Source organism: Mesorhizobium sp. M1078 (assembly GCF_040318615.1).
In the GTDB taxonomy this organism is placed as follows: domain Bacteria; phylum Pseudomonadota; class Alphaproteobacteria; order Rhizobiales; family Rhizobiaceae; genus Mesorhizobium.
Genome location: NZ_JAMYMP010000014.1, coordinates 1 through 54146, shown reverse-complemented (window position 1 = coordinate 54146; position 54146 = coordinate 1). Strand labels below are relative to the sequence as shown.

Genomic DNA, 54146 nt, shown 5'->3' with positions numbered 1-54146 from the left:
GCATCGGCGCCTGCACGTAGAAATCGTAGAAACGGTCAGCCTGGCGGACCTGGAGAGCAAGGTCGGCCTCGGCCGGGATGAGCTCGACCGGCCCGGGATAATGCGCGGCCAGATATTCGATGACGATGGTCGATTCCAGCACCGTGCGATTGCGTGCATCGTCATGCAGCGCCGGCATCTTGCCGGTCGGCGACACCTTCAGGAATGCTGCCCGCGACTGCTCGTCGCCGAGGTCGACGATAACCGGCGTGAAGGGCGTGTCGTTCTCGTAGAACGCAATCAGCGGTTTCCAGCAGAACGATGCCAGCGGATGGAAATGGAAGGTCAGGGACATTTTTTGCTCGTCTGTTTGTGGTTCGCCGATGCTGGAGCGGTGCCAGCCAGCGCCAACACTGAAGCATTTACTTAACTATTCCCGTGAGGCGAATGTGTCAAGGTTCGAGACTGCCTTCAGGGCTTGGTATGCGTGACGATGGCGGCAACGATCGTGCCCCAGTCGTCGGGATGCAGTTCGTGGCCACCGCCTTCGACGCGGACAAGCCGCCCGCCGGCAACAGCGTCGGCAAGGGCTGCGCCATGCTCGACCGGAAAGATCGGATCCGATGTCCCGTGAATGACGAGCAGCGGAACCTTGATCTCGCGCAGGCGTCCTTTCAGATCCTCGCAGCTCTTCAGCATGAAATGGTTAGTCGCGCTCAGGAAGCCGCCGGATCGGTCGTAGTCCTGTTGGACGAACGCGCGCATCGCCTTCTCGTCGAACGGATGCGCGGTGCTGGCGATCGCATGCGCATCCTTGACGACGAAGCCGATCACCTGGTGGCGGTCCGACCAATCGACCTTGGCGCCATCGGCCGAGTGCTCCATATCGGCCTCGGTCGTCCCCGGCAGGTGCGATGTATCGATCCCCACCGGCGAACTGCTGATCACCGTCAGTGTGATGACACGCGAGGGATGTCTCAACGCCAGTCGTTGCGCGATCGTGCCGCCCATTGACATCCCGACCACATGCGCCTTGCCGATGCCGCAACCGTCGAGGACGCGCACCGCATCGTCCGCCATGTCGTCGAACGTATACGGCGGCTCGCCCGTCGCATATTTGGTCGACAGGCCGGTATCGCGATTGTCGTAGCGGATCACGAAACGGCCCTCGCCGGCGAGTTTTTTGCAGAGCGCCTCCGGCCCCCACAGCATCGAGGCCATGGCGCCCATGATCAGCAGAACGGTTGGATCGCCGGGATTCCCAAACGTCTGGGAGACGATTTCGGGTGCTGCGGCCCGTGTCATGGGACTCTCCTCGCATCGGCCAATCAAAGGCCAACCAAACTGATTGCGTTTTGCAATCGGTTGCACGATAATAAAACTGATACGACAATGCAACTGGTTTTTGAGGAGAGTCGGATGAAAACCGAACACCGCTCGGGATGCCCTATCAATCTGTCGCTGGAAGTGTTCGGCGATCGCTGGAGCCTGATCATCCTGCGCGACATGATTTTTGGCGGCAAACGCCACTTTCGCGAACTGCTCAACGGCTCGATCGAGGGCATCGCTTCCAATATCCTGGCCGACCGGCTGAAGCGGCTGATGGAACTCGGCATGCTGACCAAGGCCGACGACCCCTCGCACAAGCAGAAGGCGATCTACAGCCTGACCGAGATGGCCATCACGCTGGTGCCGATCATGGCGCATCTCGGCGCTTGGGGCCGCGTCTGGCTGCCGGTGAGCGAGGAGCTTTCGATCCGCGCCGAGCTGCTGGAGAAAGGCGGACCGCCAATGTGGGAGCAGTTCATGGACGAGTTGCGCCACGACCATCTGGGCACGCCTGTCGCCACACCCGCGCGGCCTTCCGTCCGCGCTACATTGCAGGCCGGATATGAGGCGGTGGTCGCCCGCAAGGCGTCGAGCGGCATCGAGGCCCCCGCCGCTTGACCAACTTATTTCCCCATTATCAGGCCGGCTCTGCTATCAAGGGGCTGAAAAACATAATTTACGGGATTGGATAACGCTCTTGGTCGAGAACTCTAAGGATACTGCCCGCGCCCGGGCGGATATGCGTTTCAAGAAGCAGGAAGAGGCCGCCACGGTGCGGCAAAAGGCGATGGCGGAGTATGTCGCCGAGGCCGACGCCCGCCAGGCCAAGACCAACAAGCTCCGGGCATTGCGCCTTGCCAAGGAAGCGGAAGACCTCGCCAACGCACCCGCCGTTCCGGTCAAGAAAGCGCCCCGAGCCAAGAAAAAATAGCGCGGCCTTCTTCATCGACGCCCCGATCTGGATGCCGGCGGATCGTATCCGCCATGTGCCACGATCAGCAATGCCCGCCACTTCCGCTTTCCCACGCGAAGCAATTTCAACCGCAACCGGGATTTCGCATCCCGCATGTCAGGTCGATGATTGACGCGTTTTGATCAGGAGACAGCCATGACCGCACTGACCCTCGAAAAAGCCAAGCACATCATCGACGCCGCCTTCCCCAAGGGCGCCGAGCTGAAGCTCAAGCCGCTCGGCGTTTCCGTGCTGGACGCCGGCGCGCATCTCGTCGCCTTCCAGCGTCAGGACGGAGCCTCGTTCCTGCGCCCGCAAATGTCGGCCGGCAAGGCCTATGGCGCGCTCGCCATCGGGATGGGCTCGCGCCGTGTCGAGGCTTTCGCCAAGGAGCGGCCGCATCTCGTCGCCGGCATTTCCGACGTCTCGGGTGGACGCGTGTTGCCAGTCGTCGGCGGCGTGCTGATCCGCGACAAGGCAGGCGCCGCCATCGGCGCCGTCGGAATTTCGGGCGATACGTCGGACAATGACGAGGCCGCCGCCATCGCTGGCATCGAAGCCGCCGGCTTCACCGCCGATCCGGGCTGAGGGGGAGCTTCGTCATCCCAGGGCGAAGCAGGAGCGAAGCTCCGTCGCGAAGACCCCGGGATCCATGCCGCGACCTTTGCCGCAAGTGTAAGCGGAGCAGAATTCTGAACCATTGCAACGCCTTAGCCTCACGGAATGGATCCCAAGGTCTGCGCCGCGTCGCTTCGCTCCTTGCTTCGCCCCAGGAGGACCAGAAAGAGCAGCCACGCCAATCGCGAACGGATGCGACCGAAGGCGGCTAGTTCAAATTTATGTCTCTACTCGCCGACCGCATCGACACCGAAAACCCGGCCAGCACATCGAACAGGGCGATCACCATCAGCGTGAAGAAGACGGAGTGCGCCGCGCCCTTCACCAGCAGGAACTCGACCAGGAACGCCACGAAGACCAGCGTCGACAACAGATGGTCCATGATCGAGGCGTTCGTGGTGCGCACCGACTTCACCATTTCGAGGAACAGGAAGATCAGCCCGATCACCACCATCAGGTCGCCGAGCGTCATCGAGAACACCCCGCCCGACATCATGCTGAACGAGAAGATCTCGGTCGCCCACGGATCGTCGCCGCTGCCGAATATTCCGAGGAGTCCGAGATTGTAGGCCACGAAGGGCACGATCAGCAGCGGGATGGCACCGAACATCAGGCGTCTCCTCTAGCAATTCCAGGAAAGCGGTTTCCCAAGGAATTGCCTAAACAATGGGGGCACCTTCTGTAGAATGCCCCGCAGGCACGCCGTCAAGATTTTTCGCTAGCGCCCGCAAACACGGAAAAAGACCGCGCGAAACAACCCTGTCAGCCACAGTTGCCCCGGCTGACCACCGACACGCCGGATTCAGCGCTTGAACTGGCCTGTCCGCACGGCGGCGCCGATAGCGTTGAGGATGAAAAGGCCGGCGGTCATCGAGGTGATCTCGTTGACGTCGCGCGCCGGCGCGATCTCGACGATGTCGATGCCGACGACACGTCCCTTGGCGAACAGCCCCTTGATCAGTTCGATCGTCTGCCGGTAGCTGATGCCGCCAGGCGCCGGCCCTTCGACCGCCGGCATGACAGCGGGATCGAGACCGTCGGCATCGATGGTCAGGTAATAGCGGCCACGGTCCGGGATGCGCTTGAGCAGCGCCGCCGTACCGATATCCTGCCATTCATTGGCGGTGACGATGTTGGAGCCGTAGGCGCGGGCCGCCTCGACCTCCTCGAGCCGGGCGCTGCCCTGGCCGCGGATGCCGAGCTGGAAAATCCCGGCTATATGCGCCATCTCCGAAGCGCGGCGGATGGGGCTGGAATAGCCTTCCCTGACCCCGTTGACATTGTCGCGCCAGTCGAGATGGGCATCGATCTGAACCAGGGTGATCGGCCCTTCGCCGTCAAGCGCCCGCAGGATCGGGATTGGAATGCCGTGATCGCCGCCAATGGTGATCGGCAAGGCGCCGGCGACGCGGATCTTGCGGATCGCCGTTTCGGCCAACCTGTAGTGGCTGCCGGCGGCATCGCCGGGGACATCGCCGACATCGACCACCTTGACGTCCTGCCCGCCGAACAGGGTTCCGCCAATGTCGAAATCATAGCGGTCGAGCCCGAGGCTGATGCGCTGCGAGGCGCGCCGCACCGCGGTCGGCGCGTTGGTCTGGTCGTTGACCAGCTCGTCGATCGTGTAGGGACTGCCGTAAGGCATGCCGATGATGGCGACATCCGCCTTCAGCGCATCGAGGTCCTCGACCAGCGGGAAGTTCATGAAGGTCTGGAAGATATCGCGGGGTGCTGTGGTGAGCTTGGTCATGCGGTCCCTCTGAAGCCGGTCGATCATCGCGCGGAAGCGCCGCGACAAGGCATGCGGACTCAATACAGCACCGCCGCCGCAGCTTGTATCGCCACGGACGCCCGGTCTTTGGCATAGTTGGCGGCGCGGCGCGCACCAAACGCAAAAAAACCGGCCAATGGCCGGTTCTTTTGGCATCAAACCCTTCGAAAGCTGGTCTCAGCTTTCCTTGGGCGTCAGCACCTGGCGACCGCGATACATGCCGGTCTTCAGGTCGATATGGTGCGGGCGGCGCATTTCGCCGGAATTCTTGTCCTCGACATAGGTCGGGGCCTTGAGAGCGTCGGCCGAGCGGCGCATGCCGCGCTTGGACGGAGAGGTTTTTCGTTTCGGAACGGCCATGGATATGCTCCACTACATGGTCAAAATGCCCCGATAGCCCTCGTGAAAGGGCCGCGTCAGGGCCATAATCTGAGAAAGTCGGGTGCCTATACACGCCCTGCGCCGTTTTGGCCAGCACCGTGGCGATTTTTTTTGAGCCGGCAGCGGTTCGACCTAATCAAGACAACCGACATACGCGCCCGAACGGCCGGCGCGGCGTTCGATCAGCGACGCCAGGCGCCGCAGACCCGGACCGGGCTTGGCCGGATTGCGGGCGATCGGATTGGGCAACGAGACGGCGAGCAATGCCGCCTGCCGCCGCGACAGCTGCTTGGCCGAAACGCCGAAATGATGCTGCGCCGCCGCCTCGATGCCGTAAATGCCCGGCCCCCATTCGGCGATGTTGAGATAGATTTCCATGATCCGCCGTTTCGACATCACCGCATCGAAATAGACGGCCAGCGGCAGTTCGACCACCTTGCGCACCGAGCCCAGCGGCCGCGACCACAGGAAAAGGTTCTTCACCGTCTGCATGGTGATGGTCGAGGCGCCGCGCGTCGCCTCGCCGGCCAGCGCATCGTCGACGACGCCGCGCAATTCGCCGAGATCGATGCCGCGATGGAAGCAGAACTGACCGTCCTCCGACATGATCACCGAATTGGCCAGCACCGGCGACACATCGTCGATCGACACCCAACGCCGGTCGTAACCGGAGAAGGTCGCGAGGTCTTTGACCATCAAGGTCGATATCGGATGCACGAAGGACGGCAGATAGAGGAAGGTCAGCCCAATGGGTATCGCCGCCAGCACGACGGCGACGACCAGGCCGCGCCGTGCCAGGCGCTTCAGACCGGCGCGGTTCACGCGCCTTGGTCGCGCCATCTCAAACCCTTCGGTTTCATGATCGACGATCGGTTCCGTCAAGCCGCCCCCACCCGCGCCACTCTCCCGCCTCCGGCATAATGGCGCGAGGCTTCTTGCGCAACGTCTGAGTGTCGGCTACCGCTCCCGGCCATGACGAAAGACGAGCAATTGGCCTTTGAGGCCGGACTTCTGGGGCGGGCGGCGGCGATCGAGGCCGGGCTCAGGCTGCTGCTCGACGGCCGCACGCTTGCCGGCGAGATCGCCCGGCCGGAGCGTCTGATGGCGGCCATGCGCCATGGCGTGCTGAACGGCGGCAAGCGGCTGCGCCCCTTCCTGGTCATGGAAAGTGCCGCCCTTTTTGGCGCCGATGGCGAGGCGGCGATGCGCGTGGCGGCGGCGCTCGAATGCGTGCATTGCTATTCGCTGATCCATGACGATCTGCCTGCCATGGACGACGACGATCTGCGCCGCGGCCAGCCGACAGTGCACAAGGCCTTCGATGAAGCCACCGCCATACTTGCCGGCGATGCGCTTCTGACGCTTGCCTTCGATGTCCTCGCCGATGAGGCGACGGCGCTGCCGGCGGAGCGCAGGGCGGCGCTGGTGCTGGCGCTGGCGCGCGCCGCCGGCACGGGGGGCATGGTCGGCGGGCAGACGCTCGATCTCGAAGCCGAGCGCAACAGGCCGGACGAGGCCGGCATCGTCCGGCTGCAGGCGATGAAAACCGGCGCGCTGATCCGCTACGCCTGCGAAGCCGGCGCGATCATTGCCGGCGCTGCACCGCAGGACCGCGACCGGCTGGCCGAATTCGGCTCGGCGGTCGGGCTTGCCTTCCAGCTCGCCGACGACCTGCTCGACCTGACCGCCGATGCCAGCCAGATGGGCAAGGCGACCGGCAAGGACGCAGCCGCCGGCAAGGCGACGCTGGTGGCGCTGCATGGCGCGAACTGGGCGCGCAGCCAGCTCCATGGGCTGGTCAAGCAGGCGCATGAATTGCTCGAGCCTTACGGTGAACAGGCAGCCTTGCTGAAGGCAGCGGCAAGCTTCGTGGCAATCCGCAACAACTGAGGTTTGGGCGATCGGATGCCGAACCGTTTTCGGAATTTGTCGGCCTTGCGCTGCCTTGCTTTGGTGTCTCTCAAATGCCCCCAAAGCAACTGGGCGCGCTATCTGACCTTGACGACGACCTTGCCCTTGGCGCGTCCTGTTTCGACGTAAGCCAGCGCCTCATTGGTCGCTTCAAAAGGAAAGACCCTGTCGACGACCGGGCGAATCGCCCCATCTTCGATGAGGGACGTGATTTTGCTCAGTTGCTCACCTTGCGCCGACATGAACAGGAACGAAAATCCCACGCCCCGGCGCTTGGCTTTGGTCCTGATACCACGGCTCAGCAGCCGCAGCAGCAGCCTTAGCACCACGTTCAGTCTCTGTTTCCTGGCAAATTCGGGATCCGGAGGACCGGAAATCGAGATGAGCTTCCCACCCGGTTTCAGCACAGTCAGGGATTTCTCAAGCGTCTTGGCGTCCTGGCTGTTCAGGACGACGTCGTAGCCCGACAGGATTTTCTCGAAGTCGTCCTTCCTGTAGTCGACGACGACATCGGCGCCGAGATCCCTGACCAGATCGTTGCTTGCCGCGCCCGCTGTTGTCGCAACGATCGCGCCGAGGTGCTTTGCCAACTGGATGGCGAATGTCCCCACGCCGCCGGAGCCAGCCTGGATGAAGATCTTCTGGCCTGTCTTCAGACCCGCCCTCTCGATGAGAGCCTGCCAGGCGGTCAGACCGACCAGCGGGATCGAGGCCGCCTCTTCCATGCTGAGGTTCGCCGGCTTCAGCGCCACGTCGGCTTCATCGATTGCGATGAATTCGGCGAATGTCCCGATCCGGCCGTCGCGCGGCCGCGCATAGACGGCGTCGCCGGGTTTGAATTTGCGGACTTTCGAGCCCACCCTGACAACCCTCCCGGCAACGTCGTGACCGAGGATGAAGGGCCGGCGATAGGGAAGGACGAGTTTGAATTCGCCGGTTCTGATTTTGGAATCCAGCAGGTTCACCCCGGCGGCATGGACCTCGACCAGGACGTCATTGTCCAGCAGCTCCGGCTCCGGCATCTCGGCCAGCCGCAAAATGCCTTTCTTGCTATATTTATCGACAACGAATGCCTTCATGGCAGTGACTTTCTGAAAGTGTCTGTTGGCCTGCTGTCTGTGCGTGAAATTCTCCGTCCCGCCGTTGTTCAGACCGGCAAGCGGAACTGCTTGCGCAAGGTCTTGTCGAACATCTCCGCGGGGGCGAAGCGGCGCAGCAGGCTGACCTGGCGCGCTGCCTTCCCTGCGGTATAGCGCCGTCGCGGACGGGCGTCGGTCGCTGCCTTGACGACCACATCCGCCACCACTTCCGGCCGATCGGCTTTGGGCATCACATCGGCAAGCAGCGCCTTGAGACCGGCGCGCGCCTGATCGTAGTCCTTCAACAGGGAATCCGGCTCGATGCCGTTCTGGTCGAAGACGGTGCGCACGAATGCCGGCTCGATGACCGAGACGCGAATGTTGAAGGCGCGAACCTCATGATCGAGCGATTCCGAATAGCCCTCCAGCGCGTGCTTGACCGCCGAGTAGTGCGCTGAGTATGGCGCGGGCACCAATCCCAGAATCGAGCCGATGTTGACGATGCGCCCTTGGCCGCGGCGCCGCATCGACGGCAACACCGCATTGGTCATGCGCATGACGCCGAACAGATTGACGTCGAACAGAGCCTGCACCTGTGCGACCGAAGATTCCTCGGCGCCGCCAAGCAGGCCGACACCGGCATTGTTCACCAGCAGATCGATACGACCGGTCTGGGCCAGCACGGTTGCAACGAGGGCGCTGACCGACTCCCCGTCGGTCACGTCGCAGGTCAGCATGGACACCTGCGCCGGGCCGTTGCCGGCCTTGCTGCGGCTCGTCCCGAAGACGGTATACCCCGCCCGCGCCAAGGCCTCGGCACTGGCGCGGCCGATGCCCGAAGAGGCTCCGGTCACGACTGCGGTTCTTCCCGAAAGGGTACTCATTTGATACTCCACAGACATGAGGGCTAGCTTTTTGCCGTTGATTGAATTATGATCGTAATATCACATTACACCTATAATGCAATAGCAGAAAGGAAGAGCGCCATGCGCTACGAAAAGGGCCGAAAGGACGCCTCTCGCGATCGCATCGTCGAGGTCGCAGCCCAGCGTTTTCGCGGTGACGGCATCGCCGCGTCCGGACTGGCAGCCATCATGGGCGACGCCGGACTGACGAACGGAGCCTTCTATCCGCATTTCCAGTCCAAGGCGGAGCTTGTGCGTGAAAGCCTTGTAGCGGCACTGGAGGCCCAGTCGCAGCAACTGCAGGAGGTATTGGCAGCCGGTGGTCCGGAGATGGGCATAGCGGCGTATCTGTCAGCTGAGCACCGGGACAATCCGGGAGCCGGCTGCGCGTCGGCCGCCCTGTTGCCGGAACTCGCGCGTCAGCCGCCCGAAACGCGCCAAGTCTATACCGAACGCTTGCTGGTTCTGGTGCGCCAGTTGTCTGCAGTACTTCCGCAGACCAAGGACCCGGAAGCCGCCGCCCTGGGCGTTTTTGCGACCCTCATAGGCACGCTTCAGCTGGCCCGCGCGGCAGCGGGGACGGAATTGTCGGATCGCATCCTTGCGGCAGGAGCAGACGCCGCGCGCAGCCTGATCCAGCCACGTGAGGGCGAGAAGGCATCCATTTAGAGATAGAGCGGCAGCAGCAAAGAGCCTGACATCCTCATCATGGCGGGCCGCATTACAAGAAGGGTCGCTTTGCCTAAAGTCATCGGCCATTGCCAGCACGAGGCCATCTCAACCTGCATCAGGGAATGACCGCATAAGGGCCGGAAGCGACTGGCAGCTTCAAGGCTCGGAATCGGACGGCCACCGCGACGCAGTCCGTAAGGGGGGTAACTTGCGACGGAGGAATCGATTGGACGCCCGAAAATTGTGCTGATGAGGGAGGGATAACTCACTTCGCCAAGTTAGAGCGGCGTGTTTTCGCCCTTCCGTCACGCCTTGAGACGGAGTGCCTCCACAAGAAGAGCGAACGCTGCAGTGTGCTGGCGTCGGCTGGGATAATAGAGGTGATAGCCCGGGAAGGGTTGGCACCAGTCTTCCAGCACCCGGATCAGGCGTCCGTCTGCGATGAACGGAGCGACCTGGCTCTCAAACGTGTATGCTAGCCCGAGGCCGTCGAGGGCCGCAGCCTCCAGCATTTCCCCGTCATTGATAATGAGGGGGCCATTCATCCTGACTTCAAGTTCCTCACCGCCTTTTTCGAACTCCCAGGCAAAGAGCCCGCCGCTGGTCTTCTGACGGTAGCTGATGCCTTTGTGTTCCCCAAGTTCGCGCGGTGTCTTTGGAACCGTTCGGGTTGCAAAATACGACGGTGATCCAACCACCGCCATACGCAGGTCCGGGCCGATCCTTACTGCCACCATGTCCTTCTGGACCTGCTCGCCGATCCGGATACCGGCGTCGAATTTGCTTGCAACGATGTCAACCAGACCTTCGTCCAGGCTCAATTCCACTTCGATATCCGGATACTGCAGAAGGAGTTTGGCGATGACGGGCCACAGTACTGATTTGGCAGCATACCGGAATGTCGTCAGGCGAATGAGGCCAGTGGGCTTGTCGCGCAGGGCGGCGACGGCGGCGATCTCGCTTTCGATGTGATCGAAGGCCGGTCGCAGGCTTCGCAGCAAGCGCTCTCCAGCTACCGTCACGGACAGGCTGCGGGTGGTGCGTGAGATCAGCCGGACTCCCATGCGCTGTTCCAGCGTTCTGACAGCGTAACTGAGCGCCGACTGCGATAGACCAAGCTTTGCTGCGGCGCGTGTGAAGCTGCCCGCCTCTGCTACGGCGATGAAGACTGCCAGCTCGCTGAAATCTCCGCGCCTCATTTATCAATCCCATTTCTAACTTCATGCAGATTATAGAGGCTAATCGTATCGAGTCCTATTCGCTATTTCACCAGGCAGACAACGAACGCTGAGACGGACGTGCCACAAGCCAACGCGGCATAAACTGAAAGATACCGGCCATGAAGGATATGCCTATGAACAGAGTATGGATGATTACCGGCGCAGGGCGAGGCATGGGCCTCGACTTTGCCAAAGCGGTCCTGGCCATCGGCGATAAGGTCGTTGCGACCGGTCGTAACCCAGATCGGGTCGCCAAGGCGATCGGGCAGTCGGACAATCTTTTGGTCGTCACGTTGGACGTGACCAAGCCGGCCGACGCCGACGCCGCGGTGAAGGCAACCCTGGACCGCTTTGGTCGCCTCGACGTGCTCGTCAACAATGCCGCGGGCTTCTATGCCGGCTATTTCGAGGACCTGACTCCGGCCCATATCGAACTTCAGCTCGCGTCCACCCTGACCGGCGCCATGAACGTCACGCGCGCAGTCCTGCCGGTCATGCGCGCGCAGGGTTCTGGCAAGGTCATTGCCATCTCATCGACGGCAGGCCTGGTCGGCTTTGAGTTTTGTTCTGCATACGCCGCGGCAAAGTTCGGCGTTGATGGCTGGATCGAGTCACTGCAAGCCGAGGTGGCGCCGTTCGGCATTGAAACGATGATCGTGAACCCCGGGTTTTTCCGCACGGAGCTGCTGACGGACGAATCCACACAATATGCTCCGTCATTCGTCAGCGATTACAGCGAACGTCGCGCCCAGCAGATAACGGGTTGGAAAGCCGCGAACGGCCAGCAAGTCGGCGACCCCGCGAAACTCGCGCAGGCGTTGATCACTCTGGTCGACAAGCCGGAGTTGCCCCGTCGGTTCATCGCCGGCGCCGATGCTCTTGCAATGATCAGGCAGAAACTCGCTCTGCTGCAGCAGCAGGTCGATGCCCATGAGGAGCTATCCGGGTCGCTGGCCTTCGACAGCTGAACGTCGCATTCAGCACTGCCGTCGTCGCAGGTCTATTTATGAGCGCCGTCGATAGGCTCATGCGAATTTTGAGGGCTAATTCGGATGTCGCGTCCGTGCTCTCCTGAGGGTTGACCCTTAGGCAACCGGCCAATGACAGGCCTTCGAATAGACGTCCCTTTCCGACCGATGCCGTAGGCTTCGTCGGTCCGATCGATTTCGCGAGAAGTCCCAATCCCGCCCGCCACCGAGGAGACGACATGCCAGAGCCCCGACAGCTAGCCTTGGACATCAACAGCCGGCGCCACCAGTTTAATCTTGATGTACGCGTGACTCTGCTGGACGCACTACGCGAGCATGCCAACCTGCCCGGCACGAAAAAAGGCTGTGATCATGGGCAGTGCGGCGCCTGTACCGTCCACGTCGACGGCGAGCGGGTATTGAGCTGCCTGACGCTGGCGGCCCAGGTCGAAGGCCGTCAGGTCACGACGATCGAGGGCCTCCAGGCTGCCGACGGCGTGATGCACGCAGTCCAGACCGCGTTCATCGAGCACGATGCATTCCAGTGCGGCTATTGCACCCCCGGTCAGATCATGTCGGCCGTTGCATGCATTCGTGAGGGCCACGCCGATACGGACGAGGACATCCGCGAATACATGAGCGGCAACATCTGCCGGTGCGGCGCTTACCCCCATATCGTCGCCGCGGTGCGCGATGCCGCCAGCCGCCTGAAGAAGGAGGCAGCACTATGAGACCTTTCGAGTATCTCCGCGCCAAAGATGCCGCGAGGGCGCTTGCCGAGGCTACCAAGCCAGAGACAAGATTTCTCGCCGGTGGGACCACGCTTCTTGACCTCATGAAGCTGAATGTCGAGCGTCCTGCGCGGGTGGTCGACATCACGCGCCTTCCCGGCCTGGACACGATCGAGGTATCGGCGGATGCCATTCGCATCGGTGCGCTCGCCAAGATGAGCAAGGTCGCCGACCACGCCGATATCAAGCAGGCTGCGCCGGTGCTTTCCGAAAGTCTTTGGCGCGCTGCCTCGGCACAGCTGCGCAACATGGCGTCCATCGGTGGAAACTTGATGCAGCGAACCCGTTGCACCTACTTCCGGGACCCGGGCGCTTATTCGAACTGCAACAAGCGCAATCCAGGTTCCGGATGCGCTGCCCTTGGCGGCGTCAACCGCAACCACGCGGTGCTCGGCACGAGTGACGCGTGCATAGCAATCTACCCCGGAGATTTTGCGGTTTCCCTGGTGGCATTCGACGCCACGGTCATCATCCGGGGAGCTTCCGAACGCAAAATTCCCGCCGACGAATTCTTCCTGCTCCCTGGCGATACCGCACACCTTGAGCATAATCTGTCGCCCGGAGAGATGATCGTCGGGATCGAGATCCCGCGTTCGGCAGCCCTGGAACGCTCGCATTATCTCAAGGTCCGGGATCGCGCGTCGTACGAGTTCGCCGCGGCCAGCGCCGCTGTCGGAATCGAATTGGAAGCCGATGGCAAGACAATTCGCGAAGTACGCATTGCGGTCGGCGGCCTCGCCACCAAACCCTGGCGCCTGCGCGCCGTCGAAAATTTGCTCAAGGGAAAGACGCTCGACGAGGCGACGCTTCGTAGCGTCTCGTCAGCCGCCGGCGACGGCGCGAAGTCGAGCGGACACAACGCATTCAAGATTGAACTGGCACCGAAGGTCGTGGCCCGCGCCCTGATGACGGTAGGAGGTATCGCATGACACATGGTAACGCGTTCGAACTCAACCGCCGCACCGTCTTGAAGCTCGGCGCCGGCGTAGCCGCTGTCGCTGGCGCCGCTGTCGATCTCTCGTCAAAAGCCGTTGCGGCTGAGACCGTCCCCGCCAAGGCGCCAGCTCTCGGTGCCAGGCTTTCCCGCGCCGAAGGCCCGTTGAAAGTAACCGGGCAGGTTCGCTATGCGATCGAGCAGAAGCTGGAGAACCTGGCCTATGGCGTTACCGTCCAATCGACGCGGCCGGCAGGGCGTATCGTCAGTATCGATACGTCGGCCGCCAAGGCTCTACCGGGTGTCCTGGATGTCTACACCGCGCAGAATTCCCTGAAGCTCAACAAGCCGACCGTCTACAGCAAGGGCGGCGGAGCGACCGAGGAATTTACCCCAATTCAAGACGATGTGGTCCGTTTCAACGGCATGCATATCGCGCTCGTGGTCGCAGAAACCTTTGAGCAGGCAACGGAAGCGGCAAGTCTTCTCAAGATCGAATATGAGGACGGCGACCCTATTCTCGACATCAACGATCCCAAGGCAAAAGTGCAGCCCATCGATGAGATGGGTGCCGCGTGGGGCGATGCGGCGACAGCGTTGGCCAATGCCGAGGTCAAGGTAGACGTCACTTATACGACGTCACGCGAATACAATGTGCCGATGGAGCCGCATGCGTGCATCGCTTCCTGGGACAACGGGAAAATCACCGTCTGGGAGCCCAGCCAGTGGGTTGGCGGGGCACGGAGCGTCGTGTCGGAATGGCTCGGCATCGACATCGAGAATGTGCGGGTGATCTCGCCCTATGTCGGCGGTGGGTTCGGGTCCAAGATCGGGGCACATCCGCATGTGGGGCTGGCTTGCGCGGCCTCGCGGAAACTGGGCAGGCCGATCAAGGTTTCTCTCACGCGGCCGCAGACCTTTACCGGCCTTGGCGGCCGACCGGCGACACGGCAGACACTCTCAATCGGAGCCTCGAAGGACGGAAAGATAAGCTCGATCGTCCATGAGAGCTGGAACGAGACGGCGATTGACGAAGTCCATATCGAGGCTTGCAACAATGTGACGAAGATCATGTATGCGACGCCGAACTTTTCTTCACGTCTCAACGTCGTCCCGGTCAATACGGTCCAGCCCGGCTGGAAACGGGGCCCCGGCGAAAACCCCAGTGCCTATGCTGTAGAAAGCGCGATCGACGAGCTGGCGTACGCGCTCAGCATGGATCCGGTCACGCTGCGCCTTGCCAACTGGGCGGAGACGGATCCCAGCAATGGGATGAAGTGGAGCACTCGACAGTTACGCGAAGCCTATGCCGTGGGCGCGGAAGCCTTCGGCTGGTGGAACCGGAACCCGGCCCCTCGCTCGATGCGCGAAGGCCGCGAGTTGATCGGTTATGGAATGGCCGCCGGGTCATACCCCATGATCCGTACCGCGAGCGAAGCCAAGATCGTACTCCATGCCAGTGGACAGATCGAAGTCCTCAGCGCGGGCACCGACATGGGAACGGGGACCTATACCATTCTCGCCCAGACAGCGGCTGACGCATTGGGCGTTCCTGTTGAGACAGTCGCGGTGCGGCTGGGCGATACCCTCCTCCCCAGATCGGCGCTCGCAGGCGGTTCCCAGCAGGCCAACAACCTGACGGGAGCGGTGGACAAGGCGGCCAGGAATGCACGGGACGCCTTGCTGGCGCTTGCCGCATCCGATCCGAAGTCGCCGCTGGCAGCCTCGAAGGCGACTGACCTCACGTTCGAAAACGGCTCGGTGCGACCGACCCGGCGGCCGAACGGCGGTATCAGCATCGCGGAACTGTTGAAGGCAGTGGGCAAAGACAAACTGGAAATCGAGGGTAACACCTTTGCTCCCGGCGCCACCGAGGAGATGAAGAACGGAGCTGACCGCAGTTTTGCACAGTTGAAGGGCGCTGTGGAAGGAGGCGTCTCGGCCCATAGCTGGTGTGCGCATTTCGTGGAAGTTAGGATCGATGAGGATTTTCGCACGATCCGCGTCAAGCGCATGGTCTCGGCATTCGATAGCGGCAGGATCTTCAATCCGAAGCTTGCGGAAAGCCAGTGGATCGGCGGTATGGTCATGGGTCTCGGGCAGGCTCTCCTGGAAGAAGGTTACGTAGACCAGCGAGACGGGCGCATCATCAACGCGAATTTTGCCGACTATGCCGTCCCGGTTAACGCCGATGTGCCCGACATCCATGTGATTTCGGTTGGAATTCCGGACATGCAGGCAACCGCTCTTGGCGGCAAAGGCGTCGGCGAGATCGGTGTCGTAGGGGTCGCCCCTGCGATCGGCAATGCCGTCTTCCACGCCACCGGCAAACGCATTCGAAGCCTTCCAATCACGCTGGAAAAGCTCGTTTGAGTTCGGTCGATGCGCCCTTGGTGATCCACAGGCTCGCAACAGGCGAGCATGCAAACAGAACGATCTAAACCCAATGCAAACTGGAACGCTAATCCCTGGTCGCCGCCTGTTGTGACGCGTCACCAAGCAACGCCAGACAGTGTGCAACGGTTTTCCCGGCGCGTTCAATCGTCTTTGATCAGCACGATCTTCGCCGGATCGAAATCGATCCCGACCATCGTCCCTTCCGCGACAGCGGGTGTGACATCAGGCGATGTCGCGAACAGTTCGACCGCCGGATCGCTGATCGCGATCCGGTATTCCATGTGGTCGCCGAGATACGAGCTCTTGACCACCTGGCCCTTCATGGTGCCCGCTGGCTGGCCGGGCAAGATGCGCACGGCATTCGGGCGCACAGCGAGCATCGCCGGTCCCGGAGCGTTGCCACGAGCCGGCATGCCGAGCAGCAAGGGTCCGACCTTGACCCTGGCACTGGTCGCATTGCTGGAAAGCACCTCGACGTCGAGCAGATTGGCGTCGCCCATGAAGTCGGCGATGAAACGGTTGGTCGGCTCGTTGTAGAGGTCGCGCGGCGTACCGTCCTGGGCGACGCGAGCGGCGTTCATGACGATGATGCGGTCGGAGACGGCGAGCGCCTCTTCCTGGTCATGCGTGACATAGACCATGGTCAGCGCCAGATCTTGCTGCAGGCTGCGGATTTCGTCGCGCACCCGCCGGCGCAGCTTGGCGTCGAGATTGGACAGCGGCTCGTCGAACAGCAGCACCTTCGGCTCCAGTACGATGGCGCGCGCCACCGCGACGCGCTGCTGCTGGCCGCCGGACAATTCGCTCGGCTGGCGTTTCTCGTAGCCGGACAGGCCGACAAGCGACAGCTTTTCGGCGGCGCGCTCGGCTGCCTGCGCCTTGCCAAGCCCCATCGCCCGCAGGCCGTAGCTAACATTCTCCATCACGTTCATGTGCGGGAACAGCGCATAGGACTGGAACACCATGGAGACATCTCGCTCGGCGGCGGACAGCAAGGTGACGTCCTTGTCGTCGATCAGGATGCGCCCGGTGCTGGTCTGTTCCAGCCCGGCGATCAGCCTGAGCGTCGTCGTCTTGCCGCAACCCGAGGGCCCGAGCAGCGTCACCAGGCTGGCCGGCGCGATGTCGAAGCTGACGTTGTCGACGGCGGTCACCGCGCCATATTTCTTGGTGACGCCCTCGAACCGCACCGCTAGCCTGTCCGTCGCAACCGGGGCAGCAGTCTTCGCCGTCTGATCCACGCCGCTTCTCCCCATCAGATTGCTGCCACAACGGCTTCCGGACCAGGGCGGCGCCGGCCGAGCCGGCGTTCGCCGACCAGCAGCTGGATGCCGATGAGGATGACCATCATGACGACGATCATCACCGCCGAATAGACAATCGCGATGCCGTATTCGCCGACATCTGCGCGCCCGACAATGTAGACCGTGGCGAGGTTGAACCGGCCGCTCGCCAGGAAGATGACGGCGCTGACCGCCGTCACCGCGCGCACGAAACTGTAGATCATCGCGGTCACGATCGCCGGCTTCAGGATCGGCAGGATCACCCGCCGCAAGGTAGCAAAAGACCGCGCCCCAAGCGTCAGCGATGCCTCGTCCAGGCTCTTGTCGATCTGGCCGAGATTGGCGAGCCCGGCGCGGATCGCCACCGGCATGTTGCGGAAGATGAAGGAGATGACGATGATCAGCCCGGTGCCCGTCAGCTGCACAGGCGGCACGTTGAAGGCAAGGATATAGCTGACGCCGATCACCGTGCCGGGAATGGCAAAGCTCATCATCGCCAGGAACTCGAACATGGTGCGCCCGGCGAAACGCTGCCGGTCGAGCAGATAGGCCGTCAGGATGCCGAGCGCCGCGGTGAACGGCATCGCCACCAGCGCCAGGCCGATGGTCATCAGCAGCGACGGCCAGGCCGAGCCGCTGAAAAACCAGCCATTGACGCCTTTCTCGATCGAAAAGGCGGTGAGGAAATATTCGAGCGTCGGCGTGTTGTCGCGCCCGATCGATTGCACGAAACCGCCGCCCAGGATGATGCCGTAGACCACGATGGTCAGAACCAGCCACGGAACGACGGCGGCGTAGCAGCCGATCCGCAAGGCCTTGGGCAGCGTCGCCGGTACGCCGCCATCGCCCTTGCCTGCAACGGTGACGTAGCTGCGGCTGCCGATCCAGCGGCGCTGGATGACGAAGGCTGCCAGCGTGAACATCAACAGCACGATCGCCAGCACCGCCGCGCGGCCCTGGTCGTGCGCCGCGCCAACCACCGCGAAGAATATATCGGTCGACAGCACGTTGAAATTGCCTCCCAGCACCAGCGGATTGGCGAAATCGGCCATGCTCTCGATGAACGAGATCAGGAAGGCGCTGGCCAGGCCCGGCCGGATCAACGGCCAGGTGACGGTGCGAAACGTCCGCCAGCGACTGGCGCGCAAGGTCTGCGACGCCTCCTCCATGCTCGGGCTGACCCCTTGCAGCACGCCGACCAAAACCAGGAAGGCGATCGGCGTGAAGGCCAGCACCTGCGCGATGGTGATGCCGGCCATGCCGTAGATCCAGCGGCTGCGCGGAATGCCGAGATGCACCGACATGAGGTTGGTGACGATGCCGGCGCGGCCGAACAGCAGGATCAGCGCCAAGCCGATGACGAAGGGCGGCGTGATGATCGGCAGGATGGACAGGCCGCGCAGCAGCCATTTGGCCGGCAGCTTGGTGCGAAGCGCAATCAGCGCCAGAGCCAGCCCAAGCGCCGTGCAGAAAAAGCCGACGAGGACCGCGATCGCCACCGTGTTCCACGCGACGCCGCAGGAGCCCTCGCCATAGAGGCAGCGCAGGCTCCATATATTGGCGCTGAAGATCTTTTCGACGAACAGCGCCGGCACGACATTGCCGTCATTGTCCTTGATGGCCGAGGTGAGGATCGACAGCAGCGGATAGGCGACGAACAGGATCAGCGAAGCAATCACGATTGAGAGCGAGCCGACGACGAAGCGGTCGCCCTTGCACCAGCCGCGCGCGGCGAGCGCCTCGGCGATGAACATCAGCATCGCCACGGCATAGAGCGCCGCACCCCAGCCGAGCCCCGGCTGTATCGGTCCCGGCGTGCCGGCGATCTGGGTAAGTAAGCCAAATCCCCAGCCCGAATGGATGATGGAAAAGCCTTCGATGGCCAGCCACAGCAGGCCCGCCGCGCCTGCAACCGCCAGGCTCTTGGGGTTGTTGCGCGCCACCAGCCAGCTCGCCAGCAGAAGCGGCAGGACAAACGGCAACAGCCAGGGCCGGCCACCGAGCGCCAGCATGATGGCCGGCGTCGCATCCGCCGGCTGTGCCAGCCAGTCGAACGACAGGAAGCCGCCTTCGACCTTGTACCAAGGCAAGAGAACGAAGCTCGCCCACGCGGCCATTACCCAGGCGAGCGCGCTGCGTCCAGGAGCGGAACTGACCATGGAACCGGCCGCGGCCATTCAATGTCTTTCTGTGCCAAGGATGGTGCGCCGGCTGCCGCGAGGGGCAGCCGGCGATCAGATGCTAGAGTGAGCGCGAAAGAACGCGCTCAGCCGCCATTGCGGACCTCATCGGTGAACTTCTTCAACAGCCGCTTGCGTTCGGCCGACGAGCCATATTTGGCGAAGTCGTAGTCGATCAGCTTGATCTTCGAGAGGTCCGGCGCCTCGGGCGGCACCGGCGTGGCGCTGTTCGACGGGATCTGGAAGCTGCCGTTCGGCGCCGCGAGCTTCTGCGCGTCCGGGCTCAGCGCCCAGTCGTAGAATTTCTGCGCCTCTTCGACATGCTTGGCGCCCGTCACGATGCTCATCGAGCCGATCTCGAAGCCGGTGCCCTCGCAAGGCGAAACCACCTTCACCGCCGGGTTCTGCTTGGCCGCGTTGATGACGTCGTGCTGGAAGGAGATGCCGATCAGCGTCTCGCCCTTGCCGACGGCGAGCGCCGGCGCGGCCCCTGCCTTGGTGTATTCGGCGATGTTCTTGTCGAGCTGCTTGAGATAGTCGAATGCCTTGTCCTCGCCCATCAGCTGGACGATGGTGGCAAGCATGGTCCAGGCCGTGCCCGATGAATTCGGGTCGGCCATCTCGATCTCGCCCTGGAATTCCGGCTTGACCAGATCGGCCCAGCACGCCGGCGCGGTCAGCCCGCGCTGCTTCAGATCTTCCTCATTGTAGCCATAGCCGAGTGCACCGAGATAAATGCCGACCGTGCGGTTCTTCGACCTGTCGGCCTGCTTCAGCGCCCAGTCGCGCAAGTTTGCCAGTTGCGGCGACTTGTATTCCTGGGTGAGGCCCTCTTCCGCCGCCTGCAGATGCGGGTCGCCGGTGCCGCCCCACCAGATATCGGCTTGCGGATTGTCCTTCTCGGCCCGGAGGCGGGCGTAGATTTCGCCGGCGCTCATGCGGGTCATGTCGACGCTGACGCCCGTCTCCTTCTGGTAGGTGGTCGCCATCGCCCGGCACCAGGCCTCGTCGACGGCGCAATACATTGTGAGGCTGCGGTCGGCCGCCTGGGCGGCACTCGCCAATCCGAACATGGCCAGCGCCGCGCCAAGGCCAAGCCAGGCGACGCGCAAGCCTCGCTTACTGTCAAATGTCTTCATCGATATTCCTCCCTGTCTTCTCACTGGAAACGATCTACCCGTCGTCGAGCGGCACTCCGATCACCTGGGACAATGTCGCCGCAACGCCGGGTGCTGCCGCTAGCACGGGATTGCCCTTCGCCATGCCGTCGCCGTCGAGGAACCGGTTCACCCGGCCGCCGGCCTCCTCCACCAGCAGCAATCCGGCCAGGCAGTCCCACGAATTGATGTGCAGCTCGGCATAGGCATCCGAGCGGCCGTCGGCCACATAGGCCAGCCCAAGCGCTCCGGAGCCGGAGCGCCGCACATTGGCGCCGAGTGCCCAGACAAGGCTCACCTTGTCCAGATAGTCGCGATTGGGAATCCTGGGCGACCAGCCGAATTCGACAAAGGTGCGGTCGAACGCTTTCGTCGGCGACACATGGATCGGCGCGCCATTGCGAGTAGCGCCTTGCCCGCGACGGGCAAAATACGTTTCGCCGATGGCCGGATTGGCAATGCCGCCGATCTCGCTGCGGCCGTCCTCTACGAAAGCTATCGAAATGCAGAAATGCGGAATACCGCGCATGAAATTGGCGGTGCCGTCGATCGGGTCGACGACCCACATGCGGGCAGAGCCGATGCCGCCGCCTTCCTCGCCCAAAAACCCGTCCTGCGGAAAAGCCTCTGCCAGCGTCGCGCGGATGTGCTCCTCGACCTTGCCGTCGGTTTCAGTGAGAAAATCCTGCGGGCCTTTCATCGCCACCGGCTGGACGGCGCCCTGCCGGGCATAGCCTTCCATCGCCAGTTGCCCGGCCGTGACAAGCAGTTTCCGGCAGACCTCGGCACGCCTGTCCATCTCGGCCTTGGACAGCCGGTCCGCCTTCGGATGCGCCGCCGCCCTGCTCATGCAGCCGGTCCGGACAATCGCGCCCTCAATGCCGTCTTCGGCGAAATGGACAGGTATTCCTCCGATGCCACTCTTGAGCCGGCTTGTATTGCACGGCTGTGCAAAGCTGTTGCATTCGGCCATGCCTGTCAAGTGCGGTGGGTGGCAATGGCAGAAGAGTTGCATTACATTGCACTGGCGTGCAAAGAATCACGAAAACAGCAGCGAGAGCGTTCGCTTGACGGTTCCGAGAATCCGCACCGGTTTTTCCAGCGCCCAGCAGGTTGCCGACCTCGCCGGGGTTTCACGCTCGGCCGTGTCACGTACCTTCACGCCCGGCGCTTCCGTTTCCGGGGAAACCCGCGAGCGGGTGATGCTGGCGGCCGAGCAACTCGGCTATCACGTCAACCATCTGGCTCGCGGCCTGATGCGGGCTTCGACCGGCATTGTCTGCCTCATCGTTGCCGATGGCGACACGCCCTATCATGCCCGCCTGCAGAAGGCGCTGACCCAACATCTGCGGGACGCCGGCAAAATGGCCATGGTGTTCAACACCTCCGGCCCCAGCCACCATGTCGACCAGGCGCTGCGCAACACGCTGAACTATCGCGCCGATGCGAGCATCGTTCTGTCCGGCTCGCCGCCGCAGTTGCTGATCCGCACCTGTCTTGAGAACGGCCAGCGGCTGGTGCTGATCAATCGCGATGACCGCTTCGACGGCCCGCACAATATCGGTGTCGACAACGCTGCAGCCGCAGAGGCAGCGCTGCATGCCTTCATCCGGGCCGGCTGTACCCGCCCCGCTTTGGTGACCTCGGCTGCCGGCACGCCCAGCCTGCTCTCCCGCGAAACCGCCTTCCTTACCGCCGCGCAGGAGGAAGGGCTGGAGGTGACCGTGTGGCGCGAGGGCCGCACCGGCTATGCCACCGGAGCCGATGGCGCCAGGCGGCTCTTTTCCGGCCGGCAGCGGCCGGATGCGGCGTTCTGCGTGACCGACCTGATTGCGTGCGGCTTTCTCGATGCGGCCCGCCACGAGTTCGGCATCAACGTACCCCGCGATCTCTGCGTCATCGGCTTTGACGACATTGAACAGGCCGACTGGGCCTCTTACCGGCTGACGACGTTCTCGCCGCCGATCGAGGAGATCGCCAGGCGCGCCGTGCGGCTCGCGACCGGCGCGCGGGAGGAGGCTGGCAGCCGCCTGATCTGCCATGCGCCCATGGTCTGGCGCAGCACGGTGAGGCCGGGCCAGGGCTGATGCGAAACATGTGTCGGTCAAGACGGGAAACGTACTGATGTCCAAGAAAAAGGCCAGGAAGACCCGCCAGGCGGCAAGACCGGTGGAGATAGCTGTAGGCCCCGAAATCCGGAGCATGATGCGCAAGTTCGGCCTGACCGAGGAAGAAGCACTGCGCATGATGCGCGAATGCGATGCCACCCTCTATGGCGCCAACTCCGGGCACGTGCAGCCAGGATCTTGACGGCCCGCCAGGCGCGAACGGAATTTTAATGTAAATCAAGCGTAATCCCGACCGTTAAAATGATGCGTATGTGTTGGGGTTGCGCATGCCGGAATATTCTTTCTTCATCCGCTCGATCCGGATCCGCTACATCTCGGGATTGCTCATCTTTGCGCTGGCTTCCACCGCGGTGATGTTTGCGCTCAATCGCGTCAATTCCTTCCGCCACGACATCGACGCACTGAGCAGCAATCTCGTCGTCTTCACCCGCGACCTGCGCAACGCCTCCAGCTTTGCCGAAACCGCCAGCACGGCCTGGCGCACCGAAACCCGTGACGGCCTTGCCGCCGCCGCGCGCGGCCATTCGCAACGCCTGACCGGCGAGATCGAAACACTGTCCGCGGAGTTGGCCGCCATCAAGCCGAGCCTGTCGGCCAAAACGCTGGACGAACTCTCGTCGGCCGCCGTCAACGGCGACCTGTTCTGGTCGTCGCGCGACATCGTGCGCAACTTCAACCTGATGTCGGCGGCGCAACAGACCGACGAATGGAGCCCGCGCGAAATCCTCAACCAGAACGACCTGTTCGTCCAGCCGATGCTGGTGCGTGTGCGTACCGCCATGGATGGCGAACGCCATCTGGCCGACGCCTCCAGCGACAGGCTGCTGTTGTGGGCAAGCGGCCTTCTGTTCGCGGTTCTTGCCATCGTTGCCCTCTGGATCTTCCGGCCGATGGAAAAGGCGATCCGCCGCGCCTTCACCGAATCCGCCGCATCCTTGTTCAAGGCCGAAGCGGCCGACCGCGCCAAATCGGAATTCCTGGCCAATATGAGCCATGAGATCCGCACGCCGATGAATGGCGTGCTGGGCATGGCCGAACTGCTCGCCAAGACCGAGCTTAATACGCGCCAGAAAACCTTCACCGAAGTCATCGTCAAGTCCGGCAATGCGCTGCTCACCATCATTAACGACATCCTCGATTTCTCCAAGATCAATGCCGGTCAGCTGACGCTCGATCCTGCACCCTTCCGGCTTGCCGAAGCGGTCGAGGACGTGGCCACACTGGTGTCGGCGCGCGTCGCCGAAAAGAACCTCGAGCTGATCGTGCGTGTCGACCCGCGCCTGCCTGCCCATGTCGTCGGCGATGCCGGACGGTTCCGTCAGATCGTCACCAATCTGCTCGGCAATGCGGTGAAGTTCACCGAGAAGGGCCATGTGCTGATCGATGTCGGCGGCGAGGTGGTCGACGGCATGGTCCAGCTCAAGGTCCGCGTCGAGGACACAGGCATCGGCATTCCTGCCGAGAAGCTCGAGAACGTGTTCGAGAAATTCGCGCAGGTCGACGGCTCGTCGACGCGCCGCCATGAAGGCACCGGCCTCGGCCTTGCCATCGCCGCCCGCCTCATCGATCTGATGGGCGGCAAGATCGGCGTCGAAAGCGAGATCGGCCGCGGCTCGGTGTTCTGGTTCGCCGTGCCGCTGCCGGCGCATCAGCAGGACACGCGCAACGAGATCGTGCCGGTCGATGTCACCGGCGCCCGCGTGCTGGTCATCGACGACAACCCGGTCAACCGCGAGATCTTGCTGGAGCAGCTCAGAAGCTGGAGCTTCGACTGCGCGGCCGCCGAAAGCGGCGCCGTCGGCCTCGCCTTTCTAGACCGGGCCAGCCAACTCGGTGCTGCGGTCGACTGCATCATCCTCGACTACCAGATGCCCGGCATGAACGGCGCCGATGTCGCCAAGGCGATTTCCGCCGACAGCCGTCTCTCCGCCATCCCGGTGGTGCTGCTGACCTCCGTCGACCAGGTCGATTTCGGCAAGATGGTCATCGATTTCGGCATCGCCGCGCATCTCACCAAGCCGGCGCGCTCGGCCATCCTGCTCGGCACCGTCATCTCGGCCATCCAGAAAGCGCGGGCCCAGATCGGCAAGGCCCAGTTCGTTCGCGAGCCTGTCGTTCCGCAGGCGGCACCCGTGACGCCACCCGCCTTCACCGTCATTCGCGGCCCGGCAATTCCGGCGGCCACAGTGCCTGAATCGATCGCCACGCCAAACGGCCCGATCGATATTCTGATCGCCGAGGACAATGACGTGAACCAGCTGGTGTTCGGCCAAATCCTCAATGGGCTTGGCCTCAGCTACCGCATCGCCAGCAATGGCCGCACGGCCGTCGAGATGTACCGGGCGCTGCGGCCGAAGCTGATCCTCATGGACGTCTCCATGCCGGAGATGAACGGCTACGAGGCGACCCGCGCCATCCGGGCGGCGGAGGCAGCGAGTGGCAATCACACACCAATCATCGGCGTCACCGCGCACGCACTGAAGGGCGACCGCGACAAATGTATCGAGTCCGGAATGGACGACTATCTGCCCAAGCCGGTGTCGCCCGACCGCCTCGGCAGCAAGATCGGCACATGGCTCAGCGAAACGGTCGCGGTAAAGAGGGCTTGATCAAATCGCCGCGTCCAGACGATAGCGGCGCATCCAGTCCAGACTAATCTCGTCCGAGAGCTTGGCGACGCCCGGCTTTACGTCGGCGGCATTCGGCGCCGGAACGCCCAGGGCCTTGCAGATGGATGCCAATGCCGCTGCCGGATCGGCTGACAGGCGCTCATAGCCGATGCGCAGCGGGACGATCCCCTGCTTCGCGAACCAGACGTTCCAGCCCGCGTCATAGGCTTCGAGTTCGGCAAGCTCGCGCTGGATCCGCTTGAAATCGTAGCGGGGTTCCTGCGGCGGTGCGACTCGTTCGATCTCGGTTCCGTCGGGCGCGATGTGCCAAAGCCCGGTCTGCTCGGCCTTGATCAGCGACACCGCCTGCGCCAGCTTGTTTTCGCGCGAAAGATGGATGTAGAGGACCCGCCCGAAGGCCTTTTCAAAGCGTGCTTTGTCCGATGGCAGGTCTGGGTAGATCCGGTCGAGGATGGCCGAGAGTTCACCCAGGTTCTCCCGCATCAGGCGCAAGCCGAAGACGGCTGTTCCGCCCTTTCCCGCGCTGATTGCCGCCTTGAGGTAGGCGACATCGAAGTCATGCGCGCTCATCGTATCGGGATGCGGCAATTTCCACTCTTCTGCCCATTCCGCCTTGTCCTGCCGCCGGTAGAACGAGTGCGGATCGCCGGCTGTTTTCGTCGAGGCCAGAAGGCCGCACAGCAAGGTGCTTCCGGTTCTCGGCGTGCCGCAGATTATGTAGCCGTCACGCATCTCGGGGCTCTGTCGCTTGTCATGGATTGGGCTAACCTCGCCAGGCGCGGTGACACGCGCGCTTCGCGAAGGACTCCAGTCTAGCCGCGCCGGAAGGGATAGAGGAATTGCTGCCAGTATCCGTTCGGAACGGGATGTCCGTGAATGCCGTAGCCGTTCGGCCAGCGCCCTTCGGGCATATGGTGGGTACCGAACAGCCGGTCGAGCAGCGGGAAATGGATGGCGAAGTTTACGTCGATCGCTTCTTTCTCGAGGCCGTGATGCCAGTGGTGGTAACGCGGCGACACCAGCACCTTTTCGACTGGACCGAAACTGGTTCCGATGTTGGAATGGATGAAAGACGAATAGACGTAGACGATCAATATATACGTCTGGATAGCCGATTCATCGAACCCCAGCACGAACATCGGGGTGGCCGTCAGGCTGCGCAGCACGATGATTTCCAGGAAATGCATGCGCGCACCGGCAATCCAGTCCATCGACTTGGCGGAATGGTGCACGGCATGGAACTTCCACAGCCAGGGAATGCGATGAAAGGCCCGATGCACCCAATACTGGGCAAAGTCGGTCAGGAACATTACCGCCAGCAGTTGCACCAGCCACGGCAAGTCGTGGACCCAGGCGCGCACCGAACCAAGGGCGCCCTGCGCATTGACGAAGTTGGACGGCGCCAAGGTCAGGTAGGTCAAAATCTGCACCAGCAGCGATGAGACCAGATAGTAGAACAGGTCCTCGCGCCATTCGTCGCGGAACACGGTCTGATCCTTGTTGCGCGCGAAAAGACGTTCGAGCGGAACGAACAGCACACCCATGAACAGGGCGTTAAGGATGAAGAAATCAAGCCCGAAGAACACCCCTTCGATGTGCAGTTGATGGCGCACCGGAAGCATGCCGACCAGCGACGCCAGCAGCACAGTGAACATCGCTGCCGCGCCGAGCGTCTTTTGCCTGCGCAGCGTCATGCTGAGGATCGCCAGGATATAGCCGGAGATGAGGACGAAATAGAGCACCGGCTTGAAGAACAGCATCTGGTGGATGGGGGCCAGATCCGGCATCGATGTAAGCGACGGGTAGCGCAGCACGATGACCATCAGCAGGGCGGTGACCCCGGCAAGCAAGCCAATCGAGCCGGACAGCCAGCCAGAACCGAACGGCCGTTTGGCGCGCGGCGTTTCAAGTTCACTTACAACGCGTCTAAGGAAATTTGCCACCGCCCCCATGCCCCGCCTTTTTGACGATCGCAAAAGCTCTCGTCGAGATATCGACCTCTTTGGCTACAGCAGGGCTCATTAATATTTAATCGCCACGACCCTGCACATGATGGGTGACTATCGCTTTCGGGCGATTGGAAGAGCTATGATTGCAACAAAAGAACACCGGCCACTATAGTCGGAATCTTTCCTGGATGCGACGGGCGCATTCAAGCGGCGTCAGCCGGCTGGTGTCGACTTCGAGGTCGTAGTCTATGCCGTTGTGGACGCGTCCATATTGCCAGCGCGCCAAGCCAGGCAGCCTGTCGGCGCGCGCGGCCTCGCGCGCTTCCAGCACCTCCAGCGGCGCCATGACGCCGACCAGATGCAGATCGAAACCCGACAGCAGCATGCGGTACTCCGCTATCTCGTCATTGAAGACCACGTCGTCGACAATGAGATTGTTGCCTTGCCCGGCCGTGGCGGCGATGGCATGGCGCATGCCGCGCATGGCTCGCGCGCCGACCGGCCCGCTCCTGATCACCACCGACGGCTTGCCGTCTTCCAGCACGGTCTCAAAGGAAAACCCGTCGGCATGATCCTGCAGCGCCGGCGGCAGCATGTCGATGAAAGCATCCATCTGGACATGCAGGAACGGTTCAGTGGCGATCGTTTGCAGCGCCCTGGCGATCGAGCTTTTGCCGGCGCTGCCGACGCCATTAAGCAGGACGATTTTGGCCGTCATGTCGCCCCCTCGGCCTATCGGTTGCGCACGACGATACAGGCGCCGCCGACGCTTTGCAGTTTCTGGCAGATGACGTTGGCGGCGGCACGGTCGTCGACGCCGATCCTGACGGCGTAGATGCCGCGTCGGCCGATCGGCGTGCGCACCCGGCTGACCACCGGGTCACGACCGGAAAGCAGCGCCGGAAACCGGCTCCTGACCCGCAGCCACTGATTGATCGCAGCTCCCCTGCGGAAATTGCCGGCCACCTGCACGCCCCATGGCTTCACATTGATCGACGCCATCGCCACGGTTCTCGACATGATCACCGGCAGCTTGCGGCAGGCGACGGCAAAGCCGGTTTTCGCGTCGAGCGGCTCGACCGTCCCGGCGTAAGCGCTGTCGGAAAACTTGTCGACGGGTTCGCCCATGACGTCGAAGACGTAGCTCTCGGTCTCCATCGGCAGGAAGCCGCCCGAACCCAGCCAGCGCGACACCCGGTTCTCGCCGGCATTGTAGGCGGCCGCCGCGAGGCCGAGATTGCCGTAGGCGAGCTTCATCTCGCCGAGATATTTCGCCGAAGCCGGGATCGCCTGCTCGATGTCGAAAGGATCGGCCAGCCCGCGCATCTTGGCGGTGCCCGGCATGAACTGGGCGATGCCTTCGGCACCGACCGGGCTAACCGCATTGGGATCGAAGCGGCTTTCTTTCCAGATCAGCCGGGCGAAGTAATCCTTCGGCAGGCCGTTCCGCTCGGCATGCGTCTCGATCAGGTCACAGACACGGCCGATCAATCGTTTCGCCGCCGAGCGCGATTGCGGTGGATCGGCAAGTGCCTGTCCGGCACCCAGCCCGCAGAGCAGGATCACACCGGCTTTGAGCAGCCCCCGCATGGCTCATTCGGCCGCGGCTTTGCCGTGCTGTCCAAACCGCTGCTCGATATAGTCGGCAACCATTTTTTCGAAATCGGCGGCGATCGACGGACCGCGCAGCGTCGCCGACTTCTTGCCGTCAACGAAAACGGGCGCAGTCGGCATCTCGCCGGTGCCGGGCAGCGATATGCCGATATCGGCGTGCTTGGATTCGCCGGGGCCGTTGACGATGCAGCCCATCACCGCGACCTTGAGGTTCTCGACGCCGGGATATTTCTCCCGCCAGACCGGCATGTTCTTGCGCAAATCGGCCTGGATGTTCTGGGCGAGTTCCTGGAACACGGTGGATGTCGTGCGGCCGCAGCCGGGGCAAGCGGCGACGATCGGCACGAACTGACGGAAGCCCATGGTCTGCAGCAGTTCCTGCGAGACCTGCACCTCACGCGTGCGGTCGCCATTCGGCTCCGGCGTCAGCGAGATGCGGATGGTGTCGCCAATGCCTTGCTGCAAGAGGATGCCCATGGCAGCCGACGAGGCGACGATGCCCTTGGATCCCATGCCGGCTTCGGTGAGGCCAAGATGGAGCGCATGGTTGGAACGCGTGGCAAGCTCGGTGTAGACGGCGATCAAATCCTGCACGCCGCTGACCTTGGCCGACAGGATGATCTTTTCGCGGGCGAGGCCTATCTCTTCGGCCATTTCGGCCGACAGGATCGCCGACTGCACGATCGCTTCGCGGGTTACTTCCTGCGCCGTCAGCGGAAAGCCTTGGCGCTGGTTCTCGTCCATCAGCCGGGTGAGCAACTCCTGATCGAGCGACCCCCAATTGACGCCGATGCGCACCGGCTTGTCGTATCTGATCGCCATTTCGACGATCGCTGCGAACTGGCGGTCCTTCTTGTCCTTGAAGCCGACATTGCCGGGATTGATGCGGTATTTGGCCAGCGCCTCGGCGCAGGCTGGATGGTCGGCCAGCAGCTTGTGGCCGATATAGTGGAAGTCGCCGACCAGCGGCACATTGATGCCGAGCCGCTCGAGCCGTTCGCGGATGCGCGGCACGGCGGCGGCGCTCTCGTCACGATCGACGGTGATGCGCACGATCTCGGAGCCAGCGCGATGCAAAGCCGCAACCTGCGCGACGGTCTGGTCGATATCGGCCGTGTCGGTGTTGGTCATCGACTGCACGACGACCGGCGCGCCGCCGCCGACGACCACGCCGCCGACATCGACGCCGACCGATGTCCGGCGCGCAAAGGGGGAGGAAAAATACCCGGTCATGCCGGCAGCCTCTTGATCACCCGAGCGACACACGTCCACGTCGACGCACGCTCAATCAGCTATCAGCGCATAGCGCTGAGGTTCGGGCATGAGGTGGAGGAGCAAAGATGGCTTGTCAATGGCGACAGACAAGCAGAGCCGCCAAATCGCAGCAGCGCGGCGACCCCACAGACGGGTTTCGCCGGCCAACAGTATCGGAATCAGTAGCAAAAACAGGCCTCCGGCGGCATGTCGCCACCGGAGCGATAGTCACGCGCCAAGGCGGCGCGTCTAATCCTGGAAGGGCGTCAGTGTCTCGTCGGTTTCGCCTTCAGTTTTTCAATCTCGTCCTTGAGTGCCAGCTTGCGTCGCTTCAGATTCACGATTTCGAGGTCGTCGACCGATGGATGGTTCATCGCATCGTCGATCTCGCGTTCGATATCACCGTGTTTCCGCTGCAACTCATCAAGATGGGATGCAAGAGACATGATTGGTTCTCCCTTTCATGGTTTCCTCGATTGCAGCCGTCAAAGGCACGTCCACCGCAGGTCGCATCTGTGACGGCACCATGACAGTCTGCCACCATCCGGCTGCGATGTCGAATGCTGCGTGGTAGCATTCCACGACAATGTGATATGTGATATTGGCTGCGCGCCGGCGGCAATTGATGCCGCCCCCGCCCAATCATGCCCATTGCCGGGCGCCGCAGACATGCAGACGGTAGAGAATGTCCGACCAGGAAAAGGCCGATGTCCGCCTCGAATTTTCCCGCCTGAAGCAGGAGCATGCCGATTTCGACGCGGCCATCAATGCGATGATCGCCATGGGCTGCGACCCCTTGCAGATCCAGCGCATGAAGAAGAAGAAGCTTTTCCTCAAGGACCGGCTGATGGCGCTGGAAGACAAGATCATTCCGGACATCATCGCTTAGCCGACGGCCTCGGGGCCTAACTGCTCACCCCGCTATCGACAGCCGCGCCGCGCGATGGCGCAGCAACGTCAGCAATTCGTCGGTCTTCTCCGCTGAAGTGTCGATCGGCACCACCAGGCACATCGTCGCCTCGACCTTGCCGGCGGCCGCGAAGACAGGGGCGGCCAGGCATTTGGTGTAGGCGTCGACCAGCCCCGAAGTGATGCAATAGCCGGTCGTTCTGGCCGTCGCGATATCGGCAATGAAGTCGTCGAACTGCAGCCTGCGGCCGTCGGGCAGCAAAAGGTCGTCTTCCGAGACCATGTCCTGGATGGCGGCCCTTTCCAATCCGGCCAGAAGCAGCCGCCCCGATGCCGTCCATGGCAGCGGGATCTGCAGGCCAGTGGCCGAGCTGATGCGGAACGGCCTGGTGCCGGGGCTGGAATGGACGATGGTATAGCGCCCGCTTTGCAGCATGCACAATTCGGAGGTCTCGCCGGTCTCGCGCGACAGATTGTCGACCTCCTGCCGGCCCCGCCTAAGCAGGTCGTTGCCCCGGACATAGTCCATTCCATAGAGGTAGAGCTTCTTGCCGAAATAGACCCGGTTGCCGTCGCCCTCCATCTCCAAAAGACCCGCATCGACCAGCGAACGCACCAGCGTGTAGGTGGTGGAGCGCGGCGCATTCACCCCCTTGGCGAGATCGCCAATGCCGATGGCGCGCTGCGTAACATGCAGGAAGTCCAGGATCTCCAGCACCCGGTTGAGGCCCTTCTCGCGCGAGCCGGAGGTCTTGTCGGGCGTCGGGCTCTCGGCTGGACCAAGCTCCGCCCGATCCGTGAGTCCATTGCTGTCTTGCATAACTGATTCCTGATGTTAGTATCTGTCTTGTATAGGATACATATGTCTATTGTAAGAGACAATTCAGGTCGGCGACACGTGTGTCTGTAGGGGAACTCAAACAACAGGAGGTCGCAGTGAACGACGCATCCAAGCGAGATTTTCTGAAACTGGGCATGGCCGGGCTTGCAACGGCGGGCGTGATGACCGCTGTCAGCGCCGAAAAGGCGGCGGCACAAGCCGCATCCGACAGCGTTCTGCGCACCGCGCTTGACCGCGGCAAGCTGATCGTCGGCACCGGCAGCACCAACGCGCCATGGCATTTCGAAAACGATGCCGGCGAGCTAGTCGGCATGGACATCACCATGGGCCGCATCCTGGCCAAGGGTCTGTTCGACGATCCGAGCAAGGTCGAGTTCGTCATGCAGGATCCGGCGCAGCGCATCCCCAATGTCACCACCAACAAGGTCGACATTACCATCCAGTTCATGACCATGACCGCGCAGCGCTCGCAGCTGATCCACTTCTCCAGGCCATACTATGTCGAGGGCGTCGCCCTGCTGACGCTGCCGACGGCGGAAAACAAGACCTTCGACAAGCTGCTCGCCGGTGGTTCGGCGACGCGCATCTCGATCCTGCAGAATGTCGATGCCGAAAGCTCGGTCCATTACGCCCTGCCGGAGGCGCAGGTGCTGCAGTTCGACACCCAGGCCAATGTGCTGCAGGCACTGGAATCGAAACGCGCCGATGCCGCCGCTGTCGATCTTTCAACCGTGCGCTGGCTGGCCTCGCGCAACCCCGACAAATATTTCGATGCCGGCAAGAGCTGGTACTCGATGCTCTACGGCGCGGCGGTCAGGCAGGGCGACCTGGACTGGCTGACCTTCGTCAACCAGACCTTCACCATCGCCATGTTCGGCCATGAGACCGCACTCTACGACGCCGCCTTCAAGGACTATTTCGGCCAGGAGCCCCCGGCCCGCCATCCCGGTTTCCCGGTTGTCTGACAAGCGCTGGCGGAAGGGTTAGCCCTTCCGCCTTCTAGTTCGCATCCCCTTGGTTATTGCGGGAGACGCATGGGCTATACGCTCAACTTCAACCTGATCTGGCGCCATTTCGACAAGCTGTGGGGCGGCCTTCTGCTCAGCCTCGAGCTTGCCGTGATTTCGATTGCCATCGGCGTCGTCATCGGCCTAGTGCTGGCGGTCTGGTATGTCTCGGCCGGACGCGTGGTGCGCGCCATCATTGCGGCTTACGTCGAATTCATCCGCAACGTGCCGCTGATCCTGCTCGTCTATCTTGTCTTCTACGGCCTGCCGACGGTGATCGACGTCGCCTACGACGCGCCGACCTCGTTCGTGCTGACGCTGTCGGTCTATAGCGGCGCCTATCTGGTCGAGGTGTTCCGCTCCGGCCTGGAAGCCGTGCCGCGCGGCCAGCTCGATGCCGGCAAGGCGATCGGGCTGACGCCTTGGCAGCGGTTGGTTCACGTGCGCCTGCCGACCATGCTGCGCATCACGCTGCCGGCGCTGTCCAACACCTTCATCTCGCTGTTCAAGGACACGTCCATCGCATCGGTGATCTCGGTGCCCGAGCTCACCTTCGGCGCCCAGTGGATCAACTTCAACACCTTCCGCATCGTCGAGGTCTATCTGGTGACGACGGCGATGTACCTGGTGACCGGTTACACCCTGCTCTTCGGGCTGCGGCTGGTCGAACGCCGGTTCAGGGCTGCGCGCTGACATGCTGAGCCAGATCCTCTACGCCGTACCGTTCCTCGCCCAGGGCTTCGCCATCACTTTGTGGGTGTCGCTGCTGGTCGTGGTGCTGTCGCTGATTGCCGGCGTCGCGCTCGGCGTCGGCCTGGTCTACGGCCCGGCGCCGCTGCGCTGGGCCGTGCGCATCTTCTCCGACACCATCCGCGGCATCCCGATCCTGGTGCTGATGTTCTTCGTCTATTACGGCCTGCCGGCCATCGGCCTGCATCTGCAATCCTTCTCGGCGGCGGTGCTGGCGCTCACCTTGTTCAAGACCGCGCAGGTCATTGAGTATCTCCGCGGCGCCGTCGGCTCCATTCCCAAAGGGCAGTCCGAGGCGGCGATGGCGATTGGGCTGACCTTCCGCCAGCGGCTCACCTACGTCATCTTTCCGCAGGCCTTCCGGCGCTTCCTGCCGCCCTGGATCAACGGCGTCACCGATGCGGTCAAGGGCAGCGCCCTGGTCTCGCTGCTCGGCATCACCGACCTGATGCAGGCGATCAACCAGGTCATCGGCCGCACCTATGAGGCGATGCCGCTCTACATCCTCGGCGCCTTGATCTATTTCGCCGTCAACTATGCGCTTTCCTACGCCAGCCGGCGGCTGGAACGGCGCTTTGCCTTCATCCGGGACTAGCACGATGGCCACAAGCTCGAACGACAATGCTGCCCTTCTCGACATTGCCGGGGTCTCGAAAGCCTTTGGTTCGGTCGAGGTGCTTCGCTCGGTCAGCCTCAAGGTGGACAGGGGCGAGGTGGTCACCGTCATCGGCCCTTCCGGCAGCGGCAAAACCACCCTGCTGCGCTGCGTCAACTTTCTCGAAAGCTACGACTCAGGTTCGATCCGCATCGACGGCAAGGAGGTCGGTTTTCGTGAGGCCGGCGCGCGCCAGCGGCGCAGCGAGCGCGACCTTGCCAATATGCGCGCCGAAACCGGCATGGTGTTCCAGAGCTTCAACCTGTTTCCGCACCTCACCGCCGCCGGCAACATCATGCTCGGCCTCACCAAGGTGCGCGGCAAGAGCAAGGCCGAGGCGCGCCAGATCGCCGAGCATTGGCTGAGCCGCGTCGGCCTCGCCCACAAGGCCGACAGCCTGCCGGCGGAACTCTCCGGGGGCCAGCAGCAGCGCGTCGGCATAGCGCGGGCAGTCGCCATGGAGCCAAAGATCCTGCTGCTCGACGAGATCACCTCCGCGCTCGATCCCGAATTGGTCGGCGAGGTGCTGGCCGTTGTGCGCAGCCTGGCCGAAGACGGCATGACAATGGTGATGGTCACGCACGAGATGGCCTTTGCCCGCGACGCTTCGAGCCGCATTGTCTTCATGGCCGATGGCGGTGTCAGCGCTGTTGGCCCGCCGAAGGAGATCCTTGCCGAAGAGACCACCAATGAGCGCCTGCGCTCTTTCCTGGCGCGGTTCCGCGCCTCGCATTTCTGACATGGGCGGCCCAAAGCAATTCCAGGAAAAGTGTAAGCGGTTTTCCCGGGAAAAGCGCGAAGCGCTTTCCCTTGGGAATTGCGTAAAACAACAGGCCGGCCCAAGGAGAATTCTTCCATGACGCCTTACATCCGGCTCGCCGAGCTCGGCCTGACGCTGCCCGAGCCGCCGACGCCGATCGCCAATTTCGTCACCCATGCGGAAAGCGGCCGGCTGATCTTTCTTTCGGGTCAAGGGCCGCTGCGCGCCGACGGCACGCTGTGCACCGGCAAGGTCGGCGAGGACGTCACCGCCGAGCAGGCGTATGAGCATGCCCGCCTCACCGGCCTCAACCTGCTCGCCGTCATGCACGCCGCCGCCGGCGATCTCGGCCGCATCGTGCGCGTCGTCAAATTGCTCGGCTTCGTCAATGCGACGCCGACCTTCAGCGACCACCCGAAAGTGGTCAATGGCTGCTCGGACCTGTTCGCCAGCGTCTTCGACAAGATCGGCGGCCATGCCCGCTCGGCGATCGGGGTCGGCTCGCTGCCTGGAAACATCACCGTCGAAATCGAAGCGGTCGTCGAGATCGCCGCCTGACCGTCAAGGGATTGCTGAACATGAAAACCTATTCCGACACCGGCTCCAACACCACGATCCGTGAACGGCTGGGACTGCGGCCGATCATCAACGTCTCCGGCACGATGACGACGCTCGGCGCCTCGATCATCGTTCCCGAGGCGATCAGCGCCATGGCCGAGATCGCCTCGCAATGGGTGGAGATGGACGATCTGCAGCGCGCCGCAAGCGTGATCACCGCCCGCCTCACCGGCGGCGAGGCCGGCTTCATCACCGCCTGCTGCGCCTCAGGCATCACAATGGCGATCGCCGGGGCAATGACCGGCACCAATTTGCTGGCGATCGAACGGCTGCCCGACGACACCGAAGGCCTGAAGTCCGAAGTCGTCATCCAGCTTGGCCATATCGTCAATTACGGCGCACCGATCGACCAGTCGATCCGCGTCGCCGGCGCCAAGGTCATTCCGGCCGGCACGGTCAGCGTCACGCAGGATTATCATGTGCGCGAGGCTATCAACGAGCGCACGGCGGCGGCGCTCTACGTCGTGGCGCACCACACCGTGCAATACGGCATGCTTTCCCTTGAGGAATTCTGCGATATCTGCCACGCCAGGGGCGTGCCGGTGATCGTCGATGCGGCTTCCGAATATGACCTGCGCAGCTTCCTGGCGCGCGGCGCCGACATCGTCGTCTATAGCGGCCACAAATTCCTTTCGGGGCCGACCAGCGGCATCGTCACCGGCCGCAAGGATCTGGTCCGCGCCGCCTATCTGCAGAACCGCGGCGTCGCCCGCGCCATGAAGGTCGGCAAGGAAAGCATCGCCGGCACCATCGCGGCGCTCGAAGCCTGGGAAAAGCGCGACCATGCCGGCATCCGCCGACGCGAGGAAGCGGCGCTCCATCTATGGAGGGATTCGCTGCAGGGAATACCAGGCATCGTCGCAAACATCATTCCCGACCCGACCGCCAATCCGCTCGACCGGCTGCAGATCTTCGTCTCCCCCGAAAGCCGCTTCAGTGCCGCCGGCCTCGCCTCGGCATTGGCGGCCGGATCGCCGCCCATCATCGTGCGCAACCACGAAGTCGAGCGTGGCCATTTCTTCCTCGACCCCTGCAACCTGCACCCAGGCGAGGCCGAGATCGTCGCCGAACGCCTCCGCGCCTTGCTCACCGCGGCCGACAGGCCGGCGGATGCGATGAGACAGCCGCGAAAGGATTCATCCGGCGCCCTGCGCTGGCCGGACTAGGCTGCGGCGGCCGCCATCCTTGCGGGCCAGCCCGAATTCCGCTAAGGCGCGCCTTTACCGCCGGGAGCATGCGCTTGACCGACCACCGCGCCGACGTCGCCATCATCATGGGCAGCCAGTCCGACTGGGCGACGATGCGCCACGCCGCCGAAACGCTGGAGGCGCTGGGCATTCCGCACAAGCGGCTGATCGTCTCCGCCCACCGCACCCCGGACCGGCTCTATGATTTCGCCAAAGGCGCCAAGGCGGCCGGCTACAAGGTGATCATCGCCGGCGCCGGCGGCGCCGCCCACCTGCCCGGCATGACGGCGGCGATGACGCCGCTGCCGGTGTTCGGCGTGCCGGTCGAATCGAAGGCGCTGTCCGGCCAGGATTCGCTGCTCTCCATCGTCCAGATGCCGGCCGGCATTCCGGTCGGCACGCTTGCCATCGGCAAGGCGGGTGCGGCCAACGCCGCCCTTCTGGCGGCCGCCGTGCTGGCGCTGCACGACGAAGAACTTGCCGCCCGCCTGGATGCCTGGCGCACCGCCCAAACCGCCAGGGTCGCCACCGAACCGACGGACGCGCCGTGAGCCTGCCCGCCGGATCGAGCATCGGCATCATCGGCGGCGGCCAGCTCGGCCGCATGCTGGCTGTTGCCGCAGCGCGCCTCGGCTACCGCACAATTATCCTCGAACCGCAGGCCGATTGCCCGGCGGCTCAGGTCGCCAACCGCCAGATCACCGCCGCCTATGACGATGCGGACGCCCTTGCCGAACTGGCGGCAGTCAGCGCCGTCGTCACCTACGAATTCGAGAATGTGCCGGTAGCGGCTGCCGGCGCGCTCGCCGCCAAGGTCCCGGTCTATCCGCCGCCCAGGGCGCTGGAAGTCGCCCAGGACCGGGTGGCGGAGAAGCTATTCCTGAACGGCATCGGCATCAGGACAGCGGATTTCCGCTCCGTCGACAATGACGACGAGCTGACGGCGGCGCTGAGAGAGTTCGGTGGCAGCGGCATCTTGAAAACCCGCCGCATGGGCTATGACGGCAAGGGCCAGCGCGTCTTCCGCAACATGGAGACGGGCGGCTTTGCCGGCACATGCGAGACCATGGGCAATGTGCCGCTGATCCTCGAATCCTTCGTCGCTTTCGAGCGCGAAATCTCGGTCATCGCCGCGCGCGGGTTGGACGGCGCGGTCACCGCCTACGATCCGGCTGAGAACGTCCACCGCGACGGCATCCTGCATACCTCGACCCTGCCGGCCCAGATCAGGCTGGAGACGGCGGCGACGGCACAGGGGTCGGCAGCGAAAATCCTGGCGGCCCTCGACTATGTCGGCGTCATCGGCGTCGAGTTCTTCGTTCTTGCCGATGGCACGCTGCTGGCCAACGAAATGGCGCCGCGCGTGCACAATTCCGGCCACTGGACGGAAGCCGCCTGCATCGTTTCGCAATTCGAGCAGCATATCCGCGCCATTGCCGGCCTGCCGCTGGGCAACCCTGGCCGGCATTCAAACTGCATCATGGAAAACCTGATCGGCGACGATGTGCTGCGCGTACCCGCTTTGCTCGCCGAGCCCGATCTGATGCTGCATCTCTACGGCAAGGCGGAAGCGCGCCCAGGCCGCAAGATGGGCCATTTCACGCGCATCAGCCGCCGTAGCTAAGCCATTCCGGCACTTTGCGCGAGGGCGTGGCTCGAGCCCTATTGCAGCTCGTCGTTCAGATCCCCGTCCTCGTCGGGGCTGGCGCAACTCGCATCGCCTTCCCTACAATTGGCGCCCGCGGTGAGCTGTTTGATGCGCTGGTCCGTCAGTTCGGTCAGGCATTGTGAAACCTCCATCGGATGGATGGAGCCGCCCTCGCTGTCTGTCGTCGTATAGGCGCATTCGGCGTCGCGGAAGGCGATCCAGGCGCGCTGCGCGACCTGCAGCAGCTTCCTGCCCTTGTCGTCGTTGCGACCGACGAGATCCTTGTAGGCCTGGTTGAGCTTGGCATCGGCGGCCCGATAGTCCTCGTCGGCGCAGATGTTCATCATCTGCTGGCTGTCGTCGTTGCGGTCGCATTCCTGCGCCTGCGCGATGGAGGCGGCTGCCAGAACGGCAAGGCTCGCGGACACAAACAACAGGCGCATAGAGGTCTCCAAATCGGCTTGCGGGTGCCGCACCATTCCAGCCCGCCTTCGGCCGCGCAATGGCGTGGAGCCGAGATGGCGGATATTTGATGGCCAAAGCCATTCTCGGCCTCTATCCAGCACGCTTGCGGTTGACACGGGCAAGGCTCCTCGTTTATGAGCCACCGCAAGTTCAAAGGCGCGCTTTTCAGGCGCGCCTTAATAATTCGGCCCGGACAGGGCCCAGACCGACGGGCAAGACCATGAAGATCAAGAATTCGCTCAAGGCGCTGAAGGCGCGTCACCGCGACAACCAGCTGGTTCGCCGCAAGGGCCGCGTCTACATCATCAACAAGACCGCTCCACGCTACAAGGCGCGCCAGGGCTGAGTGTTCGGCCGGAGGCTCGTTGCCTCCGTCGATACGATGGTAATTGCCTGGTTCCAGGCACTTTCACGCTAATTTCAGTTTGACGATCCGCCGTCCGGGGTTAGATTCCGGCGATGCGGATTCTTTTTGCATTTTTGGCCACCCTCTTTCTTTTCGGCGTCGCTCCGGCGTCGGCGGACGATCCGCCGGCAAAGCCGCCGGTTGCCCTGACCAGGGAAGCCAGGCTCGACCAACTGTTTGCCGAGCTGAAGCGCGAGCGCAACGAAAAGGCGGCCGAGCGCATCGCCGGGCGCATCTGGGGCGAATGGTTCCAGTCCGGCAGCGCCTCGATCGACCTGATGATGCAATGGTCGCAAAAGGCGATTGACGACCAGAAGTTCGACGTCGCCCTCGACTTCCTCGACCAGGTCGTCATCCTGCAGCCAAAATATGCCGAAGGCTGGAACCGGCGCGCCACCGTGCATTACATGATGAAGAATTTCGGGAAATCGATGTCCGACATCGACCAGACGCTGCAGCTGGAACCACGCCATTTCGGCGCGCTTTCGGGCCTGGCCCAGATCATGGCCGCCACCGGCCACAAGCAATCGGCGCTCGAAGCCTGGCAGAAGGTGCTTACCATCTATCCGATGATGCGCAGCGCCCAGGACCAGGTCGCGGCAATTTCGGAAGAGCTTGCCGGCGAAGGAATTTGATTAGTCAGTAGGAATTAGGGATTAGTCAGTAGTCAGTAGAGAAGATTGGTCGAGACGCCACCTCCCTACTCCCTAGAACTTATCCCCCTCCACCCCCGTATCTCCGCGCATGAACCTCATTTACGCCGCCTGTGCTTTGCTCCTCGCGCTCGTCTTTGCCCTGGCCGGTGTCACCCGCGCCGGCACGTGGCTGATCGAGTGGCGGAACCCGCCGGCCGGCGAATTTGCCGACATCGACGCCACCCGCATCCACTATGTCCACGTGCCGGCGCCTCAAAATGCCGAGCTGCCGGCGATCGTCTTCATCCATGGCGCCAGCGCCAATCTCAGGGATCAGATGCTGCCGATCAGGCCTTTGCTCGAAGGCCGCGCCGAGATGGTCTTCCTCGACCGGCCGGGCTTCGGCTGGTCGGCACGCGGCCCCGGCAATGAGAGCCCGTCGGGGCAGGCCGACACCATCGCCAGGCTGATGGACCGTCTCGGCATCCACAAGGCGATCATGGTCGGCCATTCGTTTGGCGGCGTGATCACCGCCGCCTTTGGCCGCGAACACCCGGAGAAGACGCTCGGGCTGGTCTTTCTGTCGCCGGTCAGCCACCCCTGGCCGGGCGGCGCGACCGCCTGGTACTACAAGCTGACCGCCACCCCCATCATCGGCTGGCTGTTCTCGCAGACATTGACCTATCCGGCAGGCACGCTGCAGATGGACGGCGCCACGGCCTGCGTGTTTTCTCCCAACAAGGTGCCGGAAGGCTATGTCGGCAATGCCTCGATTCCGCTGGTGCTGCGTCCCGGCGCTTTCCGCGCCAACGCCATCGATGTCGCCGGCCTCTACGACTATACGCTGAAGGCCGCGCCGCAATACCGCGACATCACAGCGCCAACGATTGTCATCTCGGGCGATCGCGACAAGGTGGTCTATGCTTCGATCCATTCGGTCGGCCTGGACAGGGACATCCCCGGCGCCGAACTGATCTGGGTCCACAATCTCGGACACAAGCCGGATTGGATCGCGCCAGACCTCGTCGTCGGTGCCATCGAAAAAGTCGCCGGCAAGGTCGTCGACCTGCAGGCATTGGCAAAAACCGTGGAAGCACGCATCGCCGGCGATGCCTACAACGATGCACAGTGCCCCGACATTACGGTGCCCGACGCGCAACTCGCCCCGACGTGACGGCCGCATGTATGTCCTGAAGCACGGAATCAAGAAAAACCCCGAAGCGTTCTGGGCGCTACCGGATCGCATCTTCTTCGGCTACGGCGCCTGCCACATCCTTGCGGGCACCTTCCTCAGCCATCCTCCCCTGGACGGATTCTACGGCGAACGGATCATTCCGGGCGAGGATTTCTACGGCAACCATATCTACATGACGAACGGCGTGATCGCCTTCGACTATCACGGCTATTCCAGCCGAGAGCGGCTTCTGCAGCACCACGGAAGGGGATGGGCTTCGCATAGCGCAGGCTGGCACTGCACGCTGGAAAGGGTCGATTTCGACCTGCTCGACACCGCCGACCTCAACCGGCGAAAGATGCGCGGCCCGGATCAGTATCTCTATGACCCACTCCCTCGCGCACACCGCTTCCTTCAGCGTATCGATCACGCCGAAGGTGCGGCAAGAGCGCTGCGAACTGTGATGAGTTGAAGCCTCTGTCAACCTATGTTGCGGGTGGCCTGCACGTCCGATCCGACATAGGCGATGCGCAGCATGTTGGTCGAACCCGGCGTCCTCAGCGGCACGCCCGCCGTGATGATGACACGGTCGCCCGGCTGGCCGAACCCCTCTTCGAAAGCGATGCGGCAGGCGCGGTCGACCATGTCGTCGAGGTCGCTGGCGTCGGGCGAGACGACGCAATGCGTGCCCCACAAGAGCGACAGCCGCCGCGCCGTGTTGAGGATCGGCGACAGCGCGATGATCGGCACTTGCGGCCGCTCGCGCGCGGCGCGCAGGCCCGTGGTGCCCGACGCCGTATAGGTGATGATCGCCGACAGTTTCAGCGTCTCCGCAATCTCGCGGGCGGCGAGCGAAATGGCGTCGGCGCCGGTTGCTTCCGGTTCCGAGCGCTGCGCGTTGATGATGCCGGCATAGGTCGGGTCGGTTTCGACCTTGGTGGCGATGCGGTTCATCATCGCCACCGCCTCGACCGGATAGGCGCCGGCAGCGGATTCGGCTGAAAGCATGATGGCGTCGGCGCCCTCGAACACGGCGATCGACACGTCGGACACCTCGGCGCGGGTCGGCACCGGCGCGGTGATCATCGATTCCAGCATCTGCGTGGCGACCACCACCGGCTTGCCGGCGCGGCGCGCGGCGCGCGTGATCTGCTTCTGGATGCCGGGCACCGCTTCCAGCGGCATTTCCACACCGAGATCGCCGCGGGCGACCATCAGCGCGTCGGAGAGTTCGATGATTTCGGCCAGCCGGGCGACCGCCTGCGGCTTTTCAATCTTGGCCATGATCAGTGCCCGGCCGCGCGCGATCTTGCGGGCTTCCGCCAAATCCTCCGGCCGCTGCACGAAGGACAGCGCCACCCAGTCGACGCTTTCCGCCAGCACCGCATCGAGGTCCTTGCGGTCCTTTTCGGTCAGCGCACCGACCGGCAGGTCGGTGTCGGGCAGGCTGACGCCCTTCTTGTCGGAAATGGTGGTGCCGGCGACGACGGTGCAGGTGATAGACTTGCCGTCGCTCTTCACCGCCCTGAGCTCCAGCTTGCCGTCATCGATCAACAGACGGTGGCCGGCCTCGACCGAGCTCAGGATTTCGGGATGCGGCAGGTAGACCCGGGTCGACGTGCCGGGCTCGGGATTGTTGTCGAGGGTGAAGGTCTGGCCCGGCGTCAGAACCTCCTTGCCGTTGGCGAACTTGCCGACGCGCAGCTTCGGTCCCTGCAAATCGGCCAGGATGCCGATCGGACGGCCAACTTTCTCCTCGACCGCGCGGATGCGGCCGACCAGCGTGCGCATCAGCTCGTGATCGGTGTGGCTCATATTGATGCGGAAGACATCGGCGCCGGCTTCGAACAGCTTCTGCAGCATCTCCTCGGACGAGGAGGCAGGACCGATGGTGGCGAGGATCTTGACCTTGCGGCTACGTCTCATTGACTGTTTGTTCCCGGGGCGGCTGGAGCGCCTCCCGTTGTGGACTCATCGGTCAGCTGGACCATCCAGCTTGCCTGCTCGCCCGTGTCATATTCCTGGAATCCGGCGCGCTGGAAGCCCCGGGCGACGCAATCGGTAACGCCTGCGATCTTGAACTCTTTTTCAGCCACGCACATGTTGATCGGGCCATCCCAGCGCCCGCCGCGCTCGGCGTCTTCTGCATAAAGATAGTAAAACCTCGATGACAGCGGACCTTCGATCAGCGTCTTGCAGCTCGATCCTTCGATGTGCCACCACCCCTCGGTGATCCAGCCTGCCTTGGCGCGGTAGCCGATGCCAACGCCGACCAGGTTCTGCGTGGCGTTGCAGACGCGGAAATCGGCGCGGGCAGGCGAAGCCGCGACCAGCGCGGTGAGCCCTAGCGTCAGGGTCAGGAGCGGCACGGCAAAGGCGGTGCGCGCACGCGGCCTGCCGGCGGAACCCATCCCGAAACCCCTCAATAACGTCATCTGCATCTCTCAACGCCCCTTTTCGGAAAAGTCCGGGCGCATGTCAACGCGCCGTTCTGTCCAATTCCAATCGATTTAGAAAGGCCCCCGACACGCGATCTGCCGCGCGTCACAGGATTTTCGCAGAAACCGTGGCCAAACAACGGCATTGCGCAACAGTCCTCTTCGTGGGAATGACGATACCACCCTCCCCGGAAGCCAGCGAACAGACCTTTCCAGCCAATGACCCGATCCACAGTTTTCGCGCCTTTCGATATCGTCGAAGGCGACCGCAAGCGAGGCATCGTGCTTGTCGCCGACCATGCCCGCCGCGACCTGCCGGAGGAGTATGGCAGTCTAGGCCTGCCGGCGGCGGAACTCGATCGCCATATCGCCTACGACATCGGTGTCGAGACGGTGACGCGCGAACTGGCCGCAGCGCTCGACGTGCCGGCGGTGATCGCCAATTTTTCGCGGCTGCTGATCGATCCCAATCGCGGCGAGGACGACCCGACGCTGATCCGCCAGCTCTATGACGGCACTGTCGTGCCGGGAAACTACCCTATGGCGCCGCAAGAACGCGAAAGGCGGCTCGACGGCTTCTACCGGCCTTATCAGGACGCGGTCGGCGCCATGATCGCGTCGGTGGCGCACGCCTCAGGCAAAGCGCCGTTCATCTTCTCCGTACACTCCTTCACCCCTGTCATGCAGGGCTTCATCCGCCCTTGGCATGTCGGCATATTGTGGGACCTCGACGACCGCGTGGCGCGGCCGCTGATCGACATGCTGGCGCAGGATAAAAACCTCGTCGTTGGCGACAATGAACCCTATGACGGCGCGTTGCGCGGCGACACCATGTTCAAGCACGCCATCGTCAACGGCTTTGCCCATGCGCTGATCGAGATCCGCCAGGACCTGATATCAGACCGCAAGGGGGCGCTGGCCTGGGCGGAACGGCTGGCGCCGATCGTTGACGCCATCGACCGCCGTCCCGATATACATCAGGTGAAGATGTTCGGCTCGCGCACCGGGCCGCTGTGAGGATCCAAGGCAATGACCGAACTCAGCGATGACCAGAAACGCGATTTCGAGGCCGCGGCCTTCCGCCGGCTGGTCGATCATCTGCGCGAGCGCAGCGATGTGCAAAACATCGACCTGATGAACCTCGCCGGCTTCTGCCGCAACTGCCTGTCGAACTGGTATCGCGAAGCGGCCGAGGCTGAGGGCGTCGATCTCGGCAAGGATCAGTCGCGCGAAATCGTCTACGGCATGCCCTATGCGCAATGGCAGGCGCTGAACCAGACCGAGGCTTCGGACGCCAAGAAAGCGGAGTTCGAGGCAAGACGGCCGAGGGATCACTGAGGTAGCGCGCGGTTCACAGGATTGACGTCGGCGGGACAGCGCCCCCCTCTGTCCTGCCGGACATCTCCCCCACTTGGGGGGAGATTGGCCGTCACGCAGGCTCTAGCCAATCGCCAGCGGTGCAAGAATAAGCGAGGCGCCGAAGCCGCCAATCTCCCCACTTGTAGGGGAGATGTCCGGCAGGACAGAGGGGGGCGCGAAGGAACGCTGCCTAACGGTTTCCCCTTAGATGTGGCCCACAAGCTTTTCGCAGCCAAGCGCTTGACGAGAAATTGAATCGATCTAATTTGCCGCGCAAAGCCATTCTTTGACCGGATTCGGGCCATGAACGCGCAAAACACCATGCAGAGCGCCCTTCAGGGGCGATGGGCCGTAGCAGCGATCTTCCTCGCCAACGGCTTCCTGACCGGCAGCTGGGCGCCGCAGATTCCGGTGTTCCTGACCCGGCTCGACATCTCGAAATTCACCCTCGGCCTGCTGATCCTTCTGTTCGGCGTCGGCGCGGTCGCGGCCATGAGCTGGTGCGGCCATCTGATCTCCAGGCATGGCTCGCGCACCGTGTTGCGCTGGTTCGGCCTGTGCGGCAGCCTCGGCCTGCTGATCGTGGCGCTGGCGCCCAACGTGCCGCTGGCGTCGATCGCCATGATCATCTTCGGCGGCTCGATCGGCGGCATGGATGTCGCCATGAACGCCAATGCCGTGGTGGTCGAGCGCCGGCTGTCCCGCGCCATCATGTCGTCCTCGCACGGCTTCTGGAGCCTCGGCGGTTTCGCCGGTGGCGGTCTGGGCGGTTACGCCATCCAGACTTACGGCCACCTCGCCCATGCGGCTGTGGTCACGGTCATAGCTTTTGCCGTCATTGCCGTGGCGGTCGGCTACCTCATCGCCGAGGACAAGCCGCAGGCCGCCGAGCATCACAGATTAACGCTGCCGGCCAACCCGCTGGTCTATCTTGTCGGGCTGATGGCGCTGCTGACGATGATTTCCGAGGGCGCCGTGCTCGACTGGGCAGCGCTTTATCTCCGGCAGGAGCTCGGCGCCGACCTCGCCATCGCCGGCCTTGCCTACGCCGCCTTCTCCGGCGTCATGGCTGTCATGCGCTTTTTCGGCGACGGCGTGCGCAACCGCTTCGGCGCGGTGGCGACGCTGCGCGGTTCGGCCATCGTGGCCGCCGCCGGCATGCTGGTCGCCGGCCTGTCGCCCTCGCCCTGGATCGCCATCGCCGCTTTTGCCCTCTGCGGCTTCGGCATCGCCAACATGGTGCCGATCATCTTCTCGGCCGGCGGCAATCAGGAAGGCATGTCGTCGGGCACCGGCATGAGCGTCGTCACCACCATGGGCTATTCCGGCATATTGGTGGCGCCGTCGGCGATCGGCTTCGTCGCCGAGCATTCGAGCTTCGGCCCGATCTTCGTCGCCATGTCGGCGCTGCTGATCGTCGTGCTGTTGATGGCCGGGCTCGCTCACCGCGCCGAATTCGCGGCCGCCCCCGCCGAATAGCGCTTCAGCTCCTCATAGAGGAAATCCGCGACGCGGCGGATGCGCACGCTGGTGCGCACGTCGCGATGCATGGCCAGCCACACCGGCAGGCTGGGCAATGGCAGGCCGGGCAGGAGTTTCTCCAGCAAGGGGTCGCTGTCGGCCAGCGGCTCCTGGCCGAGACCGACGCCGTTTCCCGCCCGCAGCGCTTCCCACAGAACGATCTGGTTGTCGACCCTGAAGCGGAAGCTGCTTCGGGTGACGGGGATGCCGGCCTGGGTAAAGCCCCGGATCATCTCGTCGCTGCGGTCGAAGCCGATCAGCGGGTGGTCGAGAAGATCGGCGGGCTTGAGCGGGCGGCCGTGCTGGTCGAGATACGATTTCGCCGCGCAGCAGCAGAGCTTGATATCGCAGACCTTGCGCGCCGTCAGCTCGTTCTGCGCCGGCTTGACCATGCGGATGGCGATGTCGGCATCCCTTCGCAGCAGGTTCTCGACCTGGTTCGAGGCGACGATCTCGACCCTCGATGCCGGGCTCCTCGATGCCGAGCCGCGCCGTCATCTTCGGCAGCACATAGGCCGCCACCACCTCGCTGGCGGCAATGCGCACCGTGCCTTCGATCGCCTCGACCGAGCCCAATGCCAGTAGTGAGAACGCGCTCGCCTGCTCGCTCACCGCCTTGCCGCGTTCGAACAGCGTGGCGCCTGCTTCCGTCAGAGCATAGCCGCGCCGCCCGCGCCGGAACAAGGTGACGCCCAACGCCTGTTCGAGCTCACCGATGTGACGCCCGAGCGTCGGTTGGCTGGCCGACAGTTTGCGCGCCGCGGCCGACAGGCTGCCGGTCTCCGCCACGCTGACGAAACTCTTGATCAGGTTCCAGTCGATATCTTCCATTCAATTATGAATAACAAAGCTGCATCCCTAGTCAATTTTCATTCGCATATGGAGGCATCATATTCGCCGTGCAAACACAGACACGGAGAAGAAAATGACCAAGATCGCAATTCTAGGCGCCAATGGCCGGCTCGGCCGCGTGGTTGGCAAGGCCTTCATCGACGCCGGTTTCGACGTCCGCGCCGTCACCCGCAGCGGCAAGGTCCCAGCCGAACTCAAGGGCGCCACCGCCGTCGCCGGCGATGCGCTCGACCGCGAGGCGCTGATCCGCGCCACGCAAGGCGTCGACATCATCTTCAACGGCCTCAACCCGATCTACACCGACTGGGGCAAGTGTCTGCCGATGGCGGAGAACGTCATGGCCGCCTGCCATGCCAATGGCGCGCTGCATCTTTTCCCCGGCACTGTCTACAATTACGGCTCGCCGATGCCTGAAGTGGTCACCGAAGACACGCCATTCCGTCCGACGACCGAGAAGGGCCGCATCCGCTGCGCCATGGAAGCGCTGTTTCGCCGCGAGGCCGATGCCGGCCGCGTCCGCACCATCATCCTGCGCGCCGGCGATTTCTTCGGCGGCACCGGCAGCGGATCATGGTTCGACCTCGTCGTCGCCGCCAAGATGAGCAAGGGCGTCTACACCGCGCCTGGCCCTGCCAACCTCGTGCACGAATGGGCCTATTTGCCGGACTTCGGCATCGGCTTCGTCGGCCTGGCGCGTAATCAGGGCAAGCTCGGCTTCTTTGAGGCGCTCAACTTCCCCGGCCACGCCGTCACCGACATGGACATAAAGGCCGCGGCCGAGAAAGCGTTGGGACGTCCGCTGAAACTGACCTTCATGCCTTGGTGGGTGCTGCGCGCCGGCAGCCCGTTCGTGGCGATGTGGCGCGAGATCGTCTCGATGTCCTATCTGCGCTTCGAACCGCACCGGCTCGTGTCCGACCGGCTGGAAGGCATCATCGGCGAAGTCCCGCACACCCCGCTGGACGAGGCCGTGGCCGAGGCCTTGAAGGACATCGGCATCAGCCTCGACCGTGCAAAAGACGCCGCTTAAATGCATGTCGCCCAGAAGTGTGCGCGGTTCTGGGACAACGACATGCATCAAAACAAAGACTTTAGACAAAAATCTCTCTCGCGGTGCTGGCCCAATCGCTGGAAATCAGCAACCGGATGGTCATTATGAGGAGACTGTTTATAACGGTCGGCGAGATCACCATCACCAAGGGGAGACGATGCGTTACATACGTCCGCTTTCAATCGAAGACGCCGTTGGCCTGCTGGCCGACGCTTCCGGCACATCAGCCATTCTCGCTGGAGGCAGTGACCTCCTCGTTCGGATGAAGGGCGGGTTTGTCGATCCCGACCTGATCGTCGACATCAAGGCGATCGAGGGCTTGAGCGAGATCAGGGAGACGGCCGACGGCTTCAGCATCGGCGCCACCGTCCCCTGCGCCGTCCTGGGCGAGAGCTCGGTTCTGAAGAAGGCCTGGCCCGGTGTCGTCGAAGCGTCGAAGCTGATCGGCTCGAAACAGGTCCAGGGCCGCTGCACCATCGTTGGCAATCTGTGCAACGCATCGCCGGCCGCCGACAGCGTCCCGGCCTTGGTGGCCGCCGCCGCAAAGGCCGTGGTTGCCGGTCCGTCGGGCAAGCGCACCATTCCGGTCGAGGCTGTGCCGATCGGGCCTGGCAAGACCTCGCTCACCAAGGGTGAGATCGTCGAGGCGATCCTGCTCGGCAAGCGGGAGCCGCGTTCGGGCGACGCCTATCTCAGGTTCATCCCGCGCACCGAGATGGACATCGCGGTGGTCAGCGCCGGCGTGAACCTGACGCTCGACGAGCATGGCGTCATAACAGCCGCCCGCGTCGCGCTGGGCGCCGCGGCCCCGACCGTGCTTCTGGTGGAAGAAGCAGCCGAGGCTCTCATCGGCAGGAAGCTGGATGAGGCGGCACTTGAGCGGCTCGCCAAGGTCTGCGCCGGGGCCTGCCGCCCCATCGACGACAAGCGCGGAACGATCGAGTTCAGACGAAAAGTTGCGGGCGTGCTGGCCGGACGGGCCGCGACGACCGCCTACGCACGCGCAGGAGGCAAATGATGGCCGGTGTAGCAGTTTCAACGACAATCAACGGCGACAGCGTCGAATACCTTTGCCAGCCCGACGAGACGTTGCTCGACGTCCTGCGCGATCGGCTCGGCCTGACCGGCGCCAAGGAAGGCTGCGGCACGGGCGACTGCGGCGCCTGCTCGATCATTCTCGACAATCGGCTGGTCTGCTCCTGCCTTGTGCTTGGCGCTGAAGCCGAAGGCCGGCATATCGAGACCGTCGAAGGCATGGCGCATGGCGATCAGTTGCATCCGCTGCAGCAGAAATTCCTCGAACACGCAGCCTTGCAATGCGGCATCTGCACGCCGGGCTTCCTGATCGCGGCGAAGGACCTCCTGGCCAAGAACCCCGATCCGACCGAGGAAGAAATCCGCTTCGGCCTCGCCGGAAACCTCTGCCGCTGCACCGGCTACGACAAGATCGTGCGCGCGGTGCAGGATGCGGCCAACGTGATGAAGGGAGCGCACGCATGAACTTCGATCCACGCTTTTCGGGCCGCAAATTCTCCTCCGTCGGCACGCGGCCTATCCGTCCCGACGGCGTCGACAAGGTGACGGGCCGCGCGCGCTACGGCGCCGACTTCAACATGGCGGGACAGCTGGTCGGGCGTGTCCTGCGCAGCCCGCATGCGCATGCCAGGATCCTCAAGATCGACACTTCGAAAGCGGAAAAGCTCGCCGGCGTGAAAGCGGTGATCACCGCCGCCGACCTGCCCGATCTCACCGATGGCGATGCCGCCATGTACGACGTCCTCGACAATTGCATGGCGCGCGGCAAGGCGCTCTATGACGGCCACGCCGTGGCCGCGGTCGCCGCCGTCGATGCCCGCACGGCAAGGCAGGCGCTGAAGCTCATCGAGGTCGAGTATGAGCTGTTGCCGCATGTCACCGATGTCGACGAGGCGATGAAGCACAGCGCGCCGTTGATCAACGACACGATCTTCACCGAGGGTCTCGACGAAAAGCCGGTAAAGCCGTCCAACGTCACCAAGCGCAGCCAGTTTGGCCATGGCGATGTCCATCAGGGTTTCGGCCACGCCGATGTCATCGTCGAGCGCTCCTTCAAGACCGAGCAGACGCATCAAGGCTATATCGAGCCGCATGCCTGCGTGGCGAGCGTCTCGTCCGACGGCACCGCCGACCTCTGGGTCTGCACGCAGGGCCATTTCGTCTACCGCCAGCATTGTGCGCAACTGCTCGGGCTGGAAGCCTCGAAGCTGCGCGTCACCTCCTCGGAGATCGGCGGCGGCTTCGGCGGCAAGACCCATGTCTGGGCCGAGCCGGTGGCACTCGCTCTTTCGCGCAAGGCAGGACGGCCGGTGAAGCTGGTGATGACCCGCGACGAAGTGTTCCGCGCCTCGGGCCCGACCAGCGCCACCTCGATCGACGTCAAGATCGGCGCCCGCAAGGACGGCACCATCACCGCCGCCGAAGCGACGCTGCGCTACACCAGCGGCCCCTATGCCGGCACATGGGCCGAGATCGGCGCCATGACGGCCTTCGCCTGCTACAAGCTCGATAACGTCCAGACGGTCGGCTTCGAAGTGCTGGTCAACCGGCCGAAGACCGCCGCCTATCGCGCACCCTCGGCACCCATGGCTGCATTCGCGGTGGAAAGCGCCGTCGACGAGCTGGCCAAGGAGCTCGGCATGGACCCGGTCGAGTTCCGCATCAAGAACGCCGCGCAGGAAGGCACCCGCTCTTCCTACGGTCCGGTCTACGGCCCGATCGGCATCGGCCCGACGCTGGAGGCGGCCAAGCACCATCCGCACATGAAGGCGCCGCTGGGCAAGAACCAGGGGCGCGGCATGGCCTGCGGCTTCTGGTTCAACTTCGGCGGCCAGACCTGCGTGGATCTGAACATCGGCATGGACGGCTCGGTGTCGCTGGCCGTCGGCACGGTGGACGTAGGCGGCTCGCGCGCCTCGCTGTCGCTGGTGGCGGCGGAGGAGCTCGGCATCGACTATGCCCAGCTCAAGGCGGTGGTCGCCGACACGTCCTCGCTCGGCTACAATGACATGACCGACGGCAGCCGCGGCACCTTCTCGTCGTCGATGGCGACCATCTCGGCCGCCCGCAACGCCATCAAGATCCTGCGTGAGCGCGCCGCCCAGACGTGGGACATCCCCGTCGACGACGTGGTCTGGGAAAACGGCCACGCCATCGCCAAGGGCGAGAAATACGGCAATCTTGCAGCACTCTCGCTGAAGGAGATCGCCGCCGCGTCCGGCAAGACCGGCGGGCCGATCGCCGGCCACAGCGAGCTCGTCGCCGACGGCGCCGGCGTCTCCTTCGCCACCCATATATGCGACATCGAGGTCGACCCCGATACCGGCTCGACCAGGGTGATCCGCTACACGGTGATCCAGGATGCCGGCAAGGCGGTGCACCCGACCTATGTCGAGGGCCAGTACCAGGGCGGCGCCGCGCAAGGCATCGGCTGGGCGCTCAACGAGGAGTACATCTACGGAAAGGATGGGCGTCTCCAGAACGCCGGCTTCCTCGACTACCGCATCCCGGTCTGCTCGGACCTGCCGATGATCGACACGCAGATCCTCGAGATACCCAATCCCAACCACCCCTATGGCGTGCGCGGCGTCGGCGAAACCTCGATCGTGCCGCCGCTGGCAGCGATCGCCAACGCAGTGTCGAACGCAGCCGGTGTGCGCATGACCCACATCCCGATGTCGCCGCCAAGGGTCCTCGCCGCGATCGAGGCGGAACGGGGAGCATGAGGGGGCTAAAGTGCGCAGCGGTTTCGGACACGCTCCAATGAGGCTCTGATGGTCGAAGTCACGCTCTGGGGCGCGCTCGGCCAGCTCGCCGGCGGCCAGAGCAAGGTCGAGGTCGAAGCCAAGGACATAAGGGAGCTGTTCAGGAAATTGGCTGAACAGTATCCCGGCATCGAGCCCTGGATCGAGAAGGGCATCGCGGTGGCGATCGACGGGACCATCTATCGCGATACGTGGTCGAAGGAACTGCCGCAGGGGGCGGAGATTTTTCTGCTGCCGCGGTTGGCTGGGGGGTGACGGGGGGTGTCGCCCTACGTCCCAGAGCGGACCGGCATCCTCGGTCTGCGAACTTCAAGTGCAATGTCGGTCCTCGCCTAGATGCCAGTTTTGCTGACCGCGTCTTATCGGCGGCGGGTTGGCCAACAATCCAGAGAACCTGATCCGCTGGATTACTATCGACAAGGGACATCAGTCCGCACACGGCTCTGAAGTGACTCGAGCGGGTCACCGTTTGACGGACAACACCGGCCCCTTTCTGGAGAGGCCGGCTATCGTTGATCCAGGATCATCAAGCTAGGTTTGGCGCTGAGACGTATCGGAAATTCGTTCGCGCACGGCATGCTCGGTCTTGTCTGCTGTGGACTTCACGATCTCGCCGAGCTGATCGGCTATCGTGTCTGCTTCCATATCTTGCCGGCCAGCTTCCTGCTTGATGGTCTCATAGGCGTCGGCGGCGACCTGCTTGGCCTCATCGAGGCCCCTGTCGAGCAAAGTTTCGGCGGAATCGCGAAGCTTGTCGCCATAGGCGCCTAGTTGCTCGTCCTCCGTTGCGGTATGGGGCAGCATTGCACCTATAGCGGCGCCGATGGCGAGACCGACGGCCGCTACGGCCAAGGGTTGATCCTCCAACAGATCTTGCGCGGAGCGGCTGGCTTTCGCCGCCATGTCCCCAGTCGTCGAGCTTGCATTGGCAGCGCTTCCCGTCAGACCCGCCGCAGCGGCTCTTGCGGTGCTCGATATGGTGTCGCCGACGCTGGCAGCGCTCGAGGAGAGCGATTCCGCGGCGTCGGAGAGCGTGCCGCCCAAGCCGCCGCGCTCCCCTGCTACATCATGTCGTCCTGGCGCTGAAGGCAATGGATAGCCAGCCGAACGGTGGGCGGTGTTTGAGGTACCGCTGCCGAACATCAGCCAGGCCAGACCTGCGCCCACCATGGTGACCGGCAAAGGATTATCTCGGACCTGCGTTCTGAGATTGCTGAGCATGGCCGCGCTCTCCCCTCCCGAGAACAGCCCGGTGAACTCATCCAGCAATTGTCCAGGCGTCATCTTGCCTCGAATGGATTCGGCGGTCTCCATCACCCGAGCGCGAGCAGCCTCGGCCTCGCGTTCAAGTTCGGCTGCGGATTTCTCGTTCATCTCACCTGTTCCTTAATCGCGCTCGCGTCGCGCTTGAGCTGTCCCTGGGTCCGGTCGGGGGTAAGTTCCGAAGGCGCCATGCTGGCCGTCCCGGTCCGCAGCAGGATGACGCCGAGGACCGCCACGACCACACCGACCAGCAGGGAAGACCACCCCGCGCCAAGCCCTGCCCGCGTCAGCGCGATAATGAGCGCCTGCAGCAACACCAAGAGCGCGGCGAGCAGGCAAATCGCGCCGCCCAGCACTTCCGCGGCACCTGCTCCGGCTTTGGTAAGCTTTTCAGAGAGCTCGGCCCGAAACAGCCTCGCCTCGGTTTGCACCAGAGTGGTGACATTCTGGGCCAAATCGGTGACTAGCCCGGCAAGGCTGGGATTGTCCTGGGTGTTCATCTGTCCTGCTCCGCGATCTGCGTGGCCCCATCATCGCCGACCACGCCAAAATCTTGTGGACGATCAGCGGACCAACCCTGTGGCTGATCGGTGTGTGATCTGAGGCCTCCCGGAGCGGCCTCAGAATCGGGCGTTGCCGGCGGAGAAGCCTTGATGAACCGCCCGAGAGCCAATCCGGCCAACACCGATCCCGCAAGCAGGACA

Annotated in this window: 58 protein-coding genes and 2 pseudogenes (1 of these 60 running past the window's edge); 33 read left to right on the top strand and 27 right to left on the bottom strand. The window is 63.4% G+C overall.

The genetic code is table 11. The features are described from left to right. Positions 1–334, bottom strand: partial view of a glutathione S-transferase family protein gene (locus NKH38_RS19210; RefSeq protein WP_352762161.1) — the 5' portion only. 323 nt of this gene lie to the left of the window's left edge; 334 of the gene's 657 nt are visible here — the first part of the coding sequence; its start codon is at positions 332–334; the stop codon falls past the left edge of the window. 116 nt (positions 335–450) lie between these two features. After that, complete coding sequence (locus NKH38_RS19205; RefSeq protein WP_352762160.1) at positions 451–1284, bottom strand: alpha/beta fold hydrolase; 834 nt, start codon at positions 1282–1284, stop codon at positions 451–453. Between the two features lie 114 nt (positions 1285–1398). On the opposite strand from NKH38_RS19205, the gene NKH38_RS19200 reads away from it, so the two are divergent. From NKH38_RS19200 to NKH38_RS19190, 3 genes are all read left to right on the top strand, one after another. Beyond that, positions 1399–1926: a winged helix-turn-helix transcriptional regulator gene (locus NKH38_RS19200; protein ID WP_023754138.1), complete on the top strand. Its 528-nt coding sequence runs from the start codon at positions 1399–1401 to the stop codon at positions 1924–1926. A 79-nt stretch (positions 1927–2005) separates the two neighbouring features. After that, positions 2006–2239: a hypothetical protein gene (locus NKH38_RS19195; protein ID WP_023684002.1), complete on the top strand. Its 234-nt coding sequence runs from the start codon at positions 2006–2008 to the stop codon at positions 2237–2239. 177 nt (positions 2240–2416) lie between these two features. Continuing rightward, on the top strand, positions 2417–2848 hold the full coding sequence (locus NKH38_RS19190) for a GlcG/HbpS family heme-binding protein (RefSeq protein WP_352762159.1): 432 nt from the start codon (positions 2417–2419) through the stop codon (positions 2846–2848). A 238-nt stretch (positions 2849–3086) separates the two neighbouring features. On the opposite strand, the gene NKH38_RS19185 is transcribed toward NKH38_RS19190, so the two are convergent. From NKH38_RS19185 to NKH38_RS19170, 4 genes are all read right to left on the bottom strand, one after another. Continuing rightward, entirely contained in the window at positions 3087–3488 is a 402-nt protein-coding gene (locus NKH38_RS19185) for a hypothetical protein (RefSeq protein ID WP_023670154.1), read from the bottom strand. 192 nt (positions 3489–3680) lie between these two features. Further along, positions 3681–4628, bottom strand: a complete 948-nt coding sequence (locus NKH38_RS19180; protein ID WP_352762158.1) for an agmatinase — start codon at positions 4626–4628, stop codon at positions 3681–3683. A 198-nt stretch (positions 4629–4826) separates the two neighbouring features. Further along, positions 4827–5009 (bottom strand): 50S ribosomal protein L32, encoded by a 183-nt coding sequence (rpmF, locus tag NKH38_RS19175; protein ID WP_008834724.1) that lies wholly within the window; start codon positions 5007–5009, stop codon positions 4827–4829. 153 nt (positions 5010–5162) lie between these two features. Then, positions 5163–5870, bottom strand: coding sequence for a transglycosylase domain-containing protein (locus tag NKH38_RS19170; RefSeq protein ID WP_050586887.1), 708 nt, complete (start codon positions 5868–5870; stop codon positions 5163–5165). 132 nt (positions 5871–6002) lie between these two features. Here NKH38_RS19170 and NKH38_RS19165 point away from each other — a divergent pair, with 132 nt between their 5' ends. Then, positions 6003–6920, top strand: coding sequence for a polyprenyl synthetase family protein (locus NKH38_RS19165; RefSeq protein WP_023690071.1), 918 nt, complete (start codon positions 6003–6005; stop codon positions 6918–6920). A 98-nt stretch (positions 6921–7018) separates the two neighbouring features. Here the strand turns inward: NKH38_RS19165 and NKH38_RS19160 are convergent, their stop codons facing one another. Beyond that, a complete protein-coding gene (locus NKH38_RS19160; RefSeq protein ID WP_023730811.1) occupies positions 7019–8020 on the bottom strand; it encodes an NADP-dependent oxidoreductase in 1002 nt (333 codons plus the stop codon). 68 nt (positions 8021–8088) lie between these two features. After that, positions 8089–8904, bottom strand: a complete 816-nt coding sequence (locus NKH38_RS19155) for an oxidoreductase (protein ID WP_023690069.1) — start codon at positions 8902–8904, stop codon at positions 8089–8091. Positions 8905–9006: 102 nt separating this feature from the next. Here NKH38_RS19155 and NKH38_RS19150 point away from each other — a divergent pair, with 102 nt between their 5' ends. Further along, complete coding sequence (locus NKH38_RS19150; protein ID WP_023733042.1) at positions 9007–9594, top strand: TetR/AcrR family transcriptional regulator; 588 nt, start codon at positions 9007–9009, stop codon at positions 9592–9594. 308 nt (positions 9595–9902) lie between these two features. On the opposite strand, the gene NKH38_RS19145 is transcribed toward NKH38_RS19150, so the two are convergent. Next, the gene (locus tag NKH38_RS19145) at positions 9903–10796 is read right to left on the bottom strand and encodes a LysR family transcriptional regulator (RefSeq protein WP_352762157.1); all 894 of its coding nucleotides are present in this window, start codon (positions 10794–10796) and stop codon (positions 9903–9905) included. A 155-nt stretch (positions 10797–10951) separates the two neighbouring features. Between NKH38_RS19145 and NKH38_RS19140 the strand changes: the two genes are divergently transcribed. From NKH38_RS19140 to NKH38_RS19125, 4 genes are all read left to right on the top strand, one after another. Further along, complete coding sequence (locus tag NKH38_RS19140; RefSeq protein ID WP_031253467.1) at positions 10952–11785, top strand: SDR family oxidoreductase; 834 nt, start codon at positions 10952–10954, stop codon at positions 11783–11785. 239 nt (positions 11786–12024) lie between these two features. Further along, complete coding sequence (locus NKH38_RS19135; protein ID WP_023730815.1) at positions 12025–12516, top strand: (2Fe-2S)-binding protein; 492 nt, start codon at positions 12025–12027, stop codon at positions 12514–12516. After that, a complete protein-coding gene (locus tag NKH38_RS19130; RefSeq protein WP_352762156.1) occupies positions 12513–13505 on the top strand; it encodes an FAD binding domain-containing protein in 993 nt (330 codons plus the stop codon). The genes NKH38_RS19135 and NKH38_RS19130 overlap by 4 nt, the downstream gene beginning before the upstream one ends. After that, positions 13502–15883, top strand: a complete 2382-nt coding sequence (locus tag NKH38_RS19125) for a xanthine dehydrogenase family protein molybdopterin-binding subunit (RefSeq protein ID WP_352762155.1) — start codon at positions 13502–13504, stop codon at positions 15881–15883. Before NKH38_RS19130 ends, NKH38_RS19125 begins: the two co-directional genes overlap by 4 nt. Before the next feature lie 164 nt (positions 15884–16047). Here the strand turns inward: NKH38_RS19125 and NKH38_RS19120 are convergent, their stop codons facing one another. From NKH38_RS19120 to NKH38_RS19105, 4 genes are all read right to left on the bottom strand, one after another. Beyond that, a complete protein-coding gene (locus tag NKH38_RS19120; RefSeq protein ID WP_352762154.1) occupies positions 16048–17148 on the bottom strand; it encodes an ABC transporter ATP-binding protein in 1101 nt (366 codons plus the stop codon). A 14-nt stretch (positions 17149–17162) separates the two neighbouring features. Next, positions 17163–19367, bottom strand: coding sequence for an ABC transporter permease (locus NKH38_RS19115; protein WP_502896611.1), 2205 nt, complete (start codon positions 19365–19367; stop codon positions 17163–17165). A gap of 89 nt (positions 19368–19456) precedes the next feature. Then, positions 19457–20482 (bottom strand): ABC transporter substrate-binding protein, encoded by a 1026-nt coding sequence (locus tag NKH38_RS19110; protein WP_502896614.1) that lies wholly within the window; start codon positions 20480–20482, stop codon positions 19457–19459. Positions 20483–20543: 61 nt separating this feature from the next. Continuing rightward, positions 20544–21377, bottom strand: coding sequence for an inositol monophosphatase family protein (locus NKH38_RS19105; RefSeq protein WP_352762152.1), 834 nt, complete (start codon positions 21375–21377; stop codon positions 20544–20546). 217 nt (positions 21378–21594) lie between these two features. Here NKH38_RS19105 and NKH38_RS19100 point away from each other — a divergent pair, with 217 nt between their 5' ends. The 3 genes from NKH38_RS19100 to NKH38_RS19090 all read left to right on the top strand — a co-directional run bounded on the left by NKH38_RS19100 (position 21595) and on the right by NKH38_RS19090 (position 25265). After that, on the top strand, positions 21595–22614 hold the full coding sequence (locus NKH38_RS19100; protein ID WP_084569953.1) for a LacI family DNA-binding transcriptional regulator: 1020 nt from the start codon (positions 21595–21597) through the stop codon (positions 22612–22614). 37 nt (positions 22615–22651) lie between these two features. Next, positions 22652–22837 carry a hypothetical protein gene (locus NKH38_RS19095; RefSeq protein ID WP_023684018.1) on the top strand — a complete coding sequence of 62 codons (186 nt, stop codon included), beginning with the start codon at positions 22652–22654 and terminating at the stop codon, positions 22835–22837. Positions 22838–22922: 85 nt separating this feature from the next. Further along, the gene (locus NKH38_RS19090; RefSeq protein ID WP_352762151.1) at positions 22923–25265 is read left to right on the top strand and encodes a response regulator; all 2343 of its coding nucleotides are present in this window, start codon (positions 22923–22925) and stop codon (positions 25263–25265) included. On the opposite strand, the gene NKH38_RS19085 is transcribed toward NKH38_RS19090, so the two are convergent. The 6 genes from NKH38_RS19085 to NKH38_RS19060 all read right to left on the bottom strand — a co-directional run bounded on the left by NKH38_RS19085 (position 25266) and on the right by NKH38_RS19060 (position 30549). Continuing rightward, the gene (locus tag NKH38_RS19085; protein WP_352762150.1) at positions 25266–26018 is read right to left on the bottom strand and encodes a Stf0 family sulfotransferase; all 753 of its coding nucleotides are present in this window, start codon (positions 26016–26018) and stop codon (positions 25266–25268) included. It lies immediately after the preceding gene. A gap of 80 nt (positions 26019–26098) precedes the next feature. Next, complete coding sequence (locus tag NKH38_RS19080) at positions 26099–27238, bottom strand: sterol desaturase family protein (RefSeq protein ID WP_502896610.1); 1140 nt, start codon at positions 27236–27238, stop codon at positions 26099–26101. A gap of 163 nt (positions 27239–27401) precedes the next feature. Next, a complete protein-coding gene (locus NKH38_RS19075) occupies positions 27402–27953 on the bottom strand; it encodes a chloramphenicol phosphotransferase CPT family protein (protein WP_352762148.1) in 552 nt (183 codons plus the stop codon). A gap of 14 nt (positions 27954–27967) precedes the next feature. Continuing rightward, entirely contained in the window at positions 27968–28825 is an 858-nt protein-coding gene (locus tag NKH38_RS19070) for a lytic transglycosylase domain-containing protein (protein WP_023806511.1), read from the bottom strand. A gap of 3 nt (positions 28826–28828) precedes the next feature. Beyond that, positions 28829–30082 (bottom strand): flavodoxin-dependent (E)-4-hydroxy-3-methylbut-2-enyl-diphosphate synthase, encoded by a 1254-nt coding sequence (ispG, locus tag NKH38_RS19065; RefSeq protein ID WP_352544154.1) that lies wholly within the window; start codon positions 30080–30082, stop codon positions 28829–28831. A 287-nt stretch (positions 30083–30369) separates the two neighbouring features. After that, the gene (locus tag NKH38_RS19060) at positions 30370–30549 is read right to left on the bottom strand and encodes a YdcH family protein (RefSeq protein WP_023684024.1); all 180 of its coding nucleotides are present in this window, start codon (positions 30547–30549) and stop codon (positions 30370–30372) included. Between the two features lie 239 nt (positions 30550–30788). Between NKH38_RS19060 and NKH38_RS19055 the strand changes: the two genes are divergently transcribed. Next, positions 30789–30992: a YdcH family protein gene (locus tag NKH38_RS19055; RefSeq protein ID WP_023673103.1), complete on the top strand. Its 204-nt coding sequence runs from the start codon at positions 30789–30791 to the stop codon at positions 30990–30992. A gap of 24 nt (positions 30993–31016) precedes the next feature. Here the strand turns inward: NKH38_RS19055 and NKH38_RS19050 are convergent, their stop codons facing one another. Beyond that, on the bottom strand, positions 31017–31832 hold the full coding sequence (locus NKH38_RS19050; protein ID WP_023684025.1) for an IclR family transcriptional regulator: 816 nt from the start codon (positions 31830–31832) through the stop codon (positions 31017–31019). A gap of 155 nt (positions 31833–31987) precedes the next feature. On the opposite strand from NKH38_RS19050, the gene NKH38_RS19045 reads away from it, so the two are divergent. From NKH38_RS19045 to NKH38_RS19010, 8 genes are all read left to right on the top strand, one after another. Next, positions 31988–32818: a transporter substrate-binding protein gene (locus NKH38_RS19045; RefSeq protein ID WP_352762201.1), complete on the top strand. Its 831-nt coding sequence runs from the start codon at positions 31988–31990 to the stop codon at positions 32816–32818. Positions 32819–32887: 69 nt separating this feature from the next. Then, entirely contained in the window at positions 32888–33553 is a 666-nt protein-coding gene (locus NKH38_RS19040) for an amino acid ABC transporter permease (protein WP_023693641.1), read from the top strand. Position 33554: 1 nt separating this feature from the next. Next, positions 33555–34205, top strand: a complete 651-nt coding sequence (locus NKH38_RS19035) for an amino acid ABC transporter permease (RefSeq protein ID WP_023684027.1) — start codon at positions 33555–33557, stop codon at positions 34203–34205. Positions 34206–34209: 4 nt separating this feature from the next. Beyond that, positions 34210–35004 carry an amino acid ABC transporter ATP-binding protein gene (locus NKH38_RS19030; RefSeq protein ID WP_023673108.1) on the top strand — a complete coding sequence of 265 codons (795 nt, stop codon included), beginning with the start codon at positions 34210–34212 and terminating at the stop codon, positions 35002–35004. A 117-nt stretch (positions 35005–35121) separates the two neighbouring features. Then, positions 35122–35583, top strand: coding sequence for a RidA family protein (locus tag NKH38_RS19025; RefSeq protein ID WP_352762147.1), 462 nt, complete (start codon positions 35122–35124; stop codon positions 35581–35583). A 20-nt stretch (positions 35584–35603) separates the two neighbouring features. Then, positions 35604–36809, top strand: a complete 1206-nt coding sequence (locus tag NKH38_RS19020; protein ID WP_352762146.1) for an aminotransferase class V-fold PLP-dependent enzyme — start codon at positions 35604–35606, stop codon at positions 36807–36809. Positions 36810–36883: 74 nt separating this feature from the next. Next, positions 36884–37381 carry a 5-(carboxyamino)imidazole ribonucleotide mutase gene (gene purE / locus NKH38_RS19015; protein WP_023706267.1) on the top strand — a complete coding sequence of 166 codons (498 nt, stop codon included), beginning with the start codon at positions 36884–36886 and terminating at the stop codon, positions 37379–37381. Further along, on the top strand, positions 37378–38454 hold the full coding sequence (locus NKH38_RS19010; protein ID WP_352762145.1) for a 5-(carboxyamino)imidazole ribonucleotide synthase: 1077 nt from the start codon (positions 37378–37380) through the stop codon (positions 38452–38454). Before purE ends, NKH38_RS19010 begins: the two co-directional genes overlap by 4 nt. A gap of 38 nt (positions 38455–38492) precedes the next feature. Here NKH38_RS19010 and NKH38_RS19005 read toward each other — a convergent pair whose 3' ends face one another. Then, the gene (locus NKH38_RS19005; RefSeq protein ID WP_352638712.1) at positions 38493–38921 is read right to left on the bottom strand and encodes a lysozyme inhibitor LprI family protein; all 429 of its coding nucleotides are present in this window, start codon (positions 38919–38921) and stop codon (positions 38493–38495) included. A 242-nt stretch (positions 38922–39163) separates the two neighbouring features. Here NKH38_RS19005 and ykgO point away from each other — a divergent pair, with 242 nt between their 5' ends. The 4 genes from ykgO to NKH38_RS18985 all read left to right on the top strand — a co-directional run bounded on the left by ykgO (position 39164) and on the right by NKH38_RS18985 (position 41630). After that, complete coding sequence (ykgO, locus tag NKH38_RS19000; protein ID WP_006327841.1) at positions 39164–39289, top strand: type B 50S ribosomal protein L36; 126 nt, start codon at positions 39164–39166, stop codon at positions 39287–39289. Positions 39290–39402: 113 nt separating this feature from the next. Further along, the gene (locus NKH38_RS18995) at positions 39403–39984 is read left to right on the top strand and encodes a tetratricopeptide repeat protein (protein WP_023690055.1); all 582 of its coding nucleotides are present in this window, start codon (positions 39403–39405) and stop codon (positions 39982–39984) included. 109 nt (positions 39985–40093) lie between these two features. Further along, on the top strand, positions 40094–41158 hold the full coding sequence (locus NKH38_RS18990; protein ID WP_352638713.1) for an alpha/beta fold hydrolase: 1065 nt from the start codon (positions 40094–40096) through the stop codon (positions 41156–41158). Between the two features lie 7 nt (positions 41159–41165). Continuing rightward, positions 41166–41630 carry a hypothetical protein gene (locus NKH38_RS18985; protein ID WP_286461952.1) on the top strand — a complete coding sequence of 155 codons (465 nt, stop codon included), beginning with the start codon at positions 41166–41168 and terminating at the stop codon, positions 41628–41630. An 8-nt stretch (positions 41631–41638) separates the two neighbouring features. Here the strand turns inward: NKH38_RS18985 and pyk are convergent, their stop codons facing one another. Then, positions 41639–43084, bottom strand: a complete 1446-nt coding sequence (gene pyk, locus NKH38_RS18980; protein ID WP_023673117.1) for a pyruvate kinase — start codon at positions 43082–43084, stop codon at positions 41639–41641. After that, complete coding sequence (locus tag NKH38_RS18975; protein WP_023673118.1) at positions 43081–43569, bottom strand: DUF1036 domain-containing protein; 489 nt, start codon at positions 43567–43569, stop codon at positions 43081–43083. Before NKH38_RS18975 ends, pyk begins: the two co-directional genes overlap by 4 nt. Positions 43570–43815: 246 nt before the next feature. On the opposite strand from NKH38_RS18975, the gene NKH38_RS18970 reads away from it, so the two are divergent. From NKH38_RS18970 to NKH38_RS18960, 3 genes are all read left to right on the top strand, one after another. Then, the gene (locus NKH38_RS18970) at positions 43816–44613 is read left to right on the top strand and encodes an N-formylglutamate amidohydrolase (protein WP_023673119.1); all 798 of its coding nucleotides are present in this window, start codon (positions 43816–43818) and stop codon (positions 44611–44613) included. A gap of 12 nt (positions 44614–44625) precedes the next feature. Continuing rightward, a complete protein-coding gene (locus NKH38_RS18965) occupies positions 44626–44934 on the top strand; it encodes a DUF1244 domain-containing protein (protein ID WP_023673120.1) in 309 nt (102 codons plus the stop codon). Positions 44935–45258: 324 nt separating this feature from the next. Beyond that, positions 45259–46434 (top strand): MFS transporter, encoded by a 1176-nt coding sequence (locus NKH38_RS18960; RefSeq protein WP_023715048.1) that lies wholly within the window; start codon positions 45259–45261, stop codon positions 46432–46434. On the opposite strand, the pseudogene NKH38_RS18955 reads toward NKH38_RS18960, so the two are convergent. Beyond that, positions 46398–47307: pseudogene (locus NKH38_RS18955) on the bottom strand (LysR family transcriptional regulator). The gene NKH38_RS18960 and the pseudogene NKH38_RS18955 sit on opposite strands and share 37 nt — an antisense overlap. 94 nt (positions 47308–47401) lie before the next feature. On the opposite strand from NKH38_RS18955, the gene NKH38_RS18950 reads away from it, so the two are divergent. The 5 genes from NKH38_RS18950 (at position 47402) to NKH38_RS18930 (ending at position 52434) form a co-directional block, all read left to right on the top strand. Further along, positions 47402–48358, top strand: a complete 957-nt coding sequence (locus NKH38_RS18950; RefSeq protein ID WP_023715050.1) for an SDR family oxidoreductase — start codon at positions 47402–47404, stop codon at positions 48356–48358. A gap of 178 nt (positions 48359–48536) precedes the next feature. Then, positions 48537–49397, top strand: a complete 861-nt coding sequence (locus tag NKH38_RS18945; RefSeq protein ID WP_352674200.1) for an FAD binding domain-containing protein — start codon at positions 48537–48539, stop codon at positions 49395–49397. Next, complete coding sequence (locus NKH38_RS18940; protein ID WP_023822301.1) at positions 49397–49879, top strand: (2Fe-2S)-binding protein; 483 nt, start codon at positions 49397–49399, stop codon at positions 49877–49879. The genes NKH38_RS18945 and NKH38_RS18940 overlap by 1 nt, the downstream gene beginning before the upstream one ends. Further along, positions 49876–52140: a xanthine dehydrogenase family protein molybdopterin-binding subunit gene (locus NKH38_RS18935; protein WP_352762144.1), complete on the top strand. Its 2265-nt coding sequence runs from the start codon at positions 49876–49878 to the stop codon at positions 52138–52140. Before NKH38_RS18940 ends, NKH38_RS18935 begins: the two co-directional genes overlap by 4 nt. Positions 52141–52188: 48 nt before the next feature. Next, positions 52189–52434 carry a MoaD/ThiS family protein gene (locus NKH38_RS18930; protein ID WP_023712829.1) on the top strand — a complete coding sequence of 82 codons (246 nt, stop codon included), beginning with the start codon at positions 52189–52191 and terminating at the stop codon, positions 52432–52434. A gap of 276 nt (positions 52435–52710) precedes the next feature. Here the strand turns inward: NKH38_RS18930 and NKH38_RS18925 are convergent, their stop codons facing one another. From NKH38_RS18925 to NKH38_RS18915, 3 genes and pseudogenes are all read right to left on the bottom strand, one after another. Next, positions 52711–53553, bottom strand: coding sequence for a DUF3618 domain-containing protein (locus NKH38_RS18925; protein ID WP_023752871.1), 843 nt, complete (start codon positions 53551–53553; stop codon positions 52711–52713). Further along, complete coding sequence (locus NKH38_RS18920) at positions 53550–53942, bottom strand: phage holin family protein (protein WP_023702904.1); 393 nt, start codon at positions 53940–53942, stop codon at positions 53550–53552. The genes NKH38_RS18925 and NKH38_RS18920 overlap by 4 nt, the downstream gene beginning before the upstream one ends. After that, a pseudogene (locus NKH38_RS18915) lies at positions 53939–54146 on the bottom strand (hypothetical protein); the annotation flags it as partial. The gene NKH38_RS18920 and the pseudogene NKH38_RS18915, both read right to left, overlap by 4 nt.

Coding starts and splice junctions, on each gene's coding strand:
- NKH38_RS18985 (WP_286461952.1), top strand. CDS start 41,166: ATGTATGTCCTGAAGCACGGAATCAAGAAAAACCCCGAAGCGTTCTGG.
- NKH38_RS19160 (WP_023730811.1), bottom strand. CDS start 8,020: ATGAAGGCATTCGTTGTCGATAAATATAGCAAGAAAGGCATTTTGCGG.
- NKH38_RS18975 (WP_023673118.1), bottom strand. CDS start 43,569: ATGGGTTCCGCCGGCAGGCCGCGTGCGCGCACCGCCTTTGCCGTGCCG.
- pyk (WP_023673117.1), bottom strand. CDS start 43,084: ATGAGACGTAGCCGCAAGGTCAAGATCCTCGCCACCATCGGTCCTGCC.
- NKH38_RS19205 (WP_352762160.1), bottom strand. CDS start 1,284: ATGACACGGGCCGCAGCACCCGAAATCGTCTCCCAGACGTTTGGGAAT.
- NKH38_RS19135 (WP_023730815.1), top strand. CDS start 12,025: ATGCCAGAGCCCCGACAGCTAGCCTTGGACATCAACAGCCGGCGCCAC.
- NKH38_RS19035 (WP_023684027.1), top strand. CDS start 33,555: ATGCTGAGCCAGATCCTCTACGCCGTACCGTTCCTCGCCCAGGGCTTC.
- NKH38_RS18920 (WP_023702904.1), bottom strand. CDS start 53,942: ATGAACACCCAGGACAATCCCAGCCTTGCCGGGCTAGTCACCGATTTG.
- NKH38_RS19180 (WP_352762158.1), bottom strand. CDS start 4,628: ATGACCAAGCTCACCACAGCACCCCGCGATATCTTCCAGACCTTCATG.
- NKH38_RS19020 (WP_352762146.1), top strand. CDS start 35,604: ATGAAAACCTATTCCGACACCGGCTCCAACACCACGATCCGTGAACGG.
- NKH38_RS19150 (WP_023733042.1), top strand. CDS start 9,007: ATGCGCTACGAAAAGGGCCGAAAGGACGCCTCTCGCGATCGCATCGTC.
- NKH38_RS18990 (WP_352638713.1), top strand. CDS start 40,094: ATGAACCTCATTTACGCCGCCTGTGCTTTGCTCCTCGCGCTCGTCTTT.
- NKH38_RS19075 (WP_352762148.1), bottom strand. CDS start 27,953: ATGACGGCCAAAATCGTCCTGCTTAATGGCGTCGGCAGCGCCGGCAAA.
- NKH38_RS19105 (WP_352762152.1), bottom strand. CDS start 21,377: ATGAGCAGGGCGGCGGCGCATCCGAAGGCGGACCGGCTGTCCAAGGCC.
- NKH38_RS19130 (WP_352762156.1), top strand. CDS start 12,513: ATGAGACCTTTCGAGTATCTCCGCGCCAAAGATGCCGCGAGGGCGCTT.
- NKH38_RS19185 (WP_023670154.1), bottom strand. CDS start 3,488: ATGTTCGGTGCCATCCCGCTGCTGATCGTGCCCTTCGTGGCCTACAAT.
- NKH38_RS19025 (WP_352762147.1), top strand. CDS start 35,122: ATGACGCCTTACATCCGGCTCGCCGAGCTCGGCCTGACGCTGCCCGAG.
- ispG (WP_352544154.1), bottom strand. CDS start 30,082: ATGACCGGGTATTTTTCCTCCCCCTTTGCGCGCCGGACATCGGTCGGC.
- NKH38_RS19140 (WP_031253467.1), top strand. CDS start 10,952: ATGAACAGAGTATGGATGATTACCGGCGCAGGGCGAGGCATGGGCCTC.
- NKH38_RS18965 (WP_023673120.1), top strand. CDS start 44,626: ATGACCGAACTCAGCGATGACCAGAAACGCGATTTCGAGGCCGCGGCC.
- NKH38_RS19055 (WP_023673103.1), top strand. CDS start 30,789: ATGTCCGACCAGGAAAAGGCCGATGTCCGCCTCGAATTTTCCCGCCTG.
- NKH38_RS19170 (WP_050586887.1), bottom strand. CDS start 5,870: ATGGCGCGACCAAGGCGCGTGAACCGCGCCGGTCTGAAGCGCCTGGCA.
- NKH38_RS19050 (WP_023684025.1), bottom strand. CDS start 31,832: ATGCAAGACAGCAATGGACTCACGGATCGGGCGGAGCTTGGTCCAGCC.
- NKH38_RS19005 (WP_352638712.1), bottom strand. CDS start 38,921: ATGCGCCTGTTGTTTGTGTCCGCGAGCCTTGCCGTTCTGGCAGCCGCC.
- ykgO (WP_006327841.1), top strand. CDS start 39,164: ATGAAGATCAAGAATTCGCTCAAGGCGCTGAAGGCGCGTCACCGCGAC.
- NKH38_RS18995 (WP_023690055.1), top strand. CDS start 39,403: ATGCGGATTCTTTTTGCATTTTTGGCCACCCTCTTTCTTTTCGGCGTC.
- NKH38_RS18970 (WP_023673119.1), top strand. CDS start 43,816: ATGACCCGATCCACAGTTTTCGCGCCTTTCGATATCGTCGAAGGCGAC.
- NKH38_RS18935 (WP_352762144.1), top strand. CDS start 49,876: ATGAACTTCGATCCACGCTTTTCGGGCCGCAAATTCTCCTCCGTCGGC.
- NKH38_RS19045 (WP_352762201.1), top strand. CDS start 31,988: ATGGCCGGGCTTGCAACGGCGGGCGTGATGACCGCTGTCAGCGCCGAA.
- NKH38_RS19145 (WP_352762157.1), bottom strand. CDS start 10,796: ATGAGGCGCGGAGATTTCAGCGAGCTGGCAGTCTTCATCGCCGTAGCA.
- NKH38_RS19090 (WP_352762151.1), top strand. CDS start 22,923: ATGCCGGAATATTCTTTCTTCATCCGCTCGATCCGGATCCGCTACATC.
- NKH38_RS18925 (WP_023752871.1), bottom strand. CDS start 53,553: ATGAACGAGAAATCCGCAGCCGAACTTGAACGCGAGGCCGAGGCTGCT.
- NKH38_RS18930 (WP_023712829.1), top strand. CDS start 52,189: ATGGTCGAAGTCACGCTCTGGGGCGCGCTCGGCCAGCTCGCCGGCGGC.
- NKH38_RS19200 (WP_023754138.1), top strand. CDS start 1,399: ATGAAAACCGAACACCGCTCGGGATGCCCTATCAATCTGTCGCTGGAA.
- NKH38_RS19040 (WP_023693641.1), top strand. CDS start 32,888: ATGGGCTATACGCTCAACTTCAACCTGATCTGGCGCCATTTCGACAAG.
- NKH38_RS19125 (WP_352762155.1), top strand. CDS start 13,502: ATGACACATGGTAACGCGTTCGAACTCAACCGCCGCACCGTCTTGAAG.
- NKH38_RS19060 (WP_023684024.1), bottom strand. CDS start 30,549: ATGTCTCTTGCATCCCATCTTGATGAGTTGCAGCGGAAACACGGTGAT.
- NKH38_RS18950 (WP_023715050.1), top strand. CDS start 47,402: ATGACCAAGATCGCAATTCTAGGCGCCAATGGCCGGCTCGGCCGCGTG.
- NKH38_RS19070 (WP_023806511.1), bottom strand. CDS start 28,825: ATGCGGGGGCTGCTCAAAGCCGGTGTGATCCTGCTCTGCGGGCTGGGT.
- NKH38_RS19095 (WP_023684018.1), top strand. CDS start 22,652: ATGTCCAAGAAAAAGGCCAGGAAGACCCGCCAGGCGGCAAGACCGGTG.
- NKH38_RS18945 (WP_352674200.1), top strand. CDS start 48,537: ATGCGTTACATACGTCCGCTTTCAATCGAAGACGCCGTTGGCCTGCTG.
- NKH38_RS18940 (WP_023822301.1), top strand. CDS start 49,397: ATGGCCGGTGTAGCAGTTTCAACGACAATCAACGGCGACAGCGTCGAA.
- NKH38_RS19190 (WP_352762159.1), top strand. CDS start 2,417: ATGACCGCACTGACCCTCGAAAAAGCCAAGCACATCATCGACGCCGCC.
- NKH38_RS19155 (WP_023690069.1), bottom strand. CDS start 8,904: ATGAGTACCCTTTCGGGAAGAACCGCAGTCGTGACCGGAGCCTCTTCG.
- NKH38_RS18960 (WP_023715048.1), top strand. CDS start 45,259: ATGAACGCGCAAAACACCATGCAGAGCGCCCTTCAGGGGCGATGGGCC.
- NKH38_RS19085 (WP_352762150.1), bottom strand. CDS start 26,018: ATGCGTGACGGCTACATAATCTGCGGCACGCCGAGAACCGGAAGCACC.
- NKH38_RS19080 (WP_502896610.1), bottom strand. CDS start 27,238: ATGGGGGCGGTGGCAAATTTCCTTAGACGCGTTGTAAGTGAACTTGAA.
- NKH38_RS19115 (WP_502896611.1), bottom strand. CDS start 19,367: ATGGCCGCGGCCGGTTCCATGGTCAGTTCCGCTCCTGGACGCAGCGCG.
- rpmF (WP_008834724.1), bottom strand. CDS start 5,009: ATGGCCGTTCCGAAACGAAAAACCTCTCCGTCCAAGCGCGGCATGCGC.
- NKH38_RS19165 (WP_023690071.1), top strand. CDS start 6,003: ATGACGAAAGACGAGCAATTGGCCTTTGAGGCCGGACTTCTGGGGCGG.
- NKH38_RS19030 (WP_023673108.1), top strand. CDS start 34,210: ATGGCCACAAGCTCGAACGACAATGCTGCCCTTCTCGACATTGCCGGG.